This is a genomic window from Streptomyces sp. NPDC048603 (assembly GCF_043199475.1).
In the GTDB taxonomy this organism is placed as follows: Bacteria; Actinomycetota; Actinomycetes; order Streptomycetales; family Streptomycetaceae; genus Streptomyces.
In genome coordinates this window covers 1-57671 of the sequence record NZ_JBICVY010000020.1, presented here as the reverse complement: position 1 = coordinate 57671, position 57671 = coordinate 1, and the positions used below count along the sequence as shown (strand labels likewise).

Genomic DNA, 57671 nt, shown 5'->3' with positions numbered 1-57671 from the left:
GCTTGGCCAGCAGGTTGGTGACGTGCCGTTTCACCCCGTGCTCGGAGATGGCGAGCCGTCGGGCGATCTGCTTGTTGCTCAGGCCCTGGGCCAGCAGCGACAGGACCTGCTGTTCCCGGGGGGTGAGGGAGATCTTGCGCGGTGAACCGGACGGGCTCGTCCCGCGGACCCGGACCATCAGCGAGCGGGCCAGTCCCGCGGGCAGCGGCATCTCGCCGCGCTCCAGCCGGGTGACGGCTTCGTGGAGGTTGGCCGACGTCAGTTCGGACTGCATCAGGAAGCCGTGCGAGGCCAGCATCACCTCCTCGTCGATGGATTCCAGGCGCAGGTTCTCCAGCAGGAGCAGCACCCGCGCCCCGCTCGAGTCGGCCTCTTTGACCAGCGGGGGCGCGAGCGCGCCGCTGCCGTGGCAGACCACGATGCCGGGCCGGTGCTCGGCGAGCAGCTCCCGGGCCGCGACCGGACCGCTGCACGCCCAGACCGCTCCGACACCGGACACGGTGCGCAGCAGCGAGACGACTCCGCAGCGGACCAGTTCGCTCTCCAGGACCACCAGCACCGAGGTCTTCGGGCCGGCGTCGGGCGGGGTCTGCTGCGCCTGGGACAGGCTTGTCTCGGTCATGGTCACACCCGGCCGCGGAGCAGGGACCAGGTCAGCTCGGCGACGCGGTCGACGCCCATGGCACCGCCGCCGGGGACCGCCTCCACGGAGTCGAACTCACCCCGGGACCAGCGGCCGATGACGGCCAGGACCCCTCCGCTGAGGAAGTGGGCGCGCATCAGCAGGGCGGTCTCGTCCGGCGTCCCCGGACCGGCCTCGTCGAGCAGCTGCTCGAACCAGGCCTGGGCGAGCAGCCGTTCCAGCCGGGCGGCGAAGCGGGGGCTGCCCTCCTCGCCGAGCATCCGGCGGTACACCGCACGGTGCTGGTCGACATGGCCGAAGAGGTTCACCAGGTGGACCGGGGCCGCGTCGGAGAGCGGTTGTCCGTCCGTGGTCAGCCGGCAGGCCCGTGCTGCCTCGACGACCGCCTCCATGGTGCTCTCGGTGGCATCGAGCAGCAGGTCCTCGCGGTCCTTGTAGTGCAGGTAGACGGTGGCCCGGTTCACCTCGGCGCGCTCGGCGATGTCGCTCATGGTGATGCTGTCCAGGTCCTTCTCCGTGGAGAGTTCGAGGACGGCGGCACGCAGGAGCGCTCTGGTCCGCCGCGCGCGGGGGTCGCGCGAGGCGCCACGGGTGTTCGGGATGTTCGGCATGGCCCCACCGTTCCACAACACGCGCCGCAAAAGCAACACACGTCAGTTAAGCGACAGATGTCGTACAGTCGGCGAAGAGCGCCGCCCGCCGGCAGCCGACCGTGAGCAACGTCCGTCCCGGAACCCCTCCTGATCCTTCTCCCGACCTTTCCCCCGACCGAAAATCACGAAAGAAGACGCACGCTATGCCCGAGGCCTACATCGTCGACGCGGTACGCACGCCCGTCGGCCGCCGCAACGGAGCCCTGGCCGGGGTCCACTCCGCCGACCTCGGCGCCCACGTCCTGGGCGCCCTCATGGACCGCACCGGCATCGACCCGGCGGCCGTGGACGACGTCGTCTTCGGCTGTCTGGACCAGATCGGCTCGCAGTCCGGCGACATAGCCCGCACCAGCTGGCTGGCTGCCGGGCTCCCCGAATCCGTGCCCGGCGTCACCATCGACCGCCAGTGCGGCTCCTCGCAGCAGGCGGTGCACTTCGCCGCGCACGCCGTGATGAGCGGTCTCGCCGGCCTCGTCGTCGCCGGCGGGGTCCAGAACATGTCGCAGATCCCGCTCACCGCGGCCGCCATCGTCGGCGGTCAGTTCGGGCACCCCGACCCGTACTCCGGCTCCCGCGGCTGGCGCAAGCGCTACGGCGACCAGACCGTCAGCCAGTTCCACGCGGCCGAGCTCATGGCCCGCCACTGGGACATCAGCCGTACCGAGATGGAGGAGTTCGCCCTCGCCAGTCACCGGCGTGCCGCTCTCGCCGTCGACGCCGGCTGGTTCGAGCGCGAGATCGCCCCCTACGACGACGGAGAGCACGCCCTCGCCGTGGACCAGGGGCCCCGCCGCGACACCACCCTGGAGTCGATGGCCGGACTGAAGACCCTGGACCCGGAGGGCAGGATCACGGCGGCCACCGCCTCCCAGATCTCGGACGGTGCGGCGGCCCTGCTCATCGCCTCCGAGCAGGCCGTCCGCGAGCACGGCCTCGTACCGCGTGCCCGTATCCACCGCATGACCGTGCTCGGCGACGACCCCATCATGATGCTCAGCGCTCCCATCCCGGCCACCCGCAAGGCACTCGCCGACGCCGCCCTCACCGAGTCCGACATCGACGCCGTCGAGATCAACGAGGCCTTCGCGCCGGTCGTGCTCGCCTGGCAGCGCGAGATCGCGATCGACCCCGCACGGGTCAACCCCGTGGGGGGCGCCATCGCCCTCGGACACCCCCTCGGCGCCACCGGAGCCCGCCTGATGACGACGATGCTGCACCACCTGGAACGGACCGGTGGCCGGTACGGCCTCCAGACCATGTGCGAGGGCGGGGGGCAGGCCAACGTCACCATCATCGAACGCCTCTGACGAGGCGACGGGGGTCCGGAACGCTTCCGCTCCGGACCCCCGCACCACCTCCCGGCGTCAGCTGCTCTTCCCGTAGGACGGCACCATGGCCCCGGCGACCCGCAGGTGCGGAGCGGCCTCGTCCGCGAGCCCCTGCCGCTCCAGCGTCCGGCCCAGCATCAGACGCGCGTACGCGTCGTCCGGCGCGTCCGCCACCAGCGCCTCCAGCAGCGCCCGGGCCCGGTTCAGCTGGGCCGAGTGGAAGTACGCGCGTGCCGTGAGCAGCCGCACGTTCGGGTCCCCTCCGTGCGCCTCGGCCAGCGGGCGCACCAACGTCAGACAGCCCAGCGGATCGCCCTTGTCCAGCAACGCCTCCGCCTGCCGGAACCGTTCGACCTCCGCCGGCAGCTCGCGCGCCCCGGCCCCCGCCGCCCCGGCCAGGAACTCTGCGATCGCTCCCGGCGCCTGCGCCCCGACCAGGGCCTGCCCCGCCACGACCAGGGTGGGGGACGTGGTCACCCCGATGGCCTTCCCGCGCAGCAGCATCTCGCGAACCGCCTGCTCGGCGCCGCCCTCGCTCAGCAGCCGGCCCCCGTCCGCGAAGCCGGTGGCGGCCGCCACTTCCTCCAGCGTCGCCGCCAGGCTGATGTCGCGTCCCTCGACGAAGTGCGCGCGCAACACGCCCTCCGCCACCGCGTCCTGCAGCACCGCGCCACCCGCGTCGTACGCCAGGGAGATCAGCCGGTGCGCGTCATGACTGGACGCCCGCCAGCGGGCACCCCATCCCGGCCCGAGCCCCTCGGCCGCCGCGATCTCCGAGACCCGCAACCGGTTCTCCGCCGCGCTGAGCCCCGGTGCGCACTGCTGCAACGCCGCGTCCACCAAGGGGTCCTGCAGCACCTCGGCCAGCGGCTGCGCCTCGGCCGGAGCCATGGGATCGATCCGGAAGGGCCGCCACACCACCTCGGCCTCCCCGCCGTCCCACTCGCGCAGCGCGGCTTCCACCCGCCGCTTGCCGATGTACGCCCAGGCGCAGACCACGTCTGCATACAACTCGATTCGGATCATGCCGCCAAGTTAATCGACAGATGTCGAGTACTCAACACGTGTCGAAAATGGCATGCCGATGGGGGCCTCGATCTCGTCGTGGGCAAGCTGCCACGCCACCACGCCACCACGCCACCACGCCACCACGCCACCACGCCACCACGGCCGGCCGGTCGAACTGCGGGCTCACGTCCGTACCCCCGGCCGGGGCGACCGGCGTACAACCATCCGCATGGCTGGTGGGTCTCCCTGCTGAGCATCGAGCCGCACCTCGGGCAACGAAGCCTGCAGGGATGGGCCGCCGGCCCTTCAAGGTCATCGTCTCGACCAGTCCAGCACGCGGGGGAACAGAAGGATGAGATTCACCACGAGCAGCACGGCACCCTGGCCGCCCCAGGGCACGCAACCGCGCGACGGACGCCCGGCGGACCGTCCCGGCCGGCACGCGCGGCACGCCCGGCCCGCCGGGGCCGCCGGGCCCGCCGGGGCCGAGGCCCGGGAGCACCGCTGGGACATCGACGTACTGCGGATCGTGTGCTCGGTGGCGGTCATCGCCATCCACACCGCCGGCTATCTGCTGACCGCTGTGAAGCACGACCCGGACCGCGGCCTGGCCTCCTACTGGCTGGGCACCGGCCTGGACGGGCTGACCCGCTTCGCCGTTCCGCTGTTCTTCGCGATGGCTGGCTGGGCCGTGCTGGTCGGATCGCCACCCCGCTCCGGCACCGTGCTGCGCAAGCGGCTGGTCCGCGTGTTCGTGCCGATGGTCGTCTGGACCGTGTTCTACCTGGTGTGGGCCGCGTACGTGGACGACCCCCCGGGCATCGCCGGCCTCACCCGGGACGCCCTGTTCGGGTCGATCCGCCCGGCGTACCACCTCTGGTACCTCTACTCCTACATTCCGCTGATCCTGCTGCTCGGGCTGGTCGCGCTGCTCCGCTCGTCCGCCCGCCCGTGGGGTGCGGCGATCGCGGTCCTGCTGCTGGGCGCGGCCCCGTACGCGCTCGGCGACCTGTCCACCGCCACCGGCTGGCACTTCCCCGCCTGGAAGTGGCAGTTCGCGGCCTACCAGGCCGGATACGCGGTGATCGGCGCGCTCCTGCTGAGCATCCCGCGGCTGCGCGGGCGGCTCTGGTGGGTGGCGGCCGTCGTCCTGCTGACGCCCGCGGTGGCCGTTTATCAGGACCAGGTGAAGTTCCCGGTGCCCTACGGCTCGCTGCTGGTCGCCGCGCTGTCGGTGGCGGTCCTGATGTCCCTGCTCCGCATCCGGGTCCCCGAGCGGCTCCGTCCGTGGGTCAGCAAGCTGTCCGCCGCCTCCTTCGGCGCCTACCTGGTGCACCTGGTGATCCTGCGGCCGGTGTCCGACCAGCTGCTGTCCGCCGGACACGGTTGGGCCGCGGCGATCGGCGCCACCCTCGCCTGCGTCCTGATCACCTCCGTGGTGGCCTTCGGGCTCACCATGCTCTGGCAGAAGGCCAAGCTGGAACGCCTGCTGGGCTGAAGCCGCCTACGCGTACGCGAGGCCCGGATTCACTCCTGCGGGGGACACGAAACAGGGGTCGGCACCCATCGGTGCCGACCCCCGGGAAACCGGTCCGGCGGCGCCCGCCGCACCCTGGGCGTGGGTCCTGGACGACCGCACCCCCGGATCAACGGTTCCGGAGCGATCCACCCACCTCGAAGATCATTTCGTTAGGAGTTCCCGAGCCCGCCGAAGAGCCTGTGAGCACCCGGCATCACCGCACGAGTCCGATGGCCTCAATCTCGATCATCCACTCAGGGTCGGCGAGTGAGGAAACCTCTACGAACGACTCGGCGAGGTGCGGCTTGTCCGGGAAGTGTTCCGCGCGCAACCTGGCAAAGACGTCCTGCTGCGTGATGTCCGTGACGAACACGGTCGCCTTGACCACGTCGGCGAGGCTGGAGCCCCCGTTGGTGAGGACCGTCGACAGATTCGCGAGCGCCTGACGGGCTTGCGTCTCGAAGTCCCCGGCGCCGACCGTGGCGCCCTGGGCGTCGATCGGCGCCTGCCCTGAGGTGAAGAGCAAGTTCCCGACCCGGACGCCGAGCGAGATGCCGGCCGACTCGTACCAGTCGGGTTCCGCGGAGACGCGCACGCGCTCGGCGGCAGGCTGTGTATCGGACATATTGCTGACACTCCCCCAAAGCTGTACACATACGGAGCCAGGCAGCTGTGATCACCCGGCTTGACCGACAGCCGCGAGATCCTGAGATTCATTCCCGAGGGCTCGCAAGACCGCCTCGGCACGGCTCGGTGACAGCCGCCCACCCAAGTAGCCGATCACCGGCTTTCGGCTCCTGCGTTCACGGGTCGTCGCGATCGTGTCGTCCACCGGCGGCGCGGAACCCGGCCGGTGGGCCGGTCCATGAAGGCCGGCCTGTTCAGGCCGTGCCGGACCAGGATCGGTGCACGGTCGAGGCGGCGCCTGGACGCAGGCAGGTGCGGCAGCGCCACCGTCCCCCTTGGCTCCGTGGACGCGGGTCAGCCCGTCGCCGGGGGCTCGGCAGGCCGGAACATCTCGCTCGCCATCGCCCGGAAGGCCTCGTCGGGATCCCGCCCCTCCAGCGGCCCGTCCAGGTTGCGGGAGAGCAGCAGCGTCGCGAAGCCGTGGGCCAGCGACCAGGCCGCCACGAAGCCGATGGCAGGGTCGTTGCCGTGGCCCTCCACCGCCGTGCGGAGCCGGCTCCGCGTCCGCTCACGCGCCGCGAGGAGCTCCGGGTCGTCCGGGCGCAGGAGTTCCGGGCGGAACATGATCTGGAAGTGCGCCGGGTGGCTGGTGGCGAAGTGTACGTACCGGGCGCCCAGGTCACGCAGGTCCTCCGCCTCGGCGAGGGCGGTGAGCAGGAGGTCGTGGCCTTCGGCCGCGATGGCGGTGAGCAGGCCCGCGCGGTCCTTGAAATGGTGCGCGGGTGCGGCGTGAGAGACACCTGCGCGGCGGGCCAGGTCGCGCAGGGACAGCGCCGTCGGCCCTTCGGTGGCGATGACGTCGAGGGCCGCGGTCAGCAGGGCCCGTCGCAGGTCCCCGTGATGGTAGGCGCGTTCGGTGGTCATGATCAGCAGGCTACACCCAATCTAGACGTTGACAAGTTCACCTGTGGAACGCAATCTTGTCGGAGTCAAGATGCGCGGGTCACGGAAAGAGGGATCGGCATGACCATCGACAACGGACGCGTCCGGCAGATGTGGCACCTCCTGGAGCCCCTGCACGCCGTCCTGTATTACGCTCCCGAGGTCTTCGAAGAGGTCAAGGCGCTCGGTTACGACACCAGCGAGCGCTGGCCGAGCTACTTCGCCTTGCGGGCGGCGCCGCTCGGGGCGCCAGGCGCCCGTCAGGTGGCCTCCGCGTTCTACAGCTTCAGCCCGCGCATGGTCGCCGAGCACATCCCCGCAGCGTGGGACGTCGCCGCACCGGAGGAAGTTGTCGCTGCCCGGACTCGCGGCGTCGACCGGGCGTACCGCGCGCTGATCGGTGAGCGGACGGACGGTCCCGATCTCGTGGAGGCAGCCGCGCTCGCCCGCCGGGCGGCGGAAGCCGCGCCCACCGAGGGCCGCCCGCTCGCCGCCGCCAATGCCGAGCTGCCCTGGCCGCAGGAGCCGCACCTGGTGCTGTGGCAGGCCGCGATGATCCTGCGCGAGCACCGTGGCGACGGCCATCTCGCCGCCCTCCTGACCGCAGGCCTCGACCCCGTGGAGGCACTGGTGTCCTTCGCCGCGATCGGCGCCGCGCCGACCGAGGTCTTCGCGAGCCGCGGCTGGACCGAGCACGAGTGGGCAGCCGCCCACGAACGGCTCACCGCGCGGGGACTGCTGGACACTGACGGGACGGCGACCGAATCGGGCCGAGCCCTGCGGGCCGAAGTCGAGCGCCGCACCGACGAACTGGCTGCCGCCCCCTGGCAGGCGCTCGGCGCCGAGGAGACCGCGCGGCTCGCCGAGCTCCTCGGCCCGCTCTGGCTGGAAGTCCTCGGCTCGGGAATACTGCCCCGCGAGACCACACTCGGCATCGGGAAGGTCTGACGTCTCCTGCCGCGCAGCCCCCAGGCGCTGATCAGCGTCGAGGTATTGCGGACCTGGGGGCCTGCGTGTCCGTCGGCCTGCCTGTATGCCGTGATCGTGCCCTCCACGATGCCGCGCTCTTCCAGCTGTGCGCGAGCACCATGACCCCGCGGTTGCGCTTCTTGTCCGCGTCCGTGAGCGGCCGCGCCTTCGACGTCGTTTCTCTTCGCTGAGGTTCGCGCCGACAGACCGGACGGGTGTCAGCGCGGTGTGGGAGTCTCCGGGACATGAGTTACGACCTTGCTGTCTGGGAAGGCGAGAGGCCGACGGACAACAAGACCGCAGGCCGGGTCTTCAGCGACCTGTACGACCGCTACATCGACCGCGAGGTGGAAGAGCCTCCGTCCGAACGCATAGCGGCATACGTGGCCGCGCTGCTTGAACGGTGGTGCGACATCACCGAGGACGACGAGGACACCTCGCCCTGGTCCGCCGGTCCGTTGATCAGCGAGGCCGGCGGCCCGCTGATCTACTTCGCCATGAGGTGGAGCATGGCCGAGGAGGCGTCGGCTTACGCGGCGGCCGTCGCGGAGTCCATGGGGCTGGTCTGTTTCGACGTGCAACAGGACCGGCTCAGGCCGTGAGCAGGGCCGCCAGACGGCGGTAGCCGATCGAGGAACCTTTGCGGACACGCCCCAGCGGTGGGGCCCGCGCCCGGCGCGCCGGCGGCCGGTCCGGTCCGGACCGGTCAGCGCTCGAAGACGACCCCCCGCCAGGTCCAGCCCGCCCCGAGGACCGCGGCCCTCAGGGGGTCCTTCATGTCGGAGGTGTCGAACCGGAAAACCTCGGTGGCGTCGAGGCCGCCTCCGGCATCCCGCTCAACCGACCGGCGCCAGGAGACCGTCTTGACCTGTCCGCGTGAGGCTTCGGCCGACACGGCCAGCCTGGGGATGCCCCCGACCCACGAGACCTCGAACTGCCGGTCGAGGGCGCGCACCTCGTGGGTCGCGGGGACCAGACGCATCCTGATCTGAACGACCCGGCTCACCTGGGTCCGGACGAAGAAGGTGTGCCAGGCGGGATCCGAGATGCGCCACTCCGCCACCAGGTCGGCACCCTCCGGGCCGCCGCCGCGTACGACGTACGGCACGTCCGGGCCGTTGAGAGCGAGCAGTGCGGCCTGGACCTCCTCCGCGGACCGCTGTGCCGTACCGCGGTCGGGGTGCTTGGTTCCGGTCAGTCTGTCGAAGAGGCCCATCGGGCCAACCTACGCAGCTTCAGGCCCCGGTCACAACACTTCCCGGGCCGGTGAGGGAGCCGGCCCCGAGCGGAGCGGTCCCGCCCGGCCCAGGGAGACCGCCCGGACGGGATCTGACCGGACGGATCTGGCCTAGGAGGCGCCCGAGGACCCCTCACCGTCATCCGGCCGCACCGTGCGGAGAAAGGCCTGGAAGTCTCCCAGGACGCTGTCGTGCTGGGCCGCGGTGGCGGTCAGGATCATCCGGATCACCGCACGCCTGGCCGGATCCTTGACGTCCCGCATGCACAGGTAGACCTGGGACTGGACCAGGTCGCGGCGCGTACCCCCGGCGAACGCCGTGAACGTGAGCCGTTGGGTGAGGCCGGGAGCCTCGTCGGAGCCGATCACACGCCGGTCGACCACCTCCAGGCGTTCGGTGCTGCCGCGCAGACGCCGCACCGAATCATCGGCCACGCCGTCCAGCGTGTCCGTCTCCGCGAGGAAATCGCCGTCGATGGTGATGTTGGCCCTGAAGCCGAGGTCCGACTGCGGGTGCAGCGCGACGAAAGCCACCTCCGGGGCGGCGACCTCGTCCGGCGGCGCAGGGATCCAGCCCTCCGGCAGGCGGAATTCGATCGGGAGCGGCAGTGTCGTGGCCATTCAGGGTGTTCCTTCCACGGAAACGTACATCAGTCGAACCAGCTGCTGACTTCGTCCTTTACGGAGCCGGCTGCGTCGCCCACCGCGTCGGCCGCATTCCCGACCGCGTCGGCCGCGTCGCTCGCGGCGTCGGCGACCTTGCCCGGGTCGACCGTGAACTCCCCGCCCAGCTTGCCGCCGAGACCGAGGGCGACGCCCACTTCGCCGCCGATGTGGAACTTTCCGTCCTCGCCCTTGCCGAAGGTCACCTTCGCCTCCGCGCCCGCTCCGGCCCAACCCTCGGCCGTTCCGCCGGCACCGATGCCGGCCAGCTCCCCGCCGCCGGCGTAGCTGGCCTTTGCGCCGGCGAACGCCTTCGCCCCGGCGTTGACACCGCTCAGGCTCGCTCCGGCACTGACGCCCGCCTCGGCGCCCGCGAACCCCTCTCCCCGCATGTAGTAGCCCATGTGCCCGTATTCGGCGCGGCCCTCGGCCAGTGCCCGTCCGCCCACGGACGCCTCGGCCTTGCCGGTGAGGCCGCCTTCGGTGAATCCGACGTTCGCGGTGGCCCTGGCCCCCGCGTAGGCGTCGGCGATCCCGGACAGCTTCAGCGATCCGTTGGTCAGGGATCCTTCCGCGGTCGCATGGCCGAGGTCGGCGTAAGCCTTGGCCGAGGCCTCCTTGCCGTACTTGGGGCCGGAGGCGGAAGCGCCCACATCGGGTCCGGTCGCGGAGGCCTTCCCCTCGGACTGCCAGCCGTCGGTCTTGGTGGCGGCCTCCTTGTCCGTGGTGCCCGGCACCGGGTACTTCGACAGATCGCCCTCGGCCCCCGCGTTGAACCCGCTGAGGGTCTGGTCGCCGCCCTTGCCGAAGTTGTCCTTGTTGCTGTCGACGACGACCGCTTCGAGGGCGGCCTTGACGTGCTGGTCGGCCTGCGCGAAGGCCTTCACCCGATCATCGATGTGCTGCTGCCACTTGGTGACCGCGGTGCGGATCGAGGCCTCCCCGTCGGGGTCGTGGCGGTATGCGCTGCGTTCGGCGGGGGTGAGCTTGGCGTAGTCGAAAGCGACGCGCCCCTGCTCCGAGACGGTCATGCCGGCGGTGATCGCCTCGGCACGGGCGTTCTCGACCCGCTTCCTGAGGTCGGTGAACTGCTCATGGGCATCCCGCAGCAGGCTCGCGATCGCCTTGGCCTGGATCTGCGCGGCCGCGTACTCGTAGCGGGTCCCCGCGGAACTCCTGCCGGCGGCACCGGCACTGACGCCGACCCAGTTCGGGCTGCCCGTGCTGACCTTCTGCACGGTCTCGCCGTAGCGCACCTCGACCTTGTTCAGTTCGCCCGCCATCGCGTCCCACTTGGCGGCAGCCGCCGTCAGCAGGCCCAGGTCCGTGGTCATGACTTCGTGGTATGTCAGCACCCTGGACTCCTAGAGGCCGTTCAGCTTCGACTGCGGCAGGAACTGGCTGCCCAGGCCGGTGTCGTTCCGTACGAAAAGCCCCGAGGTGCCACGGAGGGCGGTCTTCTCCGAGGCCAGGCGGCCCATCAGGTTCCTCACCTGCTGGTCCCACGTGTCCGCGACCTTCTTGAGGCCGGCGGCCGTGTCCCACCCCTCGAACCCCTTCTGGGCTGTGTTGGTGGTGTCGTCCGCGAGCTCCGCGGCCTTCTTGGTGTTCGGCTCCAGCTCGGTCTCGATCGTGCTCGCGGCGGCCTTCTTCTCCTCCGGCGTCGACGCGAAGTCCGGTGACGGGCCCGGAGCGAACAGTCCTGACGGCGGCGTGACGCCCGGAGCGTACGGCACCACCGACGGCGCCCCGCCCATCGGAGCCTGGGGTTCTGGCGGTCCGCTGTTCAGCCGCATGTCCACGTGCCGGCCGAAGTCCTCTGGCATGTCGATGCCTCCCCGTTGACAGGCGCCGATCATACGCGCGGAAACCGCACAAGGATCCCACAGTTCGAGATGGTCGGATCCGTCCGGCGGTCGCGCCTGCCGGGTCAGGGGCGTGCCGGCCGGCGTGGGGCCGACCACCGTCTCTCCCGCCGGGCCGCGGCGGACGGACTCCGCCGGCTCCTCGACGGGCCCGTCCCGCAGCACCGGCACGGACCCAGGATCCTCCACCGGCGCCACCGCCGGGCGGGCCTGCGAGTGGGGATTGCCGGTGCTCTGACAGGTGACGCAGGTGAAGACCGGGCCGGCCCCACAGCACGCTCCACAGTGCTCGTCCCCGGTCTCGGTGCGGCCAACCAACGTTCCGGGCTGACCGCACGATGGGCAAGGGGCGGGATGGTGGCGGCGACGGATGTAGCAGGGACCGCAGACCGGCCCGAGCGGCCACGTCGTATGCACCTTGCACTCCCGCCCGCATACCCCGCACAGCCGAATCTGGCGAGGCCTGCACGATCCACAGTGGAACCCGCCGTCGCGCCCCAGCCTTGCGCCGCGCCGCCGTCCGGGCGGCCGTCGGCCGCGTCGCGCCGTTGGACCGGCCCGATCTCCCCGCAGCCCCCGCACTGGCGTGAGGGCACCCGGTAGCAGCCCGTACAGATCGGGCCTTCCGGCCTCCTCTTGCGGACGGGCCGCATCTGGCCACAGCGCGTTCAGCTCGGACGGCCGCGGCCAGCAGCTGTAGCAGAGGAACCCGCCGTTGGCGCTCTTCCCGGCGGGAGGCCGCTGCCGTCCGCACCGGCTGCACTTCCGTTGCCGGCGCGGGTCACGGAGTAACACTCGCGTCGAAACTCTCCTTGCCCACGAACCCGACGTCACGCCCACCGGTCTGGGCCGCCTTGCCCGCTGCCTGGCGATCGCACCGCAGCCGAGGTCGGTGATCGAGTGGCTCGATCACAGTGCCACGGCCCGGCTTCCGCAACGACATGGCTGCGCCCAAACTTCACCCCCGTCCGATGCCGCGCCGGCCGACTGGCCCAGGGGATAGGCAGGCCGGCCAACGTGCCGGCCTGCTCAGCCGTTCTCGGCAGCACCGGTCAGTTGAACTGCCGGTACTTGTTCCAACCCTTGTCCAGGTAGGTGCGGGCGGCAAAGGACTTGGTGCCGCCGTGGCCCGTCGCCTTGAACAGCCACACGTCGCCGGCTGAGTCGCGGGCGATCAGGTCGGCGCGGCCGTCGCCGTTGAGGTCACCAGGGGAGGCGAGGCCGTTGTAGGAGTTCCAGCCGGAGCCGACGAGTTCGCGCGCGCCGAAGGGGGCGGTGGCGTTGCCGGTGCCGCGGTAGAGGTACAGCTGCCCCTCGGTCCCCGCCGTCACGATGTCGGTGCGGCCGTCACCGGTGATGTCGCCGCCGCCGACGATGGACTTGTACGCGCCCCAGCCAGGGCCGACTTTGGTGGGGGCGCCGAACCAGTCGCCGGTGCCGTTGCCGACGCGCAGCCACAGGGTGCCGCCGGCGTCCCGGGTCAGGAGGTCGCCCAGGCCGTCCCCGGTAAGGTCACCGGGGCCGAGGACCAGGTTGGTGCCGGCGAAGTTGCCCTTGATCGGGCCGCCGGCTGAGTTGACCAGGGTGGATCCGTCCCAGCCGTAGCGGAGGCTCCAGCCGTACTTGTATACGGCAGCCGCGTTGACCAGCGTCATACGGGCCGGCAGGTTTTCCCAGTAGGCGGCGGGCTTGGCGTCGAACCGGCCATTGGTCAGGTTGCTGTGCTCCCAGACGACCTCCGAGGCATCCACGCCCTGCACGCCGTGCTTGCCGTAGAGAGGGGTCACGCCGGAGTTGACGTACAAGTCGGCTTTCGTCCAGCCGGGGCCAACGTTCATACGGGGGGAGAAGGCGCCGTTGCCTTTGCTGGCGTACTGATATCGAGTGCCGTCGGGGGTGATGGCCCACAAATCAGCCTTGCCGTCACCGGTGAGGTCGTCGCCTGCAGCGATCTTGTTGTAGGCGTTCCAGCCACCGCCGACCAGAGTGCGGGCCTTGAAGGGGGCGGTGGCAGAGCCGGTGCCCTTGTAGTAGTGCAGGTTGCCGCTCAGGTCCTTGGCCAGCAGGTCGGCGATGCCGTCGGCGTCCAGATCATTGGCACCGATGATCTGGTCGTAGATGCCCCAGCCGCCGCCGACCTTGACCCGGTCGGCGAAGGGGTTGCCGGTCGCGGCGCCGGTAGCGCGGTAGAGGTAGAGGTCACCGGAAGGCGTGCGGGCCAGGAGGTCGCCGCGGCCGTCCTTGGTGAGATCACCCGCAGCGATCAGCTTGTTGTAGATGTTCCAGCCGGTGCCGGTCCACGTCGGGGCCTGGGTGCCGCCCTTGTACGCCTGGTGCAGGGACAGCCGGCCGTCGCGGGACCACTGGAGGACTTCGGTGCCCCAGCCGCCGCGGATGTTGCCGAGCGCGACGATATCCCGGAAGACCTCCTTGTCCTGCCCGTTCAGCGTGTATCCGGTGGCCGTGCCGACATGCGCGTTCGTACTGGTCAGGACGGCGTAGGCGGGACCCCGTGAAGTGCGGAAGATCACGTCGCTGCGGCCGTCCCCATCCAGGTCCAGACGCGGTTTGGCAGGCTTGGAGGCGAACGTGGATTTGCCCGGAGTGGTCGAGGATTCCAGCGGGGCGCCGGAGGCCGGTCCGGCCGACAGCAGGGTACCCGCCACGACGGCGAGGGCGGTGCAGGCCGCGATGCGGCCCAGGCGCTTGGAGCGCGAAGAAGACAAAGGAATCCCCCTGGGTCAGGTGAGCCGGGCGGAGGCGTCACCGATCTTCGCGAAACGCGCAAGGCGGATCGCGGCCAGAACAAGCAAGGAACCGAACCATCCCCCCGGAAAGTGTTCGCATGTTACCCGCAGTGCCGCGCGCGTAGACGAAGGGGACCCGGGTACCTCGTGAGTGCATCTACCTCGACCCGCGTACAACGCGCGGCAGCCCGGCGTCGGTTAGGCAGCGTCCGGCGGATCACGAAGCCATAGGGTCTGTCGTTCGCGGGATGCGGTCCCGGCCGCGTACGTTCCGGGTATGACCAGGACGACGCCGGCCAGGCCGGTTGCCGTGGAGGCAGTGTTCCCGGAACTGGCGGCATATCGAGGGCGGACGACCCGCCTGCACCCACGGCCGGGGCAACCCGGGCGGCACGACAGCCATGTCGGCGGGCCGCTGCTGTGGCCGAGCGGCGAGCCGTGGCCGGTCTGCCGCGAGCCGCACGAGCCCGAGACCGAGGGGTACCCACCGGAGGAGATCCGCGCCGCCCGGGCCGCGGGAGTGCGGCTCCGGAGCCGCCCGTGGCCCGGCGCCGGCAGCCCGGGGGAGGGCGGGCCGGTGCCCTTCGTGGGGCTCGCCCAGTTCTTCGGCCGGGACATACCCGGCCTGGCCGCCGGTCCCGGCGGTGCTGACCTGGTGCAGCTCTTCCGCTGCCCGCGCACCCACGGCCCCTACCTCGAGCGCCGATACCTTCTGCAGTGGCGGCAGGCCGCGCAGACCGAGCGCGCGGACCGCTTCCTGGATGCCGCGCCCGAAGTGCCATTGCTCCGATGGGAGAACGAACTTCCCGAACCCTGTGTCGTGCACCCCGAGGAGGTGGACACCTATCCGTGGGCGGAGGACGGCACGCTGCCCGCGGCTCTGATCGCGCGCATCGACGCCTGGGACGACGCCCAGACGGCGGAAGGCGGCCGCAACGCACCGAACTACCAGGGCGCTCTCTCGATCCCGCCCGGCTGGCGGGTCGGCGGCTTTCCCAGCTGGGCGTCCACGGGCCCGATGGACATCACATGCGAGTCCTGTGCAGCCCCGATGCGGCTCCTGCTGACGGCTGAGGGCTACGAGATGGACTCCGACTCGCACAGCTGGATGCCGCTGGAAGACCGCGATCCGTCCCTACAGGGGATGGCTTCGATCCGGGGCGGCCAGTCCGTCACCCAGCCCACCCGGCTCCGCTTCGGCCGCGACCGTGACCTGCACGTCTTCATCTGCCCGACCGACCCGGGACACCCGCCTCAATGGGTGCTCTCTTGATCCGTTCCAGGGGTGACAGATCCGGCCGGCGCGCACCGCTGGGAGCAACCGGCACTGTTCCCAGATCTCGCCGACATTCCCCACAACCACCAGCCGCGACCGTTCCTCGAAACCGGCTGCAACCGTTTCTGTGAGTCGCCTACGTAGCCAGAGATCCGTGTTGCCGAGTTTCGAGAACGGCCGACTGGTTCCCTTCGCGGTGTGTTCGTGCCGTGCAGCGGGCACGGGCACCCAGCGGTCACGAGCAGTCGAACCAGTGTCCGATGGGGCGCTCGGGGCAGATGCGGCATTCGAAGACGTAGACGCCTCCGGCGTCGCCGAGGCACAGTTCGGCGGGGTTGTGGGCGTCGCGCCTCCATCTCCGGCTGCCCGATTCGTTCTCGTCGGCTCGGTCCTCATCAGGGAGCCACGTGCGCCAGGACTCACCGTCGAATTCCCAGCTGGCCACGGTCAGAAGGTGTTCCATCCTGCCGCCGCACCCTTCGCAGTCGGGCCATACCGGTTCTTGCGTCCAGCCCGGGTAGCCGCCCAGCTTGATCCCTGGCGCCTCCGCGAGGTGGTAGGAGTACCGCAGGCCGGTTTCGGCGAGCAGTGCCTCGAAGCGGCCTCTGAGCACGTCGTAGAGCTCCTCGGGAAGGTCCCAGCTCGGGTATTCGGTCACCTGCTCGGGGTGAACCACGCAGCGTCCCGGAACCCAGTTCTCGGGAAGCCCTGCCGCCGGTTCCGGATCCAGCCTGCCCGGCGCACGACGGCCGACACACATGGCCGGTGCCTGTCTCCATCCCTGTGTCGCACCGGCGCTCCTGAAACTCGACAACATTCCGTCGCTCTCGACCAAGCGACTGTTCTCCGCAGCCGACGACGAACGCTCTCCACTGTCACCGACGCAGCCACCCAGGCCCTCGCCCAAGTCGGCTATCCCCTTGATGTCCAGTCCAATTCCTTTCGTACGGCACCCCGGCCTCTGAGGTCAGGGGCCGGGGTGCGCTCGGCTACTTGCGACGTTCGTGGCGGACTTGAGCCGCAACCTGTGCGGCAGGCCGGCGTCACTGCGGACGGTCGGCGACATCAGACAGCGGTGGGCCGCCCCTCGCGTGGGCCGGAGCCGTCACGCCTTGGTGCAGTCTCCGATGCTGCCCCAGCGCATCCAGTCACTGCCGTCGACAGGGTCATCAACGAGGACGGCGTAATTGTTGTAGGGGAAGTTCGCCCACTTCTTGGCTTCGGCGGTCAGCATCTGGCAGGACTGCTGTGCGGCCTCGTGGCCCCAGTCGTCGCGGGTGGCCTTGTCCCACTTCGGCTTGGTCGCCCATACGTACATCACGCGGCTCTCAGGGTCGAAGCCGATGCTCATGTTGGAGTGGGTCAGCCGGTTGTGGTCGTCGTCGCCGGAGATGTTGCCGTTCCACTCATTCATGACTGTGGTGGCGATGCTTCCGGCGGTGCGGATCAGGTCCGGGTCGCTGGAAGGCTTCTGGGCGCCGGCGAGTCCCCCTGCGTCGGGGTACCAGTCGGCGGCCTGTCCCTCCTTGGGGTTCGTGGTGCGGTCGCTGGCGCTGGTGGAACAGGAGCTGTTGGTACGGAAGTTGTCCACCCAGGCGATGCGGGGGCTGTCCTTCGAGCCGGTGTCCACGATCACGTAGGTGCTGTAGGGCATGCCCTTGTAGGACTCGGAGAGGTGCTTGAACGACATGCATATGGTCTTGGCCAGCTCCTGCACCATCGCGGTGTTGAGGTCCCGCCCGCCGCTGGCGGCCACGTAGATCTCCTCGCGGGGCTCGTGGAAGGTGAGTTTGTACTCCTGGTCGGGATAGTCGGTGGGTTCGAGGAGTATCCCGTTGCCGAGGGAGGGACGGCCGTCGTTCTCCGCCGGGCTCTGGGGGCCTCTGGCCTGCTTCCAGGTGGCGATCGTGGGTCCGTCCTCGCCGGTGGTCGTGCCGCCCGAGTTCTGGTTCCTACCAGTACTGGCAGGCGGTGCACCGGTCGCAGGAGGGGCGACGGTACCGGCGCTGTTCGACGTACTGCCCTGAGTGGTGTTGTTGCTGCTGTGGTGATCGTTGCGGCCTTCGGAGGGCAGCGCGAGGAGTCCTCCGGTGAGGCCGCCCGCGAGGGCTGCGGCAATTCCGACGGTGAGGAACAGCCCCTTGCCTCGCCCGGACACGGGTGGGGCGTGCCAGGTCGGGTCGTCCAGGGTGGGCATGTCCCACTCGGCCGCGACGAGGTCACCGACCAGGGTAGGCGTGGCGTCCGGGGCGATGACCTGCGTGGCCTGAGCAGACAGAAGGAGCGCACACAGCTCGGCTGCTTCCTCGGCCGTGGGGCGGTCCTCGGGTTCCTTGGCCAGGGCGCGCTCCACGATGTCCCGCAGGTCGTCGGGTATGCCGTCGAGGTCGGCCTCACCGGACATGACCCGGAAGGCGACCACATCGGGAGCGCCGGTGCCGAACGGGAGACGGCCGGTGGAGGCGTAGGCGATGAGCGCGCCCCAGGCGAACACGTCCCCGGCCGGCCCCGCCATCCCGGTGCGGTACTGCTCGGGGCTGATCCAGCCCGGGGTACCGGTCACCAAGCCGGTTCGGGTCACACTTGTACCGTCGGCGGCATGGGCGATACCGAAGTCCAGGACGCGGGGCCCGGCAGGGCTGAGTATGACGTTCTGCGGCTTCACATCCCGGTGGACCACCCCGGCGTGGTGGATCGCCGCCATCGCCTGTGCGGTTCCGGTGGCGAGCGCGTACAGGGAGCCGTCCGTGAGGATGCCGTGGGCGGACAGATGCTGGTTGAGCGTGGGGCCGGGGGCGTACCCGGTGGCCAGCCACGGCCCTTCGGCCTCCGGGTCGGCCGCCAGCAGCGGTATCAGGCACGGGCCGGACACACGGGCCGACAGCTGGACTTCGCGGCGGAAGCGGGCCCGGAACTCCGGGTCCTGCGCCTGCGCGGAGTGGATGACCTTGACCGCTACCCTGACGCCCTGCGGGTCGAGGGCGGCATGGACGGTACCCATGCCCCCGGAGCCGAGACGCCCGATGACCCGGTACGGGCCGATCTTCTTCGGGTCGCCAGGGCGGGCCGGCAGGACCCGCCCGCCGGAGCCGATGCTGCTCAACGGAGTCTTTCCTTCTTGTGCTTGAGTTGGGGAGTAGGGTTTGGGCGGGCGCATTGCGGGTATGCCCGACCAGCCCGGCCGCCGGATGCTGATCGCAGAGCGGCCGCTTCACGGCTCGGTCGGCGCCGCCGTGGACAGACGGTGCGGACTCAATCGGAGAGTTCGCCGAGGCTGAGTTCCGCGTCCTTGAGATGCTGCTTGATCTTCCGCCAGCCGATCTCCTGTCTGTGCATCGGCAGTTCCTCGACTCTGGCGCAGACCTTCTCCCAGCGTTCGTGTGCCCGGTCCTTCTGGGGGCGAAGGTCACGTACTGCCTGCTCGGCACGAACTTCCTTCCACACGGCTCCCAGGACACCGCCAAACAGCTTCATGCCCTGCCGGACGCTGGTGATTTGCAGTGCGTCTTCCGGGTCGGGGTCGTAGCCAGGCGGCGCGGACACCGCGTCCATGGCCTTCTTCGCGGTGATGCGCTTGCCGTAGGCGACAACGATCCGGGCTATCTCGGCATCGAAGTCGGCCAGGTCTTCGGGATGCCCCTGGCCTGCCTCCAGGGCATCGCGGATGCCGCGCAGGGTATTCGGCGGCTCGTTGGGCCCAGGGGTGAGCATTGGGGGAACTGGCGGCTGACTCATGTCATTCCTGTCAGGTTGGCGTCCAGCCCCCGGGGCCGGGGCGGGACGAGGTGGCTACTTCCTGCAGATGTAGGTGTTGCTGTCCTTCTCCTCTATGGGTAGCGACAGGCCGGGCGGGCGCAGTGCAGGTGCGCCCGGCCAGCCGTTACCGGCGGTACAGCGCTGGATGGTATTGATGTGATTCGGTCAACTGCGATGCCGTCTCACCGGTTGGCGAGATGGCTGGCATCGCCGGGCGGTCACTATTCGCCTGGCGGCCGGGGACGTGGTGACCGAGCGGCAGGGCGAGCTCCTCCTCGGCGAGGGCCGGCACTCGGACGCCGACCGGATCGAACGCGAGCGCCTGGCGGTGGGAAGCACGCCGGTTCGTGGATTCCTGAACGGGCTGACGGAGGAACCCGCGCGCCCGTAGTCGGCTCGCTGTTGATGCGGGTCGGGTAGCCTAGTGATCAAGCCAGTTGAGACGACCTCTTGGGTCGGTCAGGCAGCCAGCGCCGCACGCAGCGGCGGATGGTCGTGGATGCGCAGGTCCGAGGTGAACAGGACCACCGAAACAGTCACGTGAGCCATTCCATGGGGTCGGCCTCCGACGTGCGACGGCCCCGGTGGGGACGAGTCTCTTCCTGATGACCTTTCGGCACCACGGAACGTCACGGATGCGTCCTCCCTTCGGCGTCCGCCGTTCCGGCGGCCGGAGGAGGCTTCTATAGGCTGATCGTGTGGCCAGTAGCGATGACCGAGACACGACCAGCACTCCCGGCAGCCTCCAGGACTTCGCCGTCGCCCTGCGGCGTACGCACGGGGAGATCAGCAGGCTGGTCCACGGCTTCGCGCTCGCCCAGGGACTGCACCCGACCGACGTACAGGCCCTCTCGGTGGTCCTGGACAGCCCCGATCCGCTCACCCCCGGGCGGCTGCGCGAACATCTGGGCCTGACCTCGGGGGCGGTGACCGCCTGTCTCGACCGCCTCGAGAAGGCCGGCCACATCCGCAGGTCGCGCGACACCGCGGACCGACGGGTGGTCCACGTGCACTACGAGGCCGGTGCCCGGGCGGCCGCGCGCCGGCACTTCCTGCCCCTGGCGGAGGCGACCTCCCGGGCCACCGACCGCTTCGACGAGCAGGAGCTCGCCACTGCGCTGCGTTTCCTCACCACGCTCAACGAAGAGCTGGCGGCGCTGCGCGTACCGCGCCGCTGATCCTTTGATCCTTCCCCCCGGTGCATCCGGGGCGGCTTCCCGGTGCGAAGAGTGGGTTGAGCGTCGTCCGGCGACCCGAGTACACGTCGTCGGCCCGCACATGCCAGCATTTATTTCAATCATTGAGATTCTTGACGGTTGTGAAAGAGCTCGGAGCCCAGATGACCAGACGCGCTTCCCGGTGGCGCTTCCTGCTTCCCCTCGTCCTGCTCGTCGTGTGGCTCGGCCTCGGCGGTGGCCTCGGCCCGTACGCGGGCAAGCTGGGAGAGGTGTCCAGCAATGACCAGGCCGCGTTCCTGCCCCGGAGTGCGGAGTCCACCCGGGTCATCGAGCAGCGGCAGGCGTTCAGGCAGGAGCAGACGCTGCCCGCGATCGTCGTGTGGACCGCCCACGACGGAGGCCCCCTCGCCGCCGGCAGCCAGGAGGGGGCGACCCGCGCGGTGGCCGGTCTGGCGGGCGCCCCGTACGTCGTCGGAGCGCCCTCCCCGGCACTGCCCGCCGAGGACGGCGACGCGCTCCGCGCCGTCGTCCAGCTCCGCCCCGACCTCGGCGAAGAGCTGACCGGGACCCTCGACACGCTCCGCGACCGGGCCCTGGCGGTGCCCGGCACCACCGTGTGGATCGCGGGCCCCGCCGCGACCCAGGCCGATCTCACCGGCGCGTTCGCCGGCATCGACGGCCTCCTCCTCGGCGTCGCCCTGGCCACGGTCCTGCTGATCCTCCTGCTCGTCTACCGAAGCGTGCTCCTGCCCCTGACGATCATCGTGGGGGCGGTGTTCGCACTGGGGCTGGCCTGCGGCATCGTCTACTGGCTCGCGGACGCGGGGGTCGTACGCGTGGACGGGCAGGTGCAGGGCATCCTCTCGATCCTGGTCATCGGAGCAGCCACCGACTACGCCCTGCTGCTCTCCGCCCGCTACCGCGAGGAGCTGGGCCGGCCCGGCGCCGACCGCTACGTCGCCATGCGGGCGGCGCTGCCCCGCTCCTTCGGCCCCATCGTCGCCAGTGCCGCCACCGTGGCCCTCGCTCTGATCGCGCTGCTGGTGAGCGACCTGTCGAACAACCGGGCGCTGGGACCGGTCGGAGCCATCGGCATCGCCTGCGCCGTGCTCAGTACGCTGACCTTCCTCCCCGCGGTGCTGATGCTGACCGGCCGTGCCGCGTACTGGCCCGCCCGGCCCAGGACCGCCGAGTCGGAGGACGGTTCGCACACCGTCTGGCGCCGGGTCGCCGCGCTGGTGGACCGGGCCCCGCGCAAGGTGTGGACGGCCACCTTGGTGGCCATGATCGCCTGCGCAGCGTTCGCCCCGACCCTGAACTCCCGCGGCGTACCGCTCGACGAGATCTTCGTCAACGACGCGCCCTCCGTGGCCGCACAGTCCACCCTCGCCCGCCACTTCCCCGGAGGATCCGGCAACCCGGCGGTGATAATCGCCGACGCACCGGCAGCCGCCCGGGTGGCCGAGGCTGCCGCCCGGGTCGAAGGCGTCGACTCGGCTGTGCCCGTCGACGCCGCCGGCCGGCCCTCGCCCGCCTCTCCCCTAGTCGTCGACGGACGGGTGCGGATCGACGCCACCCTGTCTGCCGCGGCGGACAGCGACGCGGCCAAGGACACCGTCGCCCGGCTGCGTACCGCCCTCCATGCCGTGCCCGAAGCGAACGCGCTCGTCGGCGGCTACACCGCGCAGCAGTACGACACCCAGCGCACCGCGGAACGGGACCGGACGCTGATCGTCCCGGTCGTCCTCACGATCATCCTGCTCATCCTCGTCGCGCTGCTGCGTTCCCTGGTCCTCCCGGCGCTGCTGGTCGCGACCGTCGCGCTGAACTTCGCGGCCACGCTGGGCATCGCCTCGCTCGTCTTCGAGCACGTCCTCGGCTTCACCGGCACCGACGCGTCGGTGCCCCTGTACGGGTTCGTCTTCCTCGTCGCCCTGGGCGTGGACTACAACATCTTCCTCATGTCCCGGGTACGGGAGGAGTCCGTGCGGCACGGTGTCCGTGAGGGGCTGCGGATCGGCCTGACCGCCACGGGCGGCGTCATCACGTCGGCCGGAGTGGTACTCGCCGCCACCTTCGCGGCCCTCGGGGTGATCCCGCTGGCCTTCATGGTCCAGATCGCGTTCATTGTCGCTTTTGGCGTCCTCCTCGACACCCTGGTGGTGCGGTCCCTCCTGGTCCCCGCCCTCGTCCGCGACCTGGGACGGCGTGCCTGGTGGCCCGGTCCGCTCAGCCGCCCGTCCGAGAAGGAGACGCGGACCGGGGCCCTGGTCGGAGGATGACGGCCCACCGCCCCCGGCCCTCGGGCGCCGTGGAGGTGCTGAGGGCCGGGGCGGCGGTGTGCACCGCCCGGGCCTACCGGGGCATGCGCGCACCGCGGCGTCGCGGCATAACGGACGCGAGGTCTCCGGGTCTGGCACCGTGCTCCAGGGGCTGATGGCCAACCACGCCTGGGACATCCCCACCGCCGGCGGCAGCATCCTGGATGGCTGGACATCGCGGCCGCCGACTTCCCCCCGCACCTGGCCGCACACGTCACAGCCACGGCGTTCCACACGGAGACCGGGCAGCTGGACCTGCGCCCCGACTCTCCCGCATACGCCACCCAGCTCCGCCCGCTCAACGCCCGGATCATCACCGAGGCCAACACCGCAGCTGAGACCCAGGCGGTGCGGACCATCCGGGTTAGCGCGCCCAGCGGGCCGGGGTCGCTGTGGCTGCTCGCACGGAGAAGACGACCAGACGTTCCACGCTGCAGGGTTGTAAGGGCGCGGGCCTGCTGGACGGACTGCTCGACCACGACGAGGACGAACCGCGCCGCCCGCTGCTCGGCGACGGCGAGGCCCGTGCCCTCGTGATGCTGCTCGCGGAGCCGGACGTGACCGGGCAGCGCGAGGAGATCAGGGCCGACCGGGGTCGGGCCCGGTGATGCGGATCTCGAATTCTCCCCAGGGCTGCTCTTCGTTCCTCAGCTGCCGCCGTGGCCATCGCATTCCCCGCGGTGGCCACGGCGGCACCCCACCGGGGAACCCCACGTATTAGCGGAATGTAGGATTCCGGCGATGTGCGGAATCGACATGTTCAACTCCATGGCCTCCGGTGGCGACCTCGGCCGGTTCCGGGCGGCTTCGGGCGCCCGTGCCGGCTCTCCGGCGGGTCTCCTGCCGCGCTGCGCCGCAACTGCCGTTGACCTGGTCATCGCTGTCGCGGTCATTCTCGTTCCGCTGGTTGGCCTCGACCGGATTCTCACGACGGCCGGTGTCGCCGATGGTGAAGCGGGTGTGATCTGGCGCTCGACCGCCGCGCTCTGGGTCGTGGCCTTCTTCCTGCTCTACTCCCCGCTGAGCGTGTCGCGCTGGGGCGCGACTCCGGGCAAGCGGGCCCTGCGCCTCGAAGTGGTGCGCTTCGAGACCGGCGAGCGCATCGGCTACGGCTCGGCGGTCGCCCGGCACTTCACGAACCTCGTGGTGACCGGCATCCCGGTGCTGTGTGTCGCCAACGTCTCGTCGATCAACCTCAGCAAGGACCGCCGTGGCATGCACGACAGGGCTTCGGGCAGCGCGGTGATCCACCGCCGGTGACGGAGCGGTCAGGGCGGACGGCGACGCCGGGGGCCGGCGAGAAGGTGGCCCGGCAGAGGCTGACCACCAGGCCGGCGCGGACCAGCTCGACCAGTTGGCGCGCCGCTCGCCCTCGTACGCCGATGACGCGGCCGGCGAGGACCGGTTGTCCGGCTGGTTCACCGACGAGGACGCCGACGCACTGTCCGAGCTGGCCGCCGGGGGCCCCTATGTCTTTGGTCAAGCTGGTCGGGTGTGAGTTCGGGCGTCTGGAACGATGTGTCCGTGCAAGCTGATGATCAGGTTGGTGAGGGTGCCCCCGAGGAGCTCGCGGTGTTCCTGCGGGATGCCGTCGACGGCCGCCCGGTGAAGATCGGTGCTTCCGTGTGTGAGTGCGGCGGCCGGGTGTTCTTCGTGCTGGTCAATGCGTCCGGAGCGGAACGGGAGTGCTCCGGCTGCGGCAGCCGTGCGTTCATCGCGGATAGCGAGGAGTACTGGAACGAGGAGTCCTGGGAGGACGACGCGCCCGGTGCAGCCGGCTGCCCCTGCGGGAGCGAGGAATTCGAGGCCGCGGTCGCGCTCTCGCTCGGCGACGACGGATCGGTCCGCTGGGTAACCGTGGGCCTGCGGTGCATCAAGGATGGATTCTGTGGGGTCTATGCCGACTGGAAGATCGACTACGGCCCCACGGATCACCTCCTGACCATGCTCTAGGTCTGCGGAGCGATCGTCCGAACAGGCTGCGGTTCGTGGAAGGTTCCGTCCCGGATCATCGCGAAGAGGACATCTGCCCGGCGTCGTGCGAGGCAGAGCAGGGCTTGGGTGTGGTGCTTTCCCTGAGCGATCTTCTTGTCGTAGTAGGCCCGCGATGCCGGGTCCCCCAGGGCCGCGAACGCGGAGAGGAAGAAAGCCCGTTTGAGCTGCTTGTTTCCCCGTCTGGAGGGTTGTTCGCCGCGGATCGACGACCCCGAGCTGCGGGTCGCGGGGGCGAGCCCGGCGTAGGCGGCGAGGTGGCCTGCGGTCGGGAAGGTGCTGCCGTCGTCGACCTCGACCTCGACCTCGATCAGGATCCGGGCTCCGGTCCTGACGCCGATGGCCGGCATGGACGTCAGGACCTTCGAAAGAGGGTGAGCCCTTTCGCATCGTGTTCGTCCCGGCTACGTGGATCACGCCGGTGAAGCCCCGCCCGGTGTGGCGGATCCGGCATCACGGCTTGGGGAGCCGTCATGCCTCGGGGGACTTCATCGGGCAGGCTTGGAACAGACCACGGGCAGGGCGCGGTGCGCAGTGTGGTCCGAGCCGGTTCACGCGGCGCTGCCGTCATGGTGCGGGTAGTCGGTGTAGCCCACGGCGCCACCACCGTAGAAGGTGTCGGGGTCCGGGGTCGCCAGCGGCAGGTTGTGGCGCATTCGCTCCACCAGGTCGGGGTTGGCGATGAACGGCCTGCCGAAGACGGCGAGATCGATGAGGTCGGAGGCGATGAGTTCTTCGGCGCGGGTGCGGTCGAGGCCGCCGGCCAGGAGGATCGTTCCGTCGTAGGCCGCTCGGAATGTCTTGAGGAAGTCCTCGGGGACGTCCGCCGCACCGCCCAGGCGGAGGTCGCTGAGGTGGACGTAGGCGAGGTGGCGGCGGGCGAGTTCCGGGGCGAGGTAGGCGTACACCGCTTCGGCCTGGTCGTCGGCGGGCAGGTCGCTGGCACGGGTGAACGGCGACAGGCGTACGGCGACCCGCTGCGCGCCGATGCGGTCGATGAGGGCATCGAGGGCTTCGAGGAGGAACCGTGCGCGATTCTCGACGGAGCCGCCGTACCGGTCGGTGCGGTCGTTGACGTGCGGGTTGAGGAACTGTTCGAAAAGGAAGCCGTGCGCGCCGTGGAGCTCGACTCCGTCGAAGCCGGCCTGGACCGCGCGGGCGGCCGCGTCGGCGAAGTCGGCCGTCAGGCGCGGGATCTCGTCCGTCCCCAGAGCCCGGGGCCTGCTCGCGTCGAGGAATCCGACTCCCTGGACCCAGGCGTGGGCCTGAGCCTGCAGGGTGCTGGGGCCCACCGGTGCCGCTCCGGCGGGCTGGAGGGAGGTATGGGACACCCGTCCCACGTGCCACAGCTGCGCGAAGATACGCCCGCCCGCGTCGTGCACCGCGTCGGTGACGACGGCCCAGCCGGCCCGCTGCTCGTCCGTCCACAGGCCCGGCACGTCGGAGTAGCCCTGGGCCTGGGGTGAGACGAAGACGCCTTCGGTGATGATCAGTCCCGCGCCGGCCCGCTGGCGGTAGTACTCGGCGGTGTCGGGGCCGGGGACGTGGTCGGGGCGGCGGGCGCGGGTCATCGGTGCCATGACGACACGGTTGTTGAGGGTGGTGGAGGGCAGCGAGTAGGGCTCGAAGAGGTGCTTCATGGGTGTCGTTCCTGTTCGGGGATGGGTGGCGTGACACCGGTGAAGGGTGCCGCCGGGCGCCTCGGGCGGGATGGCCGAGGCACACGGGTGGATGTCAGGACAGATGCGGGGCTCGTTCAGGCCGCAGGGGTGCTGCCCTGGGCCTCGACGGCGAGGTCCTGCCAGTCGGCCCAGGTCTTGAGGCGGTCGGCGTAGACCTGCGGGAGCATGTCGTTGCCCTGGGTGCCGAAGAAGACGCGCAGCGGGGGGTTGTCGGAGTCGACGACCTTGAGCAGCGCGGCGCCCGCGGCGGCTGGGCTGCCGAAGTCGAGGGTCTGCATGAACGCGCCCAGTGCTTCGCGTACGCCGTCGTAGACCGGGATCGGGTCGGCAGAGACGGCGGAGGAGCCGCCCCAGTCGGTGGCGTAGGCGCCGGGCTCGACCAGGGTGACCTTGATCCCGAGGCCGGAGACCTCCTGGGCCAGGGACTCGCTCAGGCCCTCCAATGCCCACTTCGAGGCGTGGTAGCCGCCCACCAGCGGCCAGGAGGCGACACCGCCGGTGGAGGAGATCTGCACGATGTGGCCGCTGCCCTGCTCGCGCAGGTACGGCAGGGCGGCCTGGGTGACCCACAGGGCACCGAACAGGTTGGTCTCCAGCTGGTCGCGCAGGGCCTGTTCGGTCAGTTCTTCGACGGCGCCGAACAGGCCGTAGCCGGCGTTGTTCACGATGACGTCGAGGCGGCCGAAGTGCTCGTTGGCCCGCGTGACACTTTCGTTGACCGCGGCTTTGTCGGTCACGTCCAGGTCGAGTGCGAGGACGGCGTCGCCGTAGGTGGCGGCCAGGTCCGACAAGGTGTCGGCGTTGCGGGCGGTCGCGGCCACCTTGTCCCCGCGGGACAGGGCCGCTTCGACGAACTGACGGCCGAAGCCGCGGGAGGAGCCGGTGACGAACCAGACCTTGCTCATGCTGTTCTCCATGGTCGGAGTGGATGGCGGATGTGGGGATTCGCCGTGCGCTCCCTCACGACATTGACTCTATGGAGACAGGAGACGCCGCTCCATGGCAGGAACTCTCATAAAACTTGACCTTTCCTCTCGCTTGAAGAGAGGAAGAGTGAGGATAGGGTCCTGGGTATGGATGTTCTTGGGGATGTGCTGGCGGCCACCGCGTTCAAAGGGGTTCTGCTCGCCCAGCTCCGCGCCCGCGGCTCGGGGTGGGGCTGTGGCCTGGAGCGGCTGGGCACTGCCGGATTCCATCTGATCGCCGAGGGGACCTGCTGGCTGCGCGTGGCCGAGCAGCCGCCACGCCAGTTGGTGCCCGGGGACGTCGTCCTGCTCCCGCAGGGCGAGCCCCATCACCTGGCCGGAAGCCCGGAGCAGGCCGCCGTCCCGTACGCGGAGCTGGAAGCCGCGCACCCGGTCGGCCGCGACGGCATCCTGGACCTCGGCGGCCACGGCCCCGTCACACGCATCGTCTGCGGCAAATTCGACTACGACCACGACGCCTCGCAACACCCGGTCCTGTCCGCCCTGCCCACGGTGATCCATGTCCCCGGCATGAGCGCCGACCCCGAACTCCAGGGAATCATCCGGCTCCTGGCCCTTGAGAGCACACGGGAGCGGCCCGGCTCGCGGGCCGTCGCCTCCCGACTGACCGACGTCCTCTTCGTCCAGGTCATCCGTGCCTGGCTCGACACCGCGGATGCCGACCCGCACTCCGCACCGCAGTCCTGGCTGACGGCTCTGCGCGACCCGCGCATCGGTGCCGCGCTCGCCCTCATGCACGAGGCGCCACAGCAACCCTGGACCGTGGAATCCCTCGCACGCGACGTGGCGATGTCCCGCCCGGCCTTCGCCCGGCAGTTCAAGCAGCTGGTCGGCGTGTCACCGCTGGCCTATCTCTCCCGAGTGCGGATCACCCTGGCCGCGCGGCTGCTGCGCGACACCAACCGGCTGGTCTCCGACATCGGCGAGGCGGTCGGCTACACCTCGGAGTTCACCTTCTCCCGGGCCTTCGCCCGCGAACGCGGCCTCCCGCCCGGCCGCTACCGCAGAGAAGCAATCGCACAGCCCGCGGGAACCTGAGCGGTCCGGGCGGTACTGCGGGGCCCGACCGGGGCCGGGGTGGCGGCGGACCGGCTCCACCTCCGCAAGGTGGTCCGCGACAAGTTCCGTCCCGGATCGCCGCTCTACTCCCGAATTCGCTGAACATGTTCAATAATGGGGCAGGCCCGCGACCCCTTCATGGTCGCTGACCTCTCCGCTGCCCTCCCTACCCGCTACCGTTCCACCGAAAGACGGACCACCGCGATGAGCCGAATTTTCCGCCCCGCGCCCGCCGCGCGGGAACTGGCCCTCGGCTACCTGGCCCTGATGGCCGCCGCCGGCCTCGCCCGCGGCCTCGCCGGCGCCTCCGGCGACGGCTACCTGGCCGCGCTCTACTTCCTCTCGTTCCCGGGCTCGCTGCTGGTCACGGTGTTCGGGGTCGTTCCCCTGCACGCCCTCCTCGGCAGCCCGGCCCCGGAAGCCGCGAACCCCTTCGGACCGATGGTCTACCTGGTGGGCGGCGCTGCGGTGAACGTCCTGCTGGTGTGGGGCGCGGCAAAGACGGTACGCCGCCTGCGCGGCTGACAATGCATTCGGCTCCCATGACAACCGCGGGCCGGTGCCGTGCTGCAGGATGGACGGTGGCCAGGCCGGTCAGGGCGACACGATCGACGTATTCACCCACCGAGGCAGGGGACGTGCCGCCACCGGCGGCCGGTGCGCGGGGTCACCGATCGATGTCGAAGGCTTCCACGGTGCCCATGGGGAGGCCGCTGACCTCGGCTCGGCCGCCAGTTGCGCAGACGCACGTCCGGGTCAGGAGGCCGGGGCAGGGCGCGGCCGCTCAGGCCACCTCCGCCCCGACGGTCTGGTGATGTCTGAGCACAGCGACCGGAGCGGGCTTCCGGCTCCAGATCCTGGGCGGGCACGCCACCGCACGGCACCTCGGACCTCTCTTCGTCCGCTGCCGAGAATGCCCGACCCACCCGCAGCCCGATGTGTCCGGGGTCGAGGGCTTGGTGGTCAAGGGCATGTCGACCTGGCGGCGCCCGCGCCCGCTGACGATGTCTGGGTGTCCTCCAGCACCTGCCGGGAGCAGGCGCCGGCCGCGGCCACCGTGTCCGCCGAGGCCCCGTGCACGACTGCCGGCAGGACATTCTCGCCTGGAGGGCGGACGTTGCTGTGGGCCCGGCGCCGCAGCCGGGGACCTGCCCGCCGCGGTCGTCCTCGCGCGCGCTGAGCAGACGGGGCCGCGCATGCCCGGCCCGACCTCGAAACGGTGCGCGCGGCCCGCAAGGCGCACGCGGTCTGGCTGCTGCTGCGCGACCGGGACCCGGAAGCCGCCGCCGACCTCGCGGCCCCCTGGCGGACATGCCCGCCATCTTCGGTGAGGACGACCGCCGTAGCGACGTCCTGGCCCGGACGGGTGGCGTGGCCGTCCTCGGCCACCTTGGCAGCGTCGGTCCGCCGGTCCGGCCTCGGCGAGGACACGGAGTCGATGTGCACCTGGCGCCCAGGTGGCCGCCCTCACCCGCCGCCGGGACCTGACCGCCCTCCCCGACCGGCACACCCTCCTGGGCCCCGAGCAGGCCGCCCTCCGGCTCAGCGTGCGCCGTACCGAGGTCGATCACCTCACCCGGCTCTGGCCTGACCTGGACGCGGACGCCGAGGCCGGCCGGGCCGGCATGAACCTGGCCGGGTCCAACGACTCTGTGTGAGGCGGACTGGCCGGGCTGACGAAGCCCCACCTGGTCGGGGCAGGCGGAGCGGCTTGACGGAGGCGCTGCACGCGACCGTCGACCAGAACAGGCGAGAAACCAGCCCCCAAGGCCACGCCGCAGCCCGCAGGGAGAAGCGGCCCGCCGCGAAGACGCGGATCGCAGGCACTTCGGGATCCGGGTCGCTTTGGTCGCTCACGCTGTTCCCTCACCCACGGCGCGCAACGCCTCATCCACGGTTCGAGTCGTAGCCCCACCGAGCCCGGCCGTCTTTGCCCATGAAGCACTTGGCGGGACGTCCGTCCTTGGCGACGCCGAGAGCGCCGACGGGGGAGCAGGCATAGCCGAACTGGATCCCCACCTGGCCGACGAAGTCCTGGCCGCCCGTCCCGCCGCCGTCGTCTTCCTGTTCCTCCGCCACCGGGACATCGGATGGAGCATCGGTCTCAGCCACCGTCGCGGGGGGCAACGGCGACGGCTCTGACCTGGTGGACGACAACGAAGGCGCAGGAGATACGGCAGGCGGCGCGCGCGGAGTACGGACACCAGCCAGCACACTGCCGCCCAGCATCAACGCCAGCAGCACCATCCAGATGACAACACTGCCCCCCCGCTGCAGCTGTATGCCATCGCGCAGACCACGGTCACGAGGGAGCCTGCCGCGAGAACGGCATCAGCGAATGAACGCTGACGCACCGCCGTCCAGGCAAACGGCGCCCAGGAGAAGATCCCCAGCGACACCAGCGGCACGAGCGCCCGGCCAACGCAGCGACGTGCGTAGTGCGGTATCGGTACATCTGCCGGCGGCGGTATGGACATGTTTCCCCCCGGGATCACTGTGCTCGGGGGCACACTCCCCGCAGGTGTTCTTGCGCGTCAAGACAGTGAAGGGGCAAACTCCCCGAACGCCAGTTCAGGCGTCCTTCTCCCGGAGAGCCTTGTAGGCCGCGTTCCACGTCCAGGGCTTCTCGTGAAGGTCTGTCACCAGAAGGCGGAACAGGTCCGCTTCGAAGTTGGCACCGTAGAGACCGCCGTCGATGGTGTGACTGTTGACGATGATCGTGGGGGTGCCGGGGCCGATCGGATCGTCGCCGGTCTGCTGGTAGGCCTGCTGGGAGGCGGTGACGTACGAGCGGTACTTCATCGTCCTGACAGCCAGGTCGAAGGCGTCATCGCGGAGTCCCGGGACCTCCTCGGCAAGCTTGAGCAGGCGCTCAGGGGTGAACCCACCGCTGCTTTCGACGGCAGCCTGATTCTCGAAGAGCACCCTGTGGTACTCCACGAACTTCCCCTTCTCCAGCGCGGCGCGCAATGCGTTCACGGCCTGCTTCGAGCCGTCGCCGCCGAGCCGGTTGTCCTTGAAGGAAGCGAAGGTGTACTGGGCCTTGATCTCCCCCTCGAGCAGCAGCTCCTGGAGTTCTGCGCCGCCGGTCTGCTCGTACTCCTCGACGACGGGGCAGCGCGGGTCCTCATAGACCTGCACCGTCGAACGGGCCGCGGGATTCCCGACCACGATCGTCGTACCGTCCGGGGCCATTCGTTCAGGCAGCTGCTCGGCGGATCCATAGCTGGTCGTCTCGGCCCGTACCGCCGCGGCGGTGTCTCCCGCCTCGGATCCGCCCCGTGTGCATCCCGCGAGGACCCCTATGACACCTACCGCTATGGATGCCTGGGCCATTCTGCTGATCTTCATCGAACTAGAGTTCCTCCCCTGTGAACAGGCGGACTCTACGTGTCCGGTGTGACAGTCGCATCACGGATTTCGTGACGGTAGCCCGCCATGGCCGGCCCGAGACCTGGGACGAGGTCACCGCGGTGACCGTCCCCAACACCGACCGGTACGGGACGGCGACCGATTGCGGCTTCCTGCGGGACAGCGGAGCGCGCTTTGTCTTCCCCGGCAGAGGAGCGCCAAGCATGCTTCATCGGCTTTCTGAGAACTCCCCTCCGAGGCCCCCGGGTGCGGGGGAGCATGGGAGCCACGACGGATTTGCGTCTGGACGTCTCCGAGCTGGCTCGGCGGGCACAGTGGCATCTGAGCTCTGCACAAGGTGCAAGGGTCCTCCAGTGCCGGTATAGCTCGGAATACGCCTGCCAGTCCCCGCGCTGTGGCCGCGGGCTGTCCGAGCACCCACGCTCTATGCGTGAGGCGCGCCCCGAACCCACAACGTCGTAGCAGTGTCCGTACTGCTGCTGCGACGTGTGCGCAGGGTACGCGACCTCCTCGGTGCCACGCGCAGCTGGACAGCCCCGGCCTGGAAGCGTTGTTTACTGCGCCCGATGGAACAGGGTGTCGACGGCTGCGGCGGTCTGGCTGGAGGCTGCTGCCCGTAGCTGGGCCGAGGCCAGTTCTGCCTGTGCCGTCTCGACACGGCTTTCAGCCTCTGCCACGCGCGCGGCGGCTTCCGTCAGGCGTGTGGCCTCCACCGCGGCTACTTCGTGCAGCAGCTCCCGGCCGACCCGGTTTGATTGGGGCCAGATCGTCAGGCTCGGTCTCGTCCCCGACGTTCACGCGAGGCAGCCGGCTGCCGTGAGTGTGGCTGCTCGCAGCTATGAGAGGGGGGCGCGGATTTCGTTGCGGATGGTGGCGACTTTCGTGGCGAAGGCGGCGAGGCCGATGTCGGATGCTCGGATCGGCTGAGTGGGGTCGGTGCTCTCGCTGATGTTGACGATGGCCGACGCGTCAGCCCAGGAGCATTCAGGTCCCACCACGGTGAAGTCGTCGCCGGTGGTGTGGGCGCGCTCGACGACGCGGCATGACAGGGGCTCGCTGGATCCTGCGGGGACGATTGTCTTGGGGCCGATGACGGTCTTGGCGGGTGGTTCCGATTTCCTGCTGTGGTCCAGGAGGCGCAGGAACTCCTCGCGGGCGGGGGCCGGTGCGAGTACGGTTCCGTGAACGCCGTTGATGGCAATGAAGGGTCCGTAGTTCTTCTTGGGGTAGTTCGGCCCGTCGTAGGTGGCGCGGACGGACACAGGCTGGTCTACCCAGGCTGACACTCCGTCTGCCAGGTTCTCGTCCGGCTCGGAAGGGTCTGAGTCTTTGTAGGTGCCGCCGAGCAGGCTCGGAGGCAGGCTCAGCCGGTAGGGGGCCGCCGGCGCTGCGGGTGCCTGCGTGATCTTCTGCCCCGCGGAGTCGCTTGGGGGGTAGGCGGCCTGTTCGCTGCCACCGCACGCTGTCAGCATCGCAATCGTCGTCGCGAAGACCGTTGTCCGTACGAGGCTTCTCACCGGTGTCCCGCCTGTTGCCCAACCTCAGTTGATCACGCCCACTGTGTCATGGCGAACGCGCGTGATCACGGGGGCGCCCACGAGTTGGGCATATTCCCGCACCGCGGCTTCATGATCCCGTGGGTGCCGGGCCCGGTGATGGCTGTGCCGATCTGGGCGGTTTCCGTCCCAGGTTGGCCACGGTCCCGTTGTACCCGCGGAGTCCGTCGCCTTGTTGCCCGTGGTCCGGCCCTTGGTGGCCTGGCGGGCGGTGTTCACCGCCCGCGCGGGCTGCGGCTCTCCGCTTGCCGGCCTTGCCCCGGTGGTCCCGGGGGAGGATCGGGTGCTGCTGGCGGAAGTGGGGCGGATTGCCCGGGTGGGCCGGGCCGCGGTGGCGTGCTGGCGCCGGAAGTACGCCGACTTCCCCGTGGTTGTCCCTGGCCGAGGACGCGGCGGGCGAGGACTGCCTGTCCGGCTGGTCCACCGACGACGACGCGGACGTTCTGGCGGGCTGGCGGCCGGGGAGTGCGGGGCGTCGGTGCGCCGGCTGATCGCGCCCGGTACCGGTCCGTTGGCGGTGGTGGGGGAGGTGCGGGTGATCGAGCGGTTCTGGTCGGGGTCGGGTGGTCTGCGGGTGACGCTGGCGTGGCTGGCCGGGCTGCGGGGCGCTGCCGCGGAGGGGTCGGCGGGCGGGGTGGTCCGGCACGGGGTGCCGTTCGCCGGCTTGGCGGAGGGGTGCGTCTGCCGTCGGTACGACTGCGGCGGCCTGGTTCCGGTTTCCTGGTGTGTCGAGCACGGGGACGCGGTCAGTCCGGCGATGGATTGGCACTCCGGCGGTGGGATCCGCTGCACCGTGCTTGCGCGGTCGCGTACGGCGGCGCGCGTCTTGGACCCTGTCTGATCTGCGGGAAACCAGCCGCTCACACAGCAGCAAGGGCCACCACCAGGTTTGGTGGCGGTCCCCGCTGCCGTGGTGCTGCCCGAGGCTGAGTGCTTCCGCTCACATAACTGTTGTGGCCACTCGACTGGTGTGCAGAGCACAGGGACACGGTCAGGTTGGCAAGGGAGGGGCACCCTGACCGCGGCATCCGTTGCGCGGGCCGGTGAGGTGGGTGGGGCCGTTCTGCTGGTCGGTGATCGTTTGGCCGGTCAGTTTCATGGGCCGGTAGCAGGAGAGGTGGTCGAGGTGGGCTTCGCGGCCGAGCTGTGCGAGGTTGGCTTTGCCGAGCGCGCTGGCGTGGGCGGACGCGCGGAAGTCGACGTATGGTCGACGGTGGGGATGCCGGGCTGGGCGGCTTCGTGGAGACGTGGATGTCGCCGTCGGTGTAGGCGCCGATGTAGATCGCGCCGAGGGTCGTGAGCAGGGCGGTCAGGCCGACGGGCATGTCGGCGCTTGATCATTTCGAGGATGTCCAGGCGCCGCTGGAGCGCGTCGGTGTCCGGGTTGCCGTGAGGGGTGCGTGATGCCCACAGGGTGCCTGGCCGGCGGGGGCGGCCGGTGCCCGTGGCCGCCGGCTTGCGGGGTGTGCGGGTGCCGGCCGTGTCGGGGGCGGGCTGAGCGGTGATGTTGCCGGTGTCCGGCTCGATGTCGGTGGGGACATGAGGGCGGAGGCGACCATCGTCCGCTGCCACAGGGGCGCACGTCGGGCTAAGGGGCCTTTGACCCGCTCACCACCCGGGCCGCCGTGCAGCGGCTGGTCGCGCCGGTGCTGGCGGGGGTGCTCGACGGCAACCCCTCCCCGGCGGTGGCCGTCCGACTCGCCACGGCCTTCCCGCCCGGCACCTGCGAGGTCCAGCAGGGAGGGAACCTCTTCCCGTGGCTCGACGCCCCCGAGTGGTTCAGCACCCTCATCGCCCGCTTCCTGGACGGGAACCCGCCGGCCTGAGGGTCCGGCAGCGCGGGCCGGTGTGTCCGCCCGGCCCGGCACTGTCCGGCCGGAAGCCGACCGGATAGCGTGGTCCTTGATCATCATCAAGGCCGGTTCCGGCCTTCTCTCAGGGGGGTATGCCGCATGGCGTTCCGCAAGTTCCTCAGCGCGCTGGGGGTCAACGCACCCGAGGTCGAGACCGTGCTCGACGAGCACCAGTTCCAGCCCGGCCAGGAGCTGTCCGGCACGGTCACCGTCCGGGGCGGCGCCGTGGACGTGGAGATCGAGCGTTTCCAGGCCGAGCTGGTGGTCCGCTTCGAGAACCACGGGGCCGAGGCCCGCTACCTGCACGTGATGGAGGCCCGGGAGTTCGGTGCGCCCTTCACTCTGGCCGCCGGGGAAGTCCGCACCCACGTGTTCACGTTCCGGCTGCCGCTGGGCATGCCGCTCACCCACTCCGACGGGGAGCGGCTCAGGGGCGCGTACAGCGCGGTCCGTACCGAGCTCGCGATCGACAACGCCGTGGACCGCGGGGACCTCGACGAGGTCGAGGTGCACGCCCTCCCCTCGCAGGCGGCCGTGCTGCGGGCCTACCAGGCGCTCGGCTTCCGGCACGTGGACACCGAGGTCAAGCCGGGCCGGGCCATGAACTCCCGACAGGAGGTCGACTGGTGGCAGGAGTTCGAGCTCGCCTTCCCTTCGGGCTATCGGCCCGCGATGCTGGAGATGATGATCGTCACCCTGCCCGGGGTCATCGACGTGTGCGCGGGGGGCTGGGCTCCCCGGCTCACCCTGACCCACGAGGAGGCCGCGGCCGACCAGGCGGCGCTCAACGCCCGGCTGGAGGCACACATGAAGAAGCAGTACGGGGCCTGAAGCCGCCCCGAGGGCGGTACACGCGGCAGGCGCCGCCCCCCCCACGGGATCACCCTGGGAGGCCGCCTCCGTCGCCACCGCCTTCGCCCACCGGTCGTCGGCCTTCACGCCGGGGGAGCGCTGGATCTCCGCGGCGATCACCGGCTGGCGGGGGATCTTGTACCCCGCCAGTCGGGTGCGGCAGTGCGTCTGGATCTCGTCGAGAGTCGGGTCCGCCGCGCCCGGGCGGACCTGCACCACGGTCGCCGAACTCCTCGATGAGCCCAGTTCGGGGTGAGCCCTTCGATCATGCTGTCGGCGCGCATCGTGAAGACGCGGAAGGCGGCCAGGAGCACCCAGGTGAGGAAGGTGGGGGCCGCCGCGCTCTGGATCCAGTGCGCCCAGTCCATGGGCACTCCCCCTTGCTCGTTGTGTGCTTCACCGTAGCCGCGGAGCCGGTCAGCAGGGGCCCAGGAGCGGATGGCGTTCACCGGGACGGGTGGGACCGGTTACGAAGTCGCCCACTCCACCCCGAGTTCGGCGAGGGCGGCGAGCTGGTCTGCGCCGAGTCGGTCGCGGCGCTGGCGCTGATTGACCAGCCGCACACCAGTGCGGTGCGGGCCGTCTGGGAGGTTTTCAGCGTGGGCTCGGCCGGGCAGGCCGCCCTCCCGCTGTACGTACTGCTGGAGGGCTTGGAGGCCCTTGTGGAAGGCTTCCGCACTCCGCCCGGACGTAGAAACGTCGCACCCGCCGTGGCAGCCGCTGTACGGGCCTGTACCGCCCGTGCGGGCTTCACGCCGAGCGCGGCAACCGGCGCTGCTGCTCCTCGGTGAGCCGGCGGAAGTCGCGGCGCTGGGTGACCAGCCACCGGCCGACGTCCTCACCATGCCGTGTCACCCCGGGCACGATGGCCGCGAGGCGGGCGCCGTCGTCCATGAGCTGAGCGAGGTAGGCGTAATGGCGTTGCCAGTCGACCGCCCAACCGAGCGCGCCCGGGTTCCAGTCCTCATCGATCGCGGCGAGGGCGGCGGCCCGCTCCTCGGCGCGTACGGGGTCCTTGCCGAGCCCGCCGGGCCGGCGGACGTTCGTCAGCCTGCGCGGTGTCGGCTTCATGTCAGTGAGTGCTGGCAGTGACGGTGGCCAGGTTGGATGGTTTTCGCTGGTGGGTCGTTCCAAGGTCGATCTGCTCACTGACAGGTAGCTGGTGTCTGCGGAAGGCCGTGCTGACATGAATTGGTGTTCGGTCTGGACCGTCACTGTCATGAAGCCGGTACTTCACAACGAGGGATACTCGTCATTGAAGATCCGGTGCCTACCTGCGCAGGCGCGGGATCGCCGCGATGATTCCGGAACGGATCGACCAAGTGCGAGAGCCTCCGTCGGTTCGACCGGGCCGCCTACCGGCGTCGCAACGTCGTCGTACGCTGCTTCAATCGGCTCAAGCAGAACAAGGCCTGGCCACCTGCTACGACAAACGAGCCCGCCACTACCTGGCTCTGGTTACCCTTGCCTGCCTGCGGCTATGGCTCCCATGACTTTGCGGACACCTCCTAAGGGTGCAGTTGGCCGGTGATCTCCGTGATGGCCACATCAATCACGAACGCGATCCCGCCGAGCCCGGCAAGGAGGAAGCCGGGCCCGATGATGATGTCGAAGAACCAGTCCTGCGGATTGGGGGGTACGACCACGCTCGACAGGTCCCGCGGGTCGTAGGCTACCTGGATTGACTGGTTACGGCTCCGGTGATGGACGACACGCGTGGTGCCACTGCTGTCCGTGTACTGGTATGTCGCGGGGGCGTCCGCCCGCACCGCGACAACGGTGACACCGTGCCTGTGCAGGCGAGCCGCGCGGAACAAGGTTCCGGTAGCGAACAAGCCGACCCACAAGGGCAGGCCAGTGATCACACCGAACGCCACGATGCCCAGGGCGCCACCCGTGGTGTCACTCCCGTCGCTCAGGATGGCGGTGGCCGCGGCAAGGGCGAGGACCCCGACCAGATAGCCGAGCATGATCCATCCGGCTTTTCGGTGGTACCTCTCAGGCCAGGTTTTGGTGACGATGCACCGACTGACGAGGGCATCGCCGTCTGCATCCTCGGCGTGGTCAGAGAGGCGTGCGTTCACGGCGTCCCTGAAGGTGATGGCTGCTGTCTCGCTCACGTCCTCGATGTGGTGGAGGGATGGTGTCGTCCCGGTGAGTGCCCTCAGTTCGATCGTGACGCTCCTTGCGTCGGCATGGACTTGGGCGATCGCTCTGGTGGGGATCGTCAGTTTCTCGCCGGGGCGTTCCAGGATCAGGCTGTCCTGTTCCGGGCGCAGGACGGTGGATCCGTGTCCCCGTAGGACTGGTATGGACGACATATTCGACATGGGTAAGATCGTAAAGCAACCGGTTTGCCGCGAATGGGCGAATGCGACTTTTCGGTTTCGTGGTTTGCCTGAAGTTCGTGTGCGGCATTTTCTATCTGCTGATCGATTTGTCTACGTCCGCACGGGACGGCCCCGCGGGTCGGCCGGGGTCGGGTGCAGCCCGTGCCGATGTGGCGTTGTGAATGGGTGTGCTGGTGGCACCGGGTGGGTGTCAGTCGGATCGAGGGGGAGGTCGCTGCTCTTGCCTCGCAGCGGTGGTGATCATGGCTGTCACTGGGTGACCACGTTGCTGTTATGGGCCGCTCTTTGATGGGCCGTCGGCTGTCACCAGAACGCTCATTCCCAGTTTGGGTGGCCTCGGTGGCTGTTGTGTGACCATCGCTGTGCCCCGTGCTGGCCAGTTGGCTGGCACGGGGCGCTTGCCCGGTGGTGGACCCGCAGTGCCGGGGCTGTCGGTGCGGGTTAGCGGATGGTGACCTGTAGCGGTGGTCTGGAAGCGTGCAGAGTGGTCCGCTTGGCGGGGTCCGACAGCTGTGGTCGGGGTCCTGGGGTTGGTTGGCCTTAGATGCCGGTCAGGCGGCCGGTGAGTGTGTAGTCCCCAGAGCCGGGAATCTGGTAGACCCCGGACGCCAGCCAGGCTGTGTCGAAGCCGCTGCGGCTAAGGCTGCAGAAGTTTTGGTAGACGTTTTCATCCGGGTTGATTTCGCAGCTCCAGCTATACCACCCTGAGGCGATGTAGATGTTCCTCGTTGCGAATCCATGGGTTGATCCGGAGGAATCACGTGTGACTGTCACCTGCCATTCGTAGGTGTCACCTGCGAGGTAGATGTCTCGCGAGACGCCGGCTGAAGCCGAGTATTGAGAAGGGAACTTGGTGAGCCAGATGCCTCGGCTTACCGTGGCTGTTCCTGCGTGAGCTGGCCCGCTGGCGAGGAACACCATCGCAATGACTGCTGCGATTATCCCCACAACACGTGTGGTCGCTTTCTGCTTGGACACTTCATCCTCCTCGGAGTGACGGCAATCGAACGGACTTTATGATCTTGCTTCGTTTCAGTCAAGTTCCGGCAAGAGCCTGGTCTATCCCGGTTGGGTGCCTATGGCCTTGAGGTGGGCCGCCCGCAGTTCGTGGCGCGACATTTCTATCTGTCGATCAATTTGTTTACGTCTGCTTTTTTGTTGGGGATCGACGGTGTCGCTGGTCAGTGAATCTGAGCAGTCGTCATGTCTTTGACCTGGGGTTGTGCAGGTTGGCTGAGCGGGTTGGTGGCTGTGTCGGCTCACCGGATCTGCTTAGAGTCTGGGTTTGTTAGCCGTCTGACCTGCGGTGTTCGTCGGCATGGGTGCGACTGTGCAGGTTGGTTGAGCACTGGGCAGTTCGACTGATCTCCGACACGTCAATCTGTATGGAACCTCTCCAGGCGGCCTGGGGATGTTCTGGTTTCTATCCGTGTGTCGGTCTGAAGCATGCGGGGGTGGTGGTCTGCGGTCGGGCGAACAGCGCACCCAGGGACGTGACGGTCACCGGCGGGATGCCGGGGCGCTGCTGGCAGTCTTGCCGTCGCAGTGGACGCGGCGTTCGCCCTCGGCGTCCGACGGTATGTGGGGTGCCGGCCTGCGGGTGGTCAGGGGCTTGGCTGGCGTGCTGTGAGACGGGTTCCCGCGGGGGAGCGTGCTGCTGGTTTCCCTTGTCAACAGTGTGGCGTCTGCTCGGGTGAGGGGTAATCGTTTTTGCCGCTTTGGCGCTGGTATGGGGGGTTGTTCGGGGCGGAGGATGGCGGGGACTTCACGGCGTGGGGCGGGGTTCGATGTGCCGGGGGTCGGTGGGCGGGTTGTCGGCTGTAACGGGTTTCGGAGAGGTGACGGTTGTGGGTTCGCGTCGTGGGTTCTTGGCTGCCGGTGGGCTGGGTGTGGCTGCTGCGGTGGTGTCCGGGCCCGTGCGGGCCGCGGCCGGGCGGGACAGGGCGGGGGTGCGGTCGCCGGATGCGGGGGCCTGGCGTGATCTGCAGCGCGCGCTGGGCCCTGGCGCGGCGCTGTTCCGTCCCGGGGACGCACAGCATGTGGCGTTGTCGTCGCCGTTCAACACCCGGTACGCGGCTGTGCGCCCTGCGGGGATCGTGTCGTGCGCGAGTGTGGCGGATGTGCAGGCGGCTGTGCGCTGGGCCGCCCGGTACGGTGTCCCGCTGGTCCCGCGCTCGGGCGGTCACAGCACGGCCGGGCACTCCTCGACGCCCGGGCTGCTGGTCAGTGTGCGCCGGATCGACACGGTGGGCGTCTCCCGTGCGGGCGGGCTGTCGGTCGGGGGCGGGGCCACCAATTCCGATGTCTACGCGGCCCGGGCGGCGGGCCTGTACTTCCCCGGCGGGCGCTGCCCCGGTGTCGGCGTGGCCGGCCTCACGCTCGGCGGAGGCATCGGCTTCAACGACCGCCGCTGGGGCCTGTCCTGCGACAACCTCCTCTCCACCCAGGTCGTCCTGGCGGACGGCAGCGTCACCTGGTGCGACGCCAACCGTAACGCGGACCTGTTCTGGGCCTGCCGCGGAGGCGCCGGAGGCAACTTCGGCATCAACACCCACTTCACCTACACCGCCCAGCCCGTCGCCCGGCAGCAAGCGACCGTCTTCGACATCTCGGCCGGCTTCACCCACGCCCAGCGCATCGTCGACACCGTCCAGGAACTCCTGGCCGCCGACACAGCCGGCGCCTTCGACTTCCGTATCCGCTTCACCAACCCCGGCACCGGCACCCCGCCCGTCCTGAATCTTCTGGGCCAGTACCTCGGCGACGAGACCACACTGCGCCGCATGTTCACCCCCATCCTGGCCACCCGCCCGGACCGTACGTTCATCGAGGAGCGCACCTTCTGGTCGGCGCAGGACTACCTCCTCATCCAGGCGACCGGCATCCCCAGTCAAACCAAGTCCGTCGTCACCCGCGACTGGCTCAGCGCCGGGGCCGTCCGCACGGTGACGGACTGGATCAGCAACTGGACACCGGCCGCCCCCCGCAACGAGGCGTTCGTCGCGTTCTTCGCCATGGGCGGCGCCATCGACCGCACCGGCACCGCGGACACCGCCTACCCGCACCGCGGCGCCCGCTACATCTGCGAACTCCACACCAACTGGGCCGACCAGGATCCGCCCTCCGTGGCCGAGGCCAGCATCGCAGCCGCCAACGCCTTCTACCCGACCCTGCAGAGGGACCTCAATTCCCGCTCCGCCTACGTCAACTTCCCCGACAACGACCTCGGGCAGTGGCAGCGCGCTTACTACGGCGACAACTACCCCCGCCTGCTGCGGATCAAGGACCACTACGACCCGACCCTCTTCTTCCGCCACGCCCAGAGCATCGGCACCCGCCCGTAGACACCGGCAGCGGGCGGCCGCGACTGGCGGCGGGGGCGCGGGTCGCTTCAGCGGCGCCGTGGCGGCGCCGGAAGCACGCCGACTTCCCCGCCCCCGGCCGGATTGGTGTTCCTGACGGTCTGGGGCGGATCGGGCTGGCGTCCCCGGTATACGGGGTGTTTTCGGTCGGTCGGGACGGGAAGGCCTGTTAAGGGTATGGGCCGGGAGTGTGCGGCGAGCGCTGACGTAGCGGCGCGCCGGTACCAGTGCTCGCGGTCGTCGCCTTGCAGCAGGGCGGCGCACCCTGGTGCCCAGCTCCATCCTGGTGATCCACCCGCCTTGCGGCCTTCAGCCAGCCCCTGCGCGCCCACGCGGGCCCGGGGCGAAGCCGCGGGCAAGATCTGGAGGAGGCGGCCTACCTCCACGGCTTGACGGCTCAGGGGGCTCCGCGCGCTGGCCCTTGAGGGCTGTTCGTGTCGAGCGTGACCTCGCGAGGGAGGGGCCGGGGCGTGCCGGCCGCCTTACGCGACTGTCCGACGATCCTCGCCCAGACCTCAGCCCTGCTGACGCTGCTGCTGTGTTCCGGGCTGATCTCCTGCCTGGCAGGTCCGGCATGCGGCTGCCCTCGCGGCCGAGGAGACGACTTCACCACCGACGAGCAACAGCCCGCCCCTGGCTGGGCGGAGCAGGCTGCCGGCGGGGGCCACCGGTGCTTGTGCCGGCACTGGACGCCGCCCGCCGGCGCCAGCTGCTTGGCGTGGCGGGTCAGGCGAAGTGTGACTTGAACTCGGCGAGGCTGATGCGCCTGTCACCGTCGGTGTCGGCCTTCCGGACGAAGTCGGCGAGCTTCATTCCGTCGAGGGTCCCGCCGTTGGCCATGCCGTAGTCCCTCAACTCGCGCAGTCGGATCTCGCCGCTTCCGTCCGTGTCGATCTTTGCGAATACAGCCTCGACCTCGGCCTCGGTCATCTTGCCCACTTGGTCCTCCTACAGTTCGTGCACGGGGAATGCCTTCTCGGCAGGCGACGAAGCCACTGCTCGGCTTCGCTGCCGCAACGCCCATCTTGGCCCCCGCCCAGGGCTCTTCCGTTCCCTCCGTGCCGCGGACTGCGGCCTCGTTCTCCTCGGGGTGGAACCGCCTGCTCCAGAGCGAGGGAGCTGCGGAGCTGCGCAAACGATCACGTGGGGGGGACCGGACACCTGGGGACACGTCCCAGGTTCGACGGCAGGGGAGGCCCAACAGATTCACTCCATCGGCGCGACCGGGGGCCTCGCTGGGACGCCCCCGGTTGGCGTTCCCTGCTCGCGGCCTTGCCCCTGCGGTGGTGCCGGGCCGGGACACGGTGTGGCTTGCGCAGGCCGCCGGGAACCTGCCGGCGGGTTTCGCCGTCCGGCGGGGGTTACGGCGTGACGGGTAGCTGGTGCAGTCCGTTCAGGCGCAGTGTCTTCCTCCGTCTCAGCTGTTCCTGGGGGATGGCGAGGGTGAGGTGGGGCTGGTGGAGGAGGTGGGTGAGGGCGGTGTGGAGCTGGGTGCGGGCCAGGGTGGTGCCGAGGCAGTGGTGCGGGCCGTGGCCGAAGGCGAGGTGGGGGCGGGGCGGCCTGGTGAGAGTGAGGGGGCCGGTGTTGTGGTGATGGGTGGGGGAGAGGGTGAGGCTGAGGAGGAGGGTTTCGCCGGCTCGTATGAGGGTTCCGGCGAGGGTGAGGTCTTCGCGTGCGTAGCGAGGGGCGGCGGTGGTGGTGGGGGTGGTGCGGGCGAGGAGTTCTTCCACGGCGGCCGGTAGCAGGGCGGGCCGGTCGCGGAGGAGTTGTGCTTGTTCGGGGTGGGTGAGGAGCAGCAGGGCGCCGTGGGCGATGGCGTGGGTGACGTTCTCGATGCCGGCCCACCAGAGTTGGAATGCCAGGGCGGTGAGCTCGTCTTCGCTGACGGGGCGGTGGGCTGCAGGTGCGTGGAGCCAGGCCGAGAGCAGGTCGTGCCCGTGCTGCGCCTCCTCCTTGTGCTGTTGGTGGTGGCGTCGGGTGACGAGGTCGGCCAGGAGCTGGTGGACGTGGTTGACGCTGTCGGCGAGTTGCTCGTGACGGGTGTAGGTGAGGAGGGTTCGGGTTGCTTGTGTGAGCGCGGGTTGCTCGGCCAGGGGGATGCCGAGGAGGTCGGTGACGAGGGTCAGCGGGAGCGGGAGGGCGTAGTCGGCGACGAGGTCGGCGCGGGGTTGTGCGGTGAGGCGGGCCAGCAGGCGCCGGCTGACGGCGTCGATCCTTTGGCGCAGGTGCCTGGTGCGGCGGGCGGTGAAGGCCGGGGCGGCGAAGCGGCGTAATCGGGCGTGGTCGGCGCCGTCGTGACCGAGGAGGTTGCCGTCCAGCGGAGGCGGCAGGCGGAAGCCGCTGTGGCCGGCGGAGGCGAACGCCCTGTCCACGGTCAGTCGCCGGTCGAGGAGAGCGGCCCGGACGACGTGGGGCTGGGTGATGAGCCAGAACGGCTCGCCGCCGGCCCCTTGCATCCGGCGTGCGGGGGCTGTCGCTGGACACGGTGGGGCCGGTGCGGGGCCGGAGGCGCTAGGGGAGTTGTTCTGCATGAACGGGCTGCTCCGTCCGGGGTGTCAGAGGGGCGTCGGGGCGACGCCTAGCCCCTCCCTGCCCATGCGCGTGGCTGGGCATGTCGGTGCTGGGGCGCGTGTCCCCCGCGGCGCATCACGTAGTGGGCAAGCCCCAGGACCGGATCCGGTCGGCAAGACGGCCATGTGCGGCGTGAGGTGTACGGCGAGGTGCGGGCGGCGGGCGGCGGGCGGCGGGGCGGCCCCGGGTCCCGGTGGTGTTCTCAGGAGGTCTCGGCAGCGTCGGGAGTGCTGCTCTCCGGCTGCCAGTTGAGCCGGCCGTTCGGCTTCAGGGTGCCGCTGGTGTCTGCGGGGAGTTCTGCCACGAGGGTACCGGTGCGCGTTTCGCCTGGCTTGAGACGGCCGTACTCGCACAGCGCGAGGTCGTTGATCAAGGTGCAGGGCGCGGACACCTTGACGATCTTCAATTCCGGTGTAATCCACACCCTTAGCATGACTTCTTCGACCGGCTCGGTGCCGTTGGTCACCGTCCACGGCCAGGAGACCGTTTCGGCGTTCTCGGAGACCTGGGGCTTGTCGAAGCGCAGTTCGACTTCCGGTTCTGTCTGTGCCGCCGCCGGGATGGCCGTCGTGAGGGTCAGCGCGGCGGCGGCAGCGGCGAAGACGGAGCGCAGGATGCGCAGCCGATAGAGCTGGTGCGAGTGGTTGAATTTCATGATCTGTCCAACGTCACCGATGCCCGGCGGTCACGACGAGACCCGGCAGCGTGGTGCTGCGGGCTGCTGTTCAGGCCCGGATATCGTCCACGAGCATGCGCAGGGTGAGGCTGTGCCTTTCGGGTGGCAGGGCGTCCATGGCGGCGGTGGCGTGGGCGATGCCCCCGGTGCGGTCGCCGGAGCGGGCGAGCATCAGTCCCTTGTGGAGTTCGAGGTGGGTGGCGAAGCGGGGCAGGCTTGGCGGGAGTTCGGCGGCGGCTTGGTCCTGCGCGTCGGTGGGGGAACCTGGCCTGGACCGAGGGACTGGACGGCCTGGTCGGTCGGGGCAGGTAGCGGGAGGGCGAGCGGGCGGTAGCCGTCGACTACGGGAGGACGCCCGCAGCCGACCGGCAGTAACGACGGTTTTTCGCCACGGCACGCCCATCACTCCTTCGAGTGATGAAGAGATCAACAAAACTGCTCTCAGACCGGTCGTCCACTCCCGTGTGCGGGGAAAGTCCGTCAGTGTATTCGCGCCAATTCCGGAATATGAGGGTTCTGAACAGCGAACTCGGGCAGGTGGTCCCAACCCGTGATCCACGGGCTGCCATTGAGGAAGGAACCACAGCGCGTGACGACCGCACGAGCCGCCGGCAGCAGGTTGAAGATCTACAACGACCGTACCTATGTTCATACGACTATTGTTCGCCATCAGGGCACCACCGTAGCGTTGGCCCTTGATAACCAGCGACGCCTTTACTACAGCGTCCTCGACCTCAACGCCGCCGCCGTCCTGCCCTCCGACGAGGACGAGAACGGCAACCCCGAGCTCGACGTCTGGCACTGGGCCGAAGACCCCAAGGAGCTGCTGTTCCCGCGGGAGATCGCTCGCGCGGGGTTCGCGGCGCTCGGCGCGGCCCTGCTGCCGAAGATCCGGGAGGGCGGACGCGTCGAGCAGGGCCCCGACGACTTCTTCCGGGACGACGAGATCGACCCGTTCCTGTCCTCCACGGCCCGGCTCACCGCCTCCGCACCGTTCCAGGCCCTCTCCGACGGCCGGCACATCTTCGTCTTCCGGCAGGCCGTCGCGGCCACCGACAAGGACGCGCTGTACAGCACCCCCGACGGCAAGAAGGTGACCGGGGCCAAGGACGGCAACCGCGCCATCGCCCCCGACGCCCTGCTCTGCGACCGCTTCGTCATGGCCGGCGGCGAGCTCAAGCCGGTCCAGGAGGTGCGCTACCGCCGCAGCCGGCACCGAGACCGGCCCGAGTCGGCCAAGGACTCCCTGGGCATCACCGACATGGACGGCAACCCGTTCCTGGAGCCCACCCTGGAGCTCGGCTTCGCAGGCAAGGTCGCCGACGGCCGGTTCACCGTGCTATTGGTGCCCACCGCTGTCGCAGACGTCCAGCGCTGGCAGTTCTTCGTCCACAACGTCAAGGCCAAGCGCATCGACGCGATCAACGTGGAGCAGGGCGAGGACGGCCTCTTCCACACCGAGGGCACCCGCTTCTACACCAGCCCCGACCCGGAGTACCAGGACTCCGTCCTGGAACGCGCCCCGGGGACCTGCCCGTTCACCGAGAAGCCGCTCGTCCCGGTCGTGCCCGAGACCAAGTTCGCCGAGTCCGCGCTCCGATTCTCGAGCGCGAGCAACAAGCCGTACGGCAAGGCGTCCGCGCCGGCCGGATTCGGCACGGGCGCTTACACGATCGAGGCATGGCTCAAGCCGACCGTCAAGCCCGCGACCCTCATCGCCACGGACGGCGGCCTGGCCCTGTCCATCGACGCGGACGGCAAGCTCGTCCTCGCCCACGGTGCCACCGCCGCCGTGAACGCCGCCGCCAACACCGACAAGGAGGCCGCCACCGGCACGGCCGTCCCGCTCGACAGGTACGCGCACGTCTCCGCCATCTACGACGGCACGCGGGCCGCCCTGTACGTCGACGACCAGCTGGTGGCATCCGGTCCGCTGGCGGCCGCAGACGCCCCGACACAGGTCTTCTTCGGCTGCAAGAACCCCGATGAAGGCCCCTACTTCACCGGCTACATGGACGAGTTCCGCCTCTGGTCCCGGGCTCGCAAGCCCGAGCGCGTCGCGGCGACCCGGGGCGAGCGCCTGGTCGGCGACGAGCCGGGGCTGGTCCTGTACTACCAGTTCGACGAGGGGAAGGGAGACTACGTCTACGACCAGAGCGACAGCGGCCTGGACGGCTACTTCAGCAAATCCGCACGCTGGACCGCCTCCGACGCGCCGGTCGCCGACCACCCGGGCATCCGCCGCGACTGCTTCCGGATCTCCGGGCGAGCCATCGCCGGCGGCCTGTCCGCCGTGCTCCTGCACCAGCAGGAAGACGCCAGGACCGGACACGACGGCCAGACCAAGCCGGTGAAGCGCCAGGCCCGGGTGCTGCTCACCTGGTTGGTGAGTGCCACCGGCAAGGACACCGACAAGACGAACCGGATCGCGGCGCTCGACGTTGCCGTCGCCCGCGACGGCCGCCTCGCGCAGATCAAGGACGTGCTCCAGCTCCCCACGGTCGGCTCCGACATCGAGGAGGTCGATCCGGCCGAGGAGAACCGGCTCAACACGGAAATCGCCCAGCTCCGCGTAGACATCAAGGCCGCGGAGGACGATCTGGAGAACCTGCAGGAGGACATCAAGGACCCCGGCCGCATCCGGGAGGCGTTCCGCAGCGCCCTCGGCAGGGCCACCACCGCCATCGGGACCGTGTGCAAAGCGGGGGACAGCACGGACTGCTGGGTCTACTTCGACAACGACACCGACATCCGGCTGCTCAAGGTCGCCGACCCCGACGGGGACAAGGAGTACGAGGTGGCCACGGCCGTGGAGCTGGCCGACCCGGCCGACGCCTCGGCGCACTGGAACCTGGTCTGGTGGGGCGCCGACTCCTATCACACCCTGGTCAGCCCGGTGACCGACGAGGTCCTCGCCCGTGACGGCTCCTCGGTGGTGCTGCGCAAGAGCCGGAACCAGGCCGTGTACCTGGACTTCCAGGCCCGGGGCGCCGGATACCGCATGAAGCTGGGCTTCAATACCGACGGCGAGACCAAGGCCACCGTCGAGAGGGGCCTCGGAAACGTCCTCAACTGGGACAGCAGGAACACGAAGCTGGTGATGCGGCAGAACGAGGGCAGCCGCGTCGCCGTCTACTGCGTCGCCGTCACCCCGCCCAACGACGACGCCAGGAAGGCCGCCGAGGCGCTCGCCGCCGCCGGCCGCCGTCGCGACCTGGTCGCGAACGGCCCGGCGAACGTCGCCGGCTACACCGACCGCGTCACCCGGCTCAAGAGCGCCCTGGCCACGAAGGAGGAGCGGCTCGGACGCATCACCGGCGGCACCCAGGGCCGCAGCGACCGCGTCCTGCCCATGGCGCACCTCGGCCAGGACGCCATGGGCCTGGGCTGGACCGGGGCCGTGCTCGACTTCGCCACCGCATCCGGCGCCCCCTTCCTCGCCGAGAGCGGCACGGGGCACGTCGGCCTGTACTACCGGGACGCCAAGGACCGGTTCACCGGCATCTTCTACGACACGAGCGTCGGCCGGGCCGGCAAGGTGCTCACCGCCACCGAGTCCGTCACGGTGCGGCTGGTCGCCCGGGACGCGGGGCTCGACCTCGGCAAGGTCACGGTCACGGTCGCCGCGGACACCGTAGGCCCGTTCGCCGACCGCTGCACCCTGACGCTCTCCGGCGGCGGCATCGCCACCGAGACATGGAAGCTGCTGCCGCGGAACACGGCCGCACTCGTGAACGCCCTGAACGGCGTCCGTGCCGAGCCGGTCCCGGTCGGGACGGTCGCCTCGTTCAAGGACGGCGTGCTGACCCTGGCCGACCCCGGCGCCCGGCGCGCGCTGACCGCCGGCGACCTGCTCGACGTCGGCGGCACCCTGTACGCGCTCACCATGCCGGTCGCCGCGAAGGACACCGAGCTGCGGCTGACCCACGGCCCGAACACCGCGACGATCCCCGCCGAGACCGTCGTCCGGCTCGTCTCCTACGACCCGGGGCTGGTGACCCACGACGTGCCGGGGTCGGGGGGCGAGTACGGCTCCCGCTTCGTCACCGCCGCGCTCATCGGCGGCGTCACCGGAGCGGTCCAGGACGGCACGGCGTCCGACGAGGGCGAGGCGCGCCCCTCGCGCTGGTGGGGCGACCTGCCCGGCCGCGCGCTGCGCTTCGCCGCCGAGACCGAGCCGCCGGCGCTGCCAGCCGCGAACCGGCCGGCGGCCCGGCACGTAGACGACCTGACCGTCGAGGCCTGGGTCAAGCCGTCCGCGGTCCCCGCAGACGCCCCGGCCCACGCCGCCGACGACGACGGCTCGGTGCGCGTCCTGCACGCCAACTTGGGCGCGGACTCGCAATACACCCTCGTGCTCGGCGCGCCGAACGCCACCGGCGACCGGCAGCTCGTCGCGGGTGTCGGCGACGCCTTCGCCTCGGGCCGCGCCGTCGTTCCGGCCGACACCTGGACCCACGTCGCCGCCGCGTTCGAGCAGTCCTGGGGGCTGCGCTTCGCCAACGGCGTCTACGGGGACACCCCGCACACCGACGACCTGAACATCGCCAAGGACCTGACCTTGGAAGTGTTCCTTCAGACCGGCGAGCTCAGCGCGGCCCAGGGCCTGCTGTCCAAGGGCCGGATCGACGACGGCCGGGGCCGCCGGGTCCCCTACCAGTTCGGGATCGAGGCCGACGGCAGGCTGTTCTTCGCCTTCGAGGACGCCTCCGGCGCCGAGGTGCGACTGCATTCCACCGGCAAGGTCAAGGCCGGAACCTGCCACCGGATCGGGATCGTCCGGAAGATCGGCGACAACCGCGAGGAGATGCGCGTCCCCAAAGAGCTCCTGGAGCCGCCCGCTGGCGCCGCGCCGTCCAAGGATGCCGGCTCTTCGGCGGCCAAGGCGATCACCGAGTTCGTCGAGTCCATCGTCGTCCGGCAGTGGTCCGACATCACCTTCCACATCGACGGCTCCGAGGCCGGCAAAGCCCGCTACGACCAGGCCCCCGACCTGGGCCACCCGGGCGGCCTGGAGATCGGCAGGGCCCGCCGCGGCGGGGGCGACCACCCGTTCACGGGTGTGATCAGCGAGGTCCGGATCTGGAACACCGCCCGCGCCGCCAAGGAGGTCGGAGCGGACATCCCGGTGACCGACGACCGGTCCTGGGGTGGGCAACCGCTCCGGCCCGAGGGGCTGATCGCGCACTGGCGGTTCGAGGAGAAGCTGGGCAACGCCGCCGCCGACTCCGCCGGCAGCCACCAGGTCCGGCTGCACGGCGTGAAGTGGGTGAAGAACCCCGACCCGAGGGGCAGCACCTTCCGGCTGTACGTCAACGGCCGGGCCACGCAGAACACCCTGCTGGCCGCCGCCGACGCCCCGGCCAAGGGCGCCTACGGGGCCGAGCAGTTCGCGCTCGGCGGCCGGGCCGACGCGACCGCGCAGCGGGAGCGCTTCGTCGGCGTCCTGGAGGAGGTACGGGTCTGGCGCACGGCACGCACCGAGGAGCAGATTCTCGACAACATCTTCGGCCGCCTGATCGGGGACGCCGCCGACCTCATCGCCTACTACGCGTTCGACGACGAGTCGACCGAGGCCGACGCCACGTCCATCCGCGACCAGGGTCCGCGCGCCCTGGACCTGACGCTGTCCACGACCGCGGCGGCCCGCCCGTCCCCACTGATGTCCACGGCACCGATCTCCTCGGACAGCCCCGAGGTCCGGCCGGTCTTCGCCACCGGGCAGCCGCACTATGTGCGGACGATCGCCGCCACCCCGGCGGTCGGGGAGTACGCCGACCTCCAGCGGAACCGGGACGGCTCGACGCGCGGTGTCCTCAAGCGGGCCTACGCGTTCCTCCAGGACGGCGCCTGGAATCTGATCACGGGTTACAAGCTGGGCGACCTGAAGTCCGAGTGGGTCGGCCAGGCGCAGTTCGACCCGCAGCTCATGGGCTACATCGAGGGCGCGCCGCCGATCCCGTCGGAGAACCTGGTCGCCACCCGGCGGCTGAGCTCCCTGAGCTACATCAACGCCACGTCGGTGGAGTTCCAGCAGGCCGACCAGGTAGTGCAGACGCTGTCCTCCGGCGGGGAAAGCACGGTCGACACCTCGCTGGCCTTCCAGCTGGCCAACAACGCGGACTCCTCCACACTGATGATCCAGGCCCCGCTCGGCATCGGTGTGGCGACTCCGCTGGCCCAGTTCAAGTACGACGTCCGGGGCGGTGCCACCCTGGAGTTCTCCAACGGCTGGGGCCACCAGACCGACGTCTCCGAGGGCGTCAACACCGCGCGCTCCACCACGGTCGGCCTCAGCGGCGGCTGGGAGCCGGATGTCGAGGCGCACCAGATCGACGCCACCGGGGGCCGGCGCTTCATGCCCGTCAACACCGGCTACGCACTGGTGCAGTCCGAAACCGCCGACGTGTTCGCGCTGCGCGTGGAGCACAGCGGCGCGGTGGTGGCCTACCGGATGCTACCCAACCCCGACATCCCGCGGGACTGGAACCTGCTGCCGTTCGCCCTCAACCCCCGCTACGTCAAGCAGGGCACCCTAGACGGCTCGGTCGGCTTCACCGACAAGGGCGACAAGCTTCTCGACCCCAGCTACAAGGACGCCACCGACTACGGCGAGTACAGCTACTTCAAGCCCAAGGAGGCCTACGCGCTCAAGCGCCGAATCACCGAGGACCAGCAGCGCCGCCAGGCGTACTACGAGGGCGTGTCCACCGAGACCCACGACCCGGACCCGACCGCCGAGCGCGCCCGGGAATTGCTGAGCCGGTTCACCGGCCCGGTGCCCGGCCCGGGGCCGGACCGGAAGGGGCAGGACGAGGCGGGGGTCTACTCGCGCCGCGACCTGGTCAACACCTACGTCTGGTCCGCCGACGGCGGGTTCTTCGCCGAGACCACGGAGACCACGGACGTGGTGACCGAGACGACCAGCGGCTCCTACCGGTTCAACGGCATGGGCACCGTGGGTATGAGCGGCGGCTTCAAGGCCTTCGGCGTCGGCATCGGCTTCCAGGTGGACGCCGCCCTGGGCGGCGGCATCAGCCGGACCCGTTCCAAGGCGAAGGAGTCCACCCGCACCTTCGGGCTCAACGTCCTGGTGGACACCCCCGGAGACATGCAGAAGTACGACAAGGACGGGAACCCGGAATACAAGGACGGCAACGCGGTCGAGGTTCCCGGGCGCGTCGACGCCTACCGGTTCATGACCTTCTACCTGGACAGCGACAAGGCCAACTTCGAGGACTTCTACGGCAAGGTCGTCGACAAGCAGTGGCTGGAAGGCGCCGACCCCAACGCTGCAGCGCTGCGGCAGGCCCAGCAGTCCGAGGCCAAGCCGCCGTGCTGGCGGATCCTGCACCGGGTCACGTTCGTCAGCCGCAAGCTGCCACCGGTCGCTCCCGTGGGGGCGACGAAGCTGGAGAAGGCGATGCGGGGCGCGGACGTGGCGAGCAACTACGAACTCGTCCGCCGTCTCGAACCCTTCATCGACCCGGCGGTCCGGAGCCGGGACGAGCTGACCCGCCAGGTCCGGGACGCGATCAGCGCCAACCTGCCGGAGCTGGCCGGGCACGCGGACCAGATCTCCTCGTTCTATGCGGACTTCTACGGGGTCTCGGAGGCGCCCAGGCCCTCCGGGTCTTCCAAGAAGTAGCCGTCTGGCTGATCACCGGCTGATCGCGCGATGCCCTGGCCTTCGGCCGGGGCATCGCTGCTCTGCGTGTGAGTTGGGTGTGCGGTGGCAGGGTTTGGGCGTCATCGATGCGTGGTGGCTTTCTGGCCTTGCCCGTGGGGGCGAAGCGCCGACGGGGTGCTGCCTGGGGTGCCGGTCCGTCACAGCGGGGTGTGCCGGGGTGGATCTGCGTGGCGTTGGACATGGGGGAGCCTGCCTTTCGTAGATCAACAACGACAGGCAGGGTAGGGCCTTGCCCGACGCCTTCCCCTTGATTCCAGCCACCTTCGAAGGCAGCCACCCGAACGTGCGTAGCCGGCGACGGTACACAGCATCCGGCGCTCCGCCCCTGGTCCCTGGCCGGTGGCAGTTTCGGCGGTCGGGGACGGGGGTGCGTGGTCAAGAGCCGGCCCACTCCACCCCGAGGGCGGCCAGGGCGGCGATGTACGCGGGCAGTGTTTGTGATCGGTGGCGGGTTGGCTGATCTGGGCTGATCAGTTGGTGGTGCACCGGGAAGTTGGTGAGCGGGTGGTGCCTGGTGCGAGGTGCTGGGTGGTTGCCGTGCGGTGTGGCCTTGTGCTTTGGCAGGTGTGGTCCTGCTGATCAGTTGCTGTGCACGCTGATCCCTTTCACTGATGGCGGATAGGCGGGCGACGGGTTCGGGGCTGGTTCGGCAGGCGGATGCCGGGCGGGGGTTGTGGTCGTGCGGGGACGTCGAATGAGGACGTTGTGCTGCTCCCGGTGGTCCGGCCTGAGGTGGACTGGCGGGTGGTGCGCACTGTCCCGGCTGGTCGGCGCTCCCTGCTCGCTGCCCTCGACCCGGTCGTCCCGGGCCGGGACCGGGTGTTGCTGGCGGAGGTGGCGCGGATGTGCCGGGTGGGCCGGGCCGCGGTGGTGCACTGGCGGCGCCGGCATGCCGACATTCCCGCGCAGGCCGGTGGCACGGAGGTGCATCCGGAGTTCGACCGGGGCGCGGTGGTGGCCTGGCTGCTGGCCCACGACAAGATCGGCGTGCCCACGGAGACGCCGGTGGGCTCGCTGGTGGTGGCTGCGGGCGGGGGTGGCACGCAGAGGTTCCGGATTGGGGACCCGTGGCTGGGACTGGCCGGGGACGTGGCGGGGGAGGACGAGTTGTCCGGCTGGTTCACGGACGAGGACGCCGACGCGCTGGCCGAGCTGGCGGCGGCAGGGTTCGGGGCGTCCGTGCGCCGGCTGACCGCCCTGGGCACAGAGCCGTTGGCGGTGCCGGGGGAGGTGCGGGTGATCGAGCGGTTCCGGTCGGGTTCGGGTGGCCTGCGGCTGACCCTGGCTTGGCCGGCCGGCCTGCGGCTGACCCTGGCTTGGCTGGCCGGCCTGCGGGGTGCAGCGCAAGGGCGGACGGGCGGGGTGGTGCGCCACGGCGTGCCGTACGCCGGCTCGGCGGAGGGGTGTGCGTGCACGTGGCACGACTGCGGCGGCCTGGTCCCGGTCGGAGGGGTGCGCCGAGCATGGTTCGGCCGCCGGGCCGGCGATGGAGTGGCACCCCGGCGGCGGGATTCGCTGTGTCGAGTTGGCCCGCAGGCGCACCACGCTGCCGGTCTCGCCGTGATGGTCACCAGGCGCCTCGCACGCGGGAGAACCCAGCTTCTGGAATTCGATGTGGACCAGCTCGCCGGGCCGGGCGTGTTCGCAGCGGCGGACGGGCTCGCCGGTGGCCCGGTCACAGGCGGCCAGGGCGGGCAGGCCGTGTCGGGTCAGGATCCGGTGGGCGGTCGAGGATCCCGGTCCGGGCGGCCAGCCGCAGGGGCCCGATGCGGTGCTCGCGCTGCAGCCGCAGGACCTGTTCCTCGACAGCGGCCGCTGTTCGTTGCGGCTGGTGGTGGTGGCGGCTGGACCGGTCACACATTCCGGCGACGCCCAGCTGCCGGTGGCGGGTGTCCGGCGGGCGGCGGTGGTGTGGCTGATCTGGAAACGTTCGGCTGGCCGGCGCAGCGGCGAGCCTCGTCCACGACACAGCGGGCGAGACGTAAGCGGCCGGTCTCGGCCAGCGGGGCGTTCCGGTGGGGCACGAGGGCCTCCTGAAGTCGGTTGAGATGTCGCAATCCCACCGAGTCAGAAGGCCCTCACCCATTTCAAGCACCCGGCACGCGTGTCACCGACGTCCCGGGACAACGCACCTAGGTTGTTATGTAATCGGTTGCGACTGATTCAAGCTTACCCATATCTGATCCAGTTGTGGCTGGCGCCAGCGGCGTAGCACGGCCACTGCACAAGATGGGTGTCTAGCTGGCTGGAGTTGTTGGGTGTCGCGCACTGCACGCTGCCGTTGTTGACGAGTAGCTTGCCGCCCGCGCTGCCGTCAGACTCGTACCAGTTCTGTGTTGGGTAGCCCTTGCATTCGAACTGCACCAGGACGGCGTTTGCAGCGCTGCTTCCGTCCTTTACGGACAGACAGCGCTTGCTTTGGAAGTTGCGAAGGAACGGGCCGTCCCAGTACCAGGATTCTGCGATTCTTCCGGTGCAGTTTCCTTGAATGATGGTGAGGTTGTCTTTGAGGCGATGGAGATATGGGTAAATGCACTTCCCGCTGTGCTTGTTTACGAGTTTGAAGTCGTCGATCGGGTCGGGGTGGCTCTTGAGTTCGAAAACCATCCGCTGGGGGTGGTCCACGCTCGAGTTCTGGTTGGCTTCGCTGATGCCTCGCAGACGACCTTCGCCCCCGTGTGACTGGGGATCCCAGTCGAGGTTTTGTGTCATGTCCGGGGCCATCGTCGTGATGACTGCGGAGAAGCTTCCGTCAGTGTTGGCTGTTCCTCTGTAGATGCAGGAGGCCTCGTCGAAGATGTACCCGTTGGTGCCGTTGATGTTCCAGCCGTACGGGCAGTAGCCGCTGAGGTAGAAGTTTCCGCCCGTGTATACGGCGCCCTGCATGCCTACGATCGTGGAGCGCCAGGCGCCCTTGGCATACACGTCGCTGCTGCCGGCCTTCGGCTGAGGTAGGCCGCTGTACAGGTTGAACGGCCAGCGGATGATGCGGCCCTGCGGGGAGGGATACGGGCGCATGTCGCCCTCTTTTGCAGCCTTGTTCTTCCCTTGGTATTCAGCTGACACAAGGGCGCTGTTGGCTCGGTCGAAGCTGAGGGAGTTCAGGCAGGGCGTCGTCCCCACGCGGGAGACGCATTTCCCTCGTGTCGGCGACGTTGAGTATTCATAGCTGACAGGAAGGACGTTCGCGTAGTTGGAGGTTGTTGACGGGTTGTTGTTCACCTGCAGGTCATCGAGATCGAAGACCAGCATTCGGGAATCGGATCCGAGGATCAAGTTGTTGCCGTACCAGACGATGCCGTCGGCGTGCATTCTTACATGTGTGATGTGTCCGTATTCGTCAACCTCGATGGGAAATATGTCGAGGTAGCGCGGGTTTATTTGGGAGCGTTCGACGAACCGGAACTTCATGGCCTCCGATTGACCGTCAGTGATTCCATGGAAGCTGACGACTTCCCAGCGCGAAGGCCAGGGACCGCCGGCAGGCCAGGTCCCGTCGGCGAGGGGGTCAGGGTGGTGGGGTATCGAGAATCCTTGAGGCGTCCACCGGTCCGGGTTTGTCACGAGTCCGGTGTCGTCGGAGTTGTTCCAGCAGTATCCCTCAGCGCGAGCACCCGGATGGAACGGTTCGGGGTAGCACGTCGAACCGGCCGGAGCCCTTCCTGTGCCGGTGTACGGCAGGTTGAGCAAGTGGGTGGGGTCCAGGCTGGTGTTCGCGAGGAGGCCGGCGTCGACCGTGGCGCGAAGGTTTTGAGCGGTGGCGCCCAGGTTGTATGACTGCCACTCGGTTGAGGGAATCACGGCGGCAACGGTCTCGTCCTCGGCGTACGCTGTTCCCGTACCGGCGCAGACACCTGCCAGCAGTGCGAATGTGGCCATTACGGCCTGCGCGGTCCGCAGGATGCGCGGGCGGACCACTCTGATCTTGTTCATGCCAGACAGCCTGGCAGTCGGCCTCAGCGTTCCAACCCCCGGGGTCAGCAACCTCTCGTGTAGCCCAGGGCTCGGTCGGGGCGGTACCGCGGGGGGCGCTCCAAGCAGACACCGGCTTTTGACTAGTGACGGACGGTCAGCCTTTGTCTGCGTCTGGTCCTGGGCCGAGCCATCGCCGGCCGGGGGAGCGGGGCGCGGTAGTGGGTCCCCTCGGCGGCCGCATGCGGCGCCTCGGCCCAGTTCGGCTGCAGGGCGCGCGCAGCGGGCCCACGGTGGGCTCCTCATTCTCCCGGTTCCGCCGAACCGTTAGGCCCAGCATTTCAGGTGGACGCACACGGACTAATATCTTGCTCGGGCGAAGAAACCCATCCCGACGCGGAATTTCATAAATCCCAGAGAATCGTCCACGAATTTTGGCGACGGACAGAAGCTGACCGTCCCTCCGGCCCGGGTGGGTGCGTGGGTGTTCTCGGGATGCTACACAGGTCATCCGTGATGCATCCCGTGATTCAGATTCCGGCCGAAGAGCCGGGTGCGGGCCTGGTGCGCGCGGCGGGGTGGGCCGGATTCGAACCGGCGTCATCCCCCTTGCAGGGGGGCGCGTCGACCTCTGCGCTACCTGGTCCCGCCGCGGCGTGAGCAGTTCACGTGGCCCCTTGCTGCCAGCGCCCGCGGAGCGGGCTGGTCCCGGAGGCGAAGCCGGAGGGGCCCGGGCGGGGGAGCGGAGCGGATCTTGCCAAGGGGCTGGAGGCCCGGACCCCGTGAAACGGGGTCACCTCCCGTGCTGTGCACGGGAGTCCGCTGGGCGCAGCGCGCCCCGTTCGGGATGGAGCGAAGCGGAGTCCCGAACCGTCCTCCGCAACGCGGAGGATCCCGGTCCGAAGGGCCGGCACTGGCCCCGCTTGCGGGGCCGCCGATCCGCAACGCGGATCGGTTCTCTGCCCCGCGCAACGCGCGGGGCTTTCACTCTCCAGCGCGCAGCGCTGGAGATCCCGCTCCGCGGG

The 57671-nt window shown here is 69.8% G+C and carries 44 protein-coding genes and 4 pseudogenes (1 of these 48 running past the window's edge); 20 read left to right on the top strand and 28 right to left on the bottom strand.

Annotation, left to right across the window (positions count from 1 at the left end):
• Together ACGFQ9_RS35350 and ACGFQ9_RS35345 are read right to left on the bottom strand one after the other, a co-directional pair.
• A protein-coding gene (locus tag ACGFQ9_RS35350; protein ID WP_393579683.1) for a response regulator transcription factor crosses the window boundary here: on the bottom strand, positions 1 to 622 show its 5' portion. It extends 59 nt beyond the left edge of the window; only the first 622 of its 681 coding nucleotides appear in the window; the start codon lies at positions 620 to 622; the stop codon falls past the left edge of the window.
• Positions 623 to 624: 2 nt separating this feature from the next.
• Positions 625 to 1254, bottom strand: coding sequence for a TetR/AcrR family transcriptional regulator (locus ACGFQ9_RS35345; RefSeq protein ID WP_393579682.1), 630 nt, complete (start codon positions 1252 to 1254; stop codon positions 625 to 627).
• Between the two features lie 185 nt (positions 1255 to 1439).
• On the opposite strand from ACGFQ9_RS35345, the gene ACGFQ9_RS35340 reads away from it, so the two are divergent.
• On the top strand, positions 1440 to 2603 hold the full coding sequence (locus ACGFQ9_RS35340; protein ID WP_393579680.1) for an acetyl-CoA C-acetyltransferase: 1164 nt from the start codon (positions 1440 to 1442) through the stop codon (positions 2601 to 2603).
• A gap of 57 nt (positions 2604 to 2660) precedes the next feature.
• Here the strand turns inward: ACGFQ9_RS35340 and ACGFQ9_RS35335 are convergent, their stop codons facing one another.
• On the bottom strand, positions 2661 to 3650 hold the full coding sequence (locus tag ACGFQ9_RS35335; RefSeq protein ID WP_393579678.1) for a DsbA family protein: 990 nt from the start codon (positions 3648 to 3650) through the stop codon (positions 2661 to 2663).
• 334 nt (positions 3651 to 3984) lie between these two features.
• Between ACGFQ9_RS35335 and ACGFQ9_RS35330 the strand changes: the two genes are divergently transcribed.
• The gene (locus ACGFQ9_RS35330) at positions 3985 to 5130 is read left to right on the top strand and encodes an acyltransferase (RefSeq protein WP_393579676.1); all 1146 of its coding nucleotides are present in this window, start codon (positions 3985 to 3987) and stop codon (positions 5128 to 5130) included.
• 235 nt (positions 5131 to 5365) lie between these two features.
• On the opposite strand, the gene ACGFQ9_RS35325 is transcribed toward ACGFQ9_RS35330, so the two are convergent.
• Both ACGFQ9_RS35325 and ACGFQ9_RS35320 read right to left on the bottom strand, forming a co-directional pair.
• The gene (locus ACGFQ9_RS35325) at positions 5366 to 5776 is read right to left on the bottom strand and encodes a RidA family protein (RefSeq protein ID WP_393579674.1); all 411 of its coding nucleotides are present in this window, start codon (positions 5774 to 5776) and stop codon (positions 5366 to 5368) included.
• A gap of 356 nt (positions 5777 to 6132) precedes the next feature.
• A complete protein-coding gene (locus ACGFQ9_RS35320) occupies positions 6133 to 6702 on the bottom strand; it encodes a TetR/AcrR family transcriptional regulator (RefSeq protein WP_393579672.1) in 570 nt (189 codons plus the stop codon).
• Between the two features lie 99 nt (positions 6703 to 6801).
• Here ACGFQ9_RS35320 and ACGFQ9_RS35315 point away from each other — a divergent pair, with 99 nt between their 5' ends.
• Complete coding sequence (locus ACGFQ9_RS35315; RefSeq protein WP_393579671.1) at positions 6802 to 7668, top strand: hypothetical protein; 867 nt, start codon at positions 6802 to 6804, stop codon at positions 7666 to 7668.
• Between the two features lie 266 nt (positions 7669 to 7934).
• Positions 7935 to 8291 carry a hypothetical protein gene (locus ACGFQ9_RS35310; protein WP_393579669.1) on the top strand — a complete coding sequence of 119 codons (357 nt, stop codon included), beginning with the start codon at positions 7935 to 7937 and terminating at the stop codon, positions 8289 to 8291.
• Positions 8292 to 8395: 104 nt separating this feature from the next.
• Here the strand turns inward: ACGFQ9_RS35310 and ACGFQ9_RS35305 are convergent, their stop codons facing one another.
• The 5 genes from ACGFQ9_RS35305 to ACGFQ9_RS35285 form a co-directional block, all read right to left on the bottom strand.
• Positions 8396 to 8905 carry a hypothetical protein gene (locus ACGFQ9_RS35305; protein ID WP_393579668.1) on the bottom strand — a complete coding sequence of 170 codons (510 nt, stop codon included), beginning with the start codon at positions 8903 to 8905 and terminating at the stop codon, positions 8396 to 8398.
• 132 nt (positions 8906 to 9037) lie between these two features.
• Positions 9038 to 9547 (bottom strand): hypothetical protein, encoded by a 510-nt coding sequence (locus ACGFQ9_RS35300; protein ID WP_393579666.1) that lies wholly within the window; start codon positions 9545 to 9547, stop codon positions 9038 to 9040.
• A gap of 29 nt (positions 9548 to 9576) precedes the next feature.
• Positions 9577 to 10923: a hypothetical protein gene (locus ACGFQ9_RS35295; RefSeq protein WP_393579665.1), complete on the bottom strand. Its 1347-nt coding sequence runs from the start codon at positions 10921 to 10923 to the stop codon at positions 9577 to 9579.
• Between the two features lie 30 nt (positions 10924 to 10953).
• On the bottom strand, positions 10954 to 11415 hold the full coding sequence (locus tag ACGFQ9_RS35290) for a hypothetical protein (RefSeq protein WP_393579664.1): 462 nt from the start codon (positions 11413 to 11415) through the stop codon (positions 10954 to 10956).
• 1091 nt (positions 11416 to 12506) lie between these two features.
• Positions 12507 to 14180, bottom strand: a complete 1674-nt coding sequence (locus ACGFQ9_RS35285; protein WP_393579662.1) for an FG-GAP repeat domain-containing protein — start codon at positions 14178 to 14180, stop codon at positions 12507 to 12509.
• A 298-nt stretch (positions 14181 to 14478) separates the two neighbouring features.
• Between ACGFQ9_RS35285 and ACGFQ9_RS35280 the strand changes: the two genes are divergently transcribed.
• Positions 14479 to 15474: a hypothetical protein gene (locus ACGFQ9_RS35280; RefSeq protein ID WP_393579661.1), complete on the top strand. Its 996-nt coding sequence runs from the start codon at positions 14479 to 14481 to the stop codon at positions 15472 to 15474.
• Positions 15475 to 15712: 238 nt separating this feature from the next.
• On the opposite strand, the gene ACGFQ9_RS35275 is transcribed toward ACGFQ9_RS35280, so the two are convergent.
• The 3 genes from ACGFQ9_RS35275 to ACGFQ9_RS35265 form a co-directional block, all read right to left on the bottom strand.
• A complete protein-coding gene (locus tag ACGFQ9_RS35275) occupies positions 15713 to 16135 on the bottom strand; it encodes a hypothetical protein (RefSeq protein WP_393579660.1) in 423 nt (140 codons plus the stop codon).
• 447 nt (positions 16136 to 16582) lie between these two features.
• Positions 16583 to 18580, bottom strand: coding sequence for a serine/threonine-protein kinase (locus tag ACGFQ9_RS35270; protein ID WP_393579659.1), 1998 nt, complete (start codon positions 18578 to 18580; stop codon positions 16583 to 16585).
• 149 nt (positions 18581 to 18729) lie between these two features.
• Entirely contained in the window at positions 18730 to 19212 is a 483-nt protein-coding gene (locus tag ACGFQ9_RS35265; RefSeq protein WP_393579658.1) for a hypothetical protein, read from the bottom strand.
• Positions 19213 to 19480: 268 nt separating this feature from the next.
• On the opposite strand from ACGFQ9_RS35265, the gene ACGFQ9_RS35260 reads away from it, so the two are divergent.
• From ACGFQ9_RS35260 to ACGFQ9_RS35230, 7 genes and pseudogenes are all read left to right on the top strand, one after another.
• The gene (locus ACGFQ9_RS35260; RefSeq protein ID WP_393579657.1) at positions 19481 to 19624 is read left to right on the top strand and encodes a hypothetical protein; all 144 of its coding nucleotides are present in this window, start codon (positions 19481 to 19483) and stop codon (positions 19622 to 19624) included.
• Between the two features lie 307 nt (positions 19625 to 19931).
• Positions 19932 to 20411 carry a MarR family winged helix-turn-helix transcriptional regulator gene (locus ACGFQ9_RS35255; protein ID WP_393579656.1) on the top strand — a complete coding sequence of 160 codons (480 nt, stop codon included), beginning with the start codon at positions 19932 to 19934 and terminating at the stop codon, positions 20409 to 20411.
• 161 nt (positions 20412 to 20572) lie between these two features.
• The gene (locus tag ACGFQ9_RS35250) at positions 20573 to 22693 is read left to right on the top strand and encodes an MMPL family transporter (RefSeq protein ID WP_393579655.1); all 2121 of its coding nucleotides are present in this window, start codon (positions 20573 to 20575) and stop codon (positions 22691 to 22693) included.
• A gap of 168 nt (positions 22694 to 22861) precedes the next feature.
• Positions 22862 to 23038: pseudogene (locus ACGFQ9_RS35245) on the top strand (hypothetical protein); the annotation flags it as partial.
• Between the two features lie 86 nt (positions 23039 to 23124).
• Complete coding sequence (locus tag ACGFQ9_RS35240; protein WP_393579653.1) at positions 23125 to 23340, top strand: hypothetical protein; 216 nt, start codon at positions 23125 to 23127, stop codon at positions 23338 to 23340.
• A gap of 133 nt (positions 23341 to 23473) precedes the next feature.
• Positions 23474 to 23992: an RDD family protein gene (locus ACGFQ9_RS35235; protein WP_393579651.1), complete on the top strand. Its 519-nt coding sequence runs from the start codon at positions 23474 to 23476 to the stop codon at positions 23990 to 23992.
• A 264-nt stretch (positions 23993 to 24256) separates the two neighbouring features.
• Positions 24257 to 24685, top strand: a complete 429-nt coding sequence (locus ACGFQ9_RS35230; protein ID WP_393579650.1) for a hypothetical protein — start codon at positions 24257 to 24259, stop codon at positions 24683 to 24685.
• Here ACGFQ9_RS35230 and ACGFQ9_RS35225 read toward each other — a convergent pair.
• The 3 genes and pseudogenes from ACGFQ9_RS35225 to ACGFQ9_RS35215 all read right to left on the bottom strand — a co-directional run.
• Positions 24682 to 25104: pseudogene (locus ACGFQ9_RS35225) on the bottom strand (transposase); the annotation flags it as partial. The gene ACGFQ9_RS35230 and the pseudogene ACGFQ9_RS35225 overlap by 4 nt on opposite strands.
• Before the next feature lie 171 nt (positions 25105 to 25275).
• Positions 25276 to 26364, bottom strand: a complete 1089-nt coding sequence (locus ACGFQ9_RS35220; protein WP_393579649.1) for an alkene reductase — start codon at positions 26362 to 26364, stop codon at positions 25276 to 25278.
• A gap of 116 nt (positions 26365 to 26480) precedes the next feature.
• Complete coding sequence (locus ACGFQ9_RS35215) at positions 26481 to 27311, bottom strand: SDR family oxidoreductase (protein ID WP_393579648.1); 831 nt, start codon at positions 27309 to 27311, stop codon at positions 26481 to 26483.
• 168 nt (positions 27312 to 27479) lie between these two features.
• On the opposite strand from ACGFQ9_RS35215, the gene ACGFQ9_RS35210 reads away from it, so the two are divergent.
• From ACGFQ9_RS35210 to ACGFQ9_RS35200, 3 genes are all read left to right on the top strand, one after another.
• Positions 27480 to 28430: a cupin domain-containing protein gene (locus ACGFQ9_RS35210; RefSeq protein ID WP_393579647.1), complete on the top strand. Its 951-nt coding sequence runs from the start codon at positions 27480 to 27482 to the stop codon at positions 28428 to 28430.
• Positions 28431 to 28655: 225 nt separating this feature from the next.
• Positions 28656 to 28976 (top strand): hypothetical protein, encoded by a 321-nt coding sequence (locus tag ACGFQ9_RS35205; RefSeq protein ID WP_393579646.1) that lies wholly within the window; start codon positions 28656 to 28658, stop codon positions 28974 to 28976.
• 932 nt (positions 28977 to 29908) lie between these two features.
• Complete coding sequence (locus ACGFQ9_RS35200; RefSeq protein ID WP_393579645.1) at positions 29909 to 30109, top strand: hypothetical protein; 201 nt, start codon at positions 29909 to 29911, stop codon at positions 30107 to 30109.
• Positions 30110 to 30338: 229 nt separating this feature from the next.
• On the opposite strand, the gene ACGFQ9_RS35195 is transcribed toward ACGFQ9_RS35200, so the two are convergent.
• The 3 genes from ACGFQ9_RS35195 to ACGFQ9_RS35185 form a co-directional block, all read right to left on the bottom strand.
• Complete coding sequence (locus ACGFQ9_RS35195; protein WP_393579643.1) at positions 30339 to 30530, bottom strand: hypothetical protein; 192 nt, start codon at positions 30528 to 30530, stop codon at positions 30339 to 30341.
• 492 nt (positions 30531 to 31022) lie between these two features.
• The gene (locus ACGFQ9_RS35190) at positions 31023 to 31802 is read right to left on the bottom strand and encodes a DsbA family protein (RefSeq protein WP_393579642.1); all 780 of its coding nucleotides are present in this window, start codon (positions 31800 to 31802) and stop codon (positions 31023 to 31025) included.
• 857 nt (positions 31803 to 32659) lie between these two features.
• The gene (locus ACGFQ9_RS35185) at positions 32660 to 33340 is read right to left on the bottom strand and encodes a hypothetical protein (RefSeq protein WP_393579640.1); all 681 of its coding nucleotides are present in this window, start codon (positions 33338 to 33340) and stop codon (positions 32660 to 32662) included.
• Between the two features lie 1664 nt (positions 33341 to 35004).
• Here ACGFQ9_RS35185 and ACGFQ9_RS35180 point away from each other — a divergent pair.
• The gene (locus ACGFQ9_RS35180) at positions 35005 to 35205 is read left to right on the top strand and encodes a hypothetical protein (protein ID WP_393579639.1); all 201 of its coding nucleotides are present in this window, start codon (positions 35005 to 35007) and stop codon (positions 35203 to 35205) included.
• Between the two features lie 126 nt (positions 35206 to 35331).
• Positions 35332 to 36063 carry a sporulation protein gene (locus ACGFQ9_RS35175; protein WP_393579638.1) on the top strand — a complete coding sequence of 244 codons (732 nt, stop codon included), beginning with the start codon at positions 35332 to 35334 and terminating at the stop codon, positions 36061 to 36063.
• A 771-nt stretch (positions 36064 to 36834) separates the two neighbouring features.
• On the opposite strand, the gene ACGFQ9_RS35170 is transcribed toward ACGFQ9_RS35175, so the two are convergent.
• The gene (locus tag ACGFQ9_RS35170) at positions 36835 to 37155 is read right to left on the bottom strand and encodes a helicase associated domain-containing protein (protein ID WP_393579637.1); all 321 of its coding nucleotides are present in this window, start codon (positions 37153 to 37155) and stop codon (positions 36835 to 36837) included.
• 157 nt (positions 37156 to 37312) lie between these two features.
• On the opposite strand from ACGFQ9_RS35170, the pseudogene ACGFQ9_RS35165 reads away from it, so the two are divergent.
• Positions 37313 to 37577 (top strand): annotated as a pseudogene (locus tag ACGFQ9_RS35165) (transposase); the annotation flags it as partial.
• A 15-nt stretch (positions 37578 to 37592) separates the two neighbouring features.
• On the opposite strand, the gene ACGFQ9_RS35160 reads toward ACGFQ9_RS35165, so the two are convergent.
• Together ACGFQ9_RS35160 and ACGFQ9_RS35155 are read right to left on the bottom strand one after the other, a co-directional pair.
• On the bottom strand, positions 37593 to 38414 hold the full coding sequence (locus ACGFQ9_RS35160) for a hypothetical protein (RefSeq protein WP_393579635.1): 822 nt from the start codon (positions 38412 to 38414) through the stop codon (positions 37593 to 37595).
• Between the two features lie 561 nt (positions 38415 to 38975).
• Positions 38976 to 39413 carry a hypothetical protein gene (locus ACGFQ9_RS35155; RefSeq protein WP_393579634.1) on the bottom strand — a complete coding sequence of 146 codons (438 nt, stop codon included), beginning with the start codon at positions 39411 to 39413 and terminating at the stop codon, positions 38976 to 38978.
• An 809-nt stretch (positions 39414 to 40222) separates the two neighbouring features.
• Here ACGFQ9_RS35155 and ACGFQ9_RS35150 point away from each other — a divergent pair.
• Positions 40223 to 41779 carry an FAD-binding oxidoreductase gene (locus tag ACGFQ9_RS35150; protein ID WP_393579759.1) on the top strand — a complete coding sequence of 519 codons (1557 nt, stop codon included), beginning with the start codon at positions 40223 to 40225 and terminating at the stop codon, positions 41777 to 41779.
• Positions 41780 to 42523: 744 nt separating this feature from the next.
• Here the strand turns inward: ACGFQ9_RS35150 and ACGFQ9_RS35145 are convergent.
• The 4 genes from ACGFQ9_RS35145 to ACGFQ9_RS35130 form a co-directional block, all read right to left on the bottom strand.
• Entirely contained in the window at positions 42524 to 42727 is a 204-nt protein-coding gene (locus ACGFQ9_RS35145) for an EF-hand domain-containing protein (protein ID WP_393579758.1), read from the bottom strand.
• 431 nt (positions 42728 to 43158) lie between these two features.
• Positions 43159 to 44253 carry a cytochrome P450 gene (locus ACGFQ9_RS35140; protein WP_393579632.1) on the bottom strand — a complete coding sequence of 365 codons (1095 nt, stop codon included), beginning with the start codon at positions 44251 to 44253 and terminating at the stop codon, positions 43159 to 43161.
• Between the two features lie 317 nt (positions 44254 to 44570).
• Positions 44571 to 45023: a hypothetical protein gene (locus tag ACGFQ9_RS35135; protein WP_393579631.1), complete on the bottom strand. Its 453-nt coding sequence runs from the start codon at positions 45021 to 45023 to the stop codon at positions 44571 to 44573.
• Between the two features lie 70 nt (positions 45024 to 45093).
• Positions 45094 to 45216: a hypothetical protein gene (locus ACGFQ9_RS35130; RefSeq protein WP_393579630.1), complete on the bottom strand. Its 123-nt coding sequence runs from the start codon at positions 45214 to 45216 to the stop codon at positions 45094 to 45096.
• A gap of 417 nt (positions 45217 to 45633) precedes the next feature.
• Here ACGFQ9_RS35130 and ACGFQ9_RS35125 point away from each other — a divergent pair, with 417 nt between their 5' ends.
• The gene (locus ACGFQ9_RS35125; protein ID WP_393579628.1) at positions 45634 to 52692 is read left to right on the top strand and encodes a LamG-like jellyroll fold domain-containing protein; all 7059 of its coding nucleotides are present in this window, start codon (positions 45634 to 45636) and stop codon (positions 52690 to 52692) included.
• A gap of 1635 nt (positions 52693 to 54327) precedes the next feature.
• Here ACGFQ9_RS35125 and ACGFQ9_RS35120 read toward each other — a convergent pair.
• Both ACGFQ9_RS35120 and ACGFQ9_RS35115 read right to left on the bottom strand, forming a co-directional pair.
• A pseudogene (locus tag ACGFQ9_RS35120) lies at positions 54328 to 54758 on the bottom strand (leucine zipper domain-containing protein); the annotation flags it as partial.
• Between the two features lie 145 nt (positions 54759 to 54903).
• Positions 54904 to 56667 carry an RICIN domain-containing protein gene (locus tag ACGFQ9_RS35115; RefSeq protein WP_393579627.1) on the bottom strand — a complete coding sequence of 588 codons (1764 nt, stop codon included), beginning with the start codon at positions 56665 to 56667 and terminating at the stop codon, positions 54904 to 54906.
• Between the last annotated feature and the right edge of the window lie 1004 nt (positions 56668 to 57671).

Coding starts and splice junctions, on each gene's coding strand:
- ACGFQ9_RS35190 (WP_393579642.1), bottom strand. CDS start 31,802: ATGAAGATCAGCAGAATGGCCCAGGCATCCATAGCGGTAGGTGTCATA.
- ACGFQ9_RS35265 (WP_393579658.1), bottom strand. CDS start 19,212: ATGAGTCAGCCGCCAGTTCCCCCAATGCTCACCCCTGGGCCCAACGAG.
- ACGFQ9_RS35150 (WP_393579759.1), top strand. CDS start 40,223: ATGTGCCGGGGGTCGGTGGGCGGGTTGTCGGCTGTAACGGGTTTCGGA.
- ACGFQ9_RS35335 (WP_393579678.1), bottom strand. CDS start 3,650: ATGATCCGAATCGAGTTGTATGCAGACGTGGTCTGCGCCTGGGCGTAC.
- ACGFQ9_RS35210 (WP_393579647.1), top strand. CDS start 27,480: ATGGATGTTCTTGGGGATGTGCTGGCGGCCACCGCGTTCAAAGGGGTT.
- ACGFQ9_RS35235 (WP_393579651.1), top strand. CDS start 23,474: ATGTGCGGAATCGACATGTTCAACTCCATGGCCTCCGGTGGCGACCTC.
- ACGFQ9_RS35135 (WP_393579631.1), bottom strand. CDS start 45,023: ATGAAATTCAACCACTCGCACCAGCTCTATCGGCTGCGCATCCTGCGC.
- ACGFQ9_RS35140 (WP_393579632.1), bottom strand. CDS start 44,253: ATGCAAGGGGCCGGCGGCGAGCCGTTCTGGCTCATCACCCAGCCCCAC.
- ACGFQ9_RS35305 (WP_393579668.1), bottom strand. CDS start 8,905: ATGGGCCTCTTCGACAGACTGACCGGAACCAAGCACCCCGACCGCGGT.
- ACGFQ9_RS35310 (WP_393579669.1), top strand. CDS start 7,935: ATGAGTTACGACCTTGCTGTCTGGGAAGGCGAGAGGCCGACGGACAAC.
- ACGFQ9_RS35215 (WP_393579648.1), bottom strand. CDS start 27,311: ATGAGCAAGGTCTGGTTCGTCACCGGCTCCTCCCGCGGCTTCGGCCGT.
- ACGFQ9_RS35345 (WP_393579682.1), bottom strand. CDS start 1,254: ATGCCGAACATCCCGAACACCCGTGGCGCCTCGCGCGACCCCCGCGCG.
- ACGFQ9_RS35115 (WP_393579627.1), bottom strand. CDS start 56,667: ATGAACAAGATCAGAGTGGTCCGCCCGCGCATCCTGCGGACCGCGCAG.
- ACGFQ9_RS35325 (WP_393579674.1), bottom strand. CDS start 5,776: ATGTCCGATACACAGCCTGCCGCCGAGCGCGTGCGCGTCTCCGCGGAA.
- ACGFQ9_RS35175 (WP_393579638.1), top strand. CDS start 35,332: ATGGCGTTCCGCAAGTTCCTCAGCGCGCTGGGGGTCAACGCACCCGAG.
- ACGFQ9_RS35290 (WP_393579664.1), bottom strand. CDS start 11,415: ATGCCAGAGGACTTCGGCCGGCACGTGGACATGCGGCTGAACAGCGGA.
- ACGFQ9_RS35160 (WP_393579635.1), bottom strand. CDS start 38,414: ATGTCGAATATGTCGTCCATACCAGTCCTACGGGGACACGGATCCACC.
- ACGFQ9_RS35250 (WP_393579655.1), top strand. CDS start 20,573: ATGACCAGACGCGCTTCCCGGTGGCGCTTCCTGCTTCCCCTCGTCCTG.
- ACGFQ9_RS35295 (WP_393579665.1), bottom strand. CDS start 10,923: ATGACCACGGACCTGGGCCTGCTGACGGCGGCTGCCGCCAAGTGGGAC.
- ACGFQ9_RS35130 (WP_393579630.1), bottom strand. CDS start 45,216: ATGCTCGCCCGCTCCGGCGACCGCACCGGGGGCATCGCCCACGCCACC.
- ACGFQ9_RS35340 (WP_393579680.1), top strand. CDS start 1,440: ATGCCCGAGGCCTACATCGTCGACGCGGTACGCACGCCCGTCGGCCGC.
- ACGFQ9_RS35170 (WP_393579637.1), bottom strand. CDS start 37,155: ATGAAGCCGACACCGCGCAGGCTGACGAACGTCCGCCGGCCCGGCGGG.
- ACGFQ9_RS35320 (WP_393579672.1), bottom strand. CDS start 6,702: ATGACCACCGAACGCGCCTACCATCACGGGGACCTGCGACGGGCCCTG.
- ACGFQ9_RS35300 (WP_393579666.1), bottom strand. CDS start 9,547: ATGGCCACGACACTGCCGCTCCCGATCGAATTCCGCCTGCCGGAGGGC.
- ACGFQ9_RS35145 (WP_393579758.1), bottom strand. CDS start 42,727: ATGACCGAGGCCGAGGTCGAGGCTGTATTCGCAAAGATCGACACGGAC.
- ACGFQ9_RS35220 (WP_393579649.1), bottom strand. CDS start 26,364: ATGAAGCACCTCTTCGAGCCCTACTCGCTGCCCTCCACCACCCTCAAC.
- ACGFQ9_RS35330 (WP_393579676.1), top strand. CDS start 3,985: ATGAGATTCACCACGAGCAGCACGGCACCCTGGCCGCCCCAGGGCACG.
- ACGFQ9_RS35280 (WP_393579661.1), top strand. CDS start 14,479: ATGACCAGGACGACGCCGGCCAGGCCGGTTGCCGTGGAGGCAGTGTTC.
- ACGFQ9_RS35205 (WP_393579646.1), top strand. CDS start 28,656: ATGAGCCGAATTTTCCGCCCCGCGCCCGCCGCGCGGGAACTGGCCCTC.
- ACGFQ9_RS35315 (WP_393579671.1), top strand. CDS start 6,802: ATGACCATCGACAACGGACGCGTCCGGCAGATGTGGCACCTCCTGGAG.